44 protein-coding genes, 2 tRNA genes, 2 pseudogenes and 1 riboswitch are annotated in these 57,671 nt (G+C 70.9%); of the genes and pseudogenes, 29 read left to right on the top strand and 19 right to left on the bottom strand.

Going from position 1 to position 57,671, the window contains the following annotated elements; genetic code table 11:
* Positions 1-74: 74 nt before the first annotated feature.
* Positions 75-572: a MarR family transcriptional regulator TamR gene (gene tamR / locus ACGF8A_RS18695; RefSeq protein WP_393109413.1), complete on the bottom strand. Its 498-nt coding sequence runs from the start codon at positions 570-572 to the stop codon at positions 75-77.
* Between the two features lie 72 nt (positions 573-644).
* On the opposite strand from tamR, the gene ACGF8A_RS18690 reads away from it, so the two are divergent.
* Positions 645-1,448: a trans-aconitate 2-methyltransferase gene (locus tag ACGF8A_RS18690; RefSeq protein ID WP_393109411.1), complete on the top strand. Its 804-nt coding sequence runs from the start codon at positions 645-647 to the stop codon at positions 1,446-1,448.
* Between the two features lie 227 nt (positions 1,449-1,675).
* Here the strand turns inward: ACGF8A_RS18690 and ACGF8A_RS18685 are convergent, their stop codons facing one another.
* On the bottom strand, positions 1,676-2,350 hold the full coding sequence (locus ACGF8A_RS18685; protein ID WP_393109409.1) for a TetR family transcriptional regulator: 675 nt from the start codon (positions 2,348-2,350) through the stop codon (positions 1,676-1,678).
* A complete protein-coding gene (locus tag ACGF8A_RS18680; protein WP_393109407.1) occupies positions 2,347-3,372 on the bottom strand; it encodes an acyl-CoA desaturase in 1,026 nt (341 codons plus the stop codon). The genes ACGF8A_RS18685 and ACGF8A_RS18680 overlap by 4 nt, the downstream gene beginning before the upstream one ends.
* Positions 3,373-3,687: 315 nt before the next feature.
* Here ACGF8A_RS18680 and ppc point away from each other — a divergent pair, with 315 nt between their 5' ends.
* A complete protein-coding gene (gene ppc, locus ACGF8A_RS18675) occupies positions 3,688-6,429 on the top strand; it encodes a phosphoenolpyruvate carboxylase (RefSeq protein ID WP_393109405.1) in 2,742 nt (913 codons plus the stop codon).
* Between the two features lie 140 nt (positions 6,430-6,569).
* On the opposite strand, the gene ACGF8A_RS18670 is transcribed toward ppc, so the two are convergent.
* From ACGF8A_RS18670 to ACGF8A_RS18640, 7 genes and pseudogenes are all read right to left on the bottom strand, one after another.
* Positions 6,570-7,058: a hypothetical protein gene (locus ACGF8A_RS18670; RefSeq protein ID WP_393109403.1), complete on the bottom strand. Its 489-nt coding sequence runs from the start codon at positions 7,056-7,058 to the stop codon at positions 6,570-6,572.
* A gap of 54 nt (positions 7,059-7,112) precedes the next feature.
* The gene (gene pth / locus ACGF8A_RS18665) at positions 7,113-7,715 is read right to left on the bottom strand and encodes an aminoacyl-tRNA hydrolase (protein ID WP_393109401.1); all 603 of its coding nucleotides are present in this window, start codon (positions 7,713-7,715) and stop codon (positions 7,113-7,115) included.
* A 70-nt stretch (positions 7,716-7,785) separates the two neighbouring features.
* Entirely contained in the window at positions 7,786-8,397 is a 612-nt protein-coding gene (locus tag ACGF8A_RS18660; RefSeq protein WP_393109399.1) for a 50S ribosomal protein L25/general stress protein Ctc, read from the bottom strand.
* Between the two features lie 204 nt (positions 8,398-8,601).
* Positions 8,602-9,582: a ribose-phosphate diphosphokinase gene (locus ACGF8A_RS18655; RefSeq protein ID WP_393109397.1), complete on the bottom strand. Its 981-nt coding sequence runs from the start codon at positions 9,580-9,582 to the stop codon at positions 8,602-8,604.
* Between the two features lie 134 nt (positions 9,583-9,716).
* A complete protein-coding gene (gene glmU / locus ACGF8A_RS18650) occupies positions 9,717-11,165 on the bottom strand; it encodes a bifunctional UDP-N-acetylglucosamine diphosphorylase/glucosamine-1-phosphate N-acetyltransferase GlmU (RefSeq protein WP_393109395.1) in 1,449 nt (482 codons plus the stop codon).
* Between the two features lie 122 nt (positions 11,166-11,287).
* A tRNA-Gln gene (locus ACGF8A_RS18645) sits at positions 11,288-11,358 on the bottom strand.
* A gap of 6 nt (positions 11,359-11,364) precedes the next feature.
* A pseudogene (locus ACGF8A_RS18640) lies at positions 11,365-12,239 on the bottom strand (hypothetical protein).
* A gap of 167 nt (positions 12,240-12,406) precedes the next feature.
* Here ACGF8A_RS18640 and ACGF8A_RS18635 point away from each other — a divergent pair.
* Positions 12,407-13,738, top strand: coding sequence for a sensor histidine kinase (locus ACGF8A_RS18635; protein ID WP_393109393.1), 1,332 nt, complete (start codon positions 12,407-12,409; stop codon positions 13,736-13,738).
* 33 nt (positions 13,739-13,771) lie between these two features.
* On the opposite strand, the gene ACGF8A_RS18630 is transcribed toward ACGF8A_RS18635, so the two are convergent.
* Both ACGF8A_RS18630 and ACGF8A_RS18625 read right to left on the bottom strand, forming a co-directional pair.
* Entirely contained in the window at positions 13,772-14,266 is a 495-nt protein-coding gene (locus ACGF8A_RS18630) for an SUKH-3 domain-containing protein (RefSeq protein WP_393109391.1), read from the bottom strand.
* 220 nt (positions 14,267-14,486) lie between these two features.
* Positions 14,487-14,999 carry a YwqJ-related putative deaminase gene (locus ACGF8A_RS18625; RefSeq protein ID WP_393109389.1) on the bottom strand — a complete coding sequence of 171 codons (513 nt, stop codon included), beginning with the start codon at positions 14,997-14,999 and terminating at the stop codon, positions 14,487-14,489.
* A 320-nt stretch (positions 15,000-15,319) separates the two neighbouring features.
* Between ACGF8A_RS18625 and ACGF8A_RS18620 the strand changes: the two genes are divergently transcribed.
* The 3 genes from ACGF8A_RS18620 to ACGF8A_RS18610 all read left to right on the top strand — a co-directional run bounded on the left by ACGF8A_RS18620 (position 15,320) and on the right by ACGF8A_RS18610 (position 20,208).
* Positions 15,320-16,348, top strand: a complete 1,029-nt coding sequence (locus tag ACGF8A_RS18620) for an SMI1/KNR4 family protein (protein WP_393109387.1) — start codon at positions 15,320-15,322, stop codon at positions 16,346-16,348.
* A 7-nt stretch (positions 16,349-16,355) separates the two neighbouring features.
* The gene (locus tag ACGF8A_RS18615) at positions 16,356-19,136 is read left to right on the top strand and encodes an SUKH-4 family immunity protein (protein ID WP_393109385.1); all 2,781 of its coding nucleotides are present in this window, start codon (positions 16,356-16,358) and stop codon (positions 19,134-19,136) included.
* 184 nt (positions 19,137-19,320) lie between these two features.
* Positions 19,321-20,208, top strand: coding sequence for a cellulose-binding protein (locus ACGF8A_RS18610; protein ID WP_393109383.1), 888 nt, complete (start codon positions 19,321-19,323; stop codon positions 20,206-20,208).
* Between the two features lie 57 nt (positions 20,209-20,265).
* On the opposite strand, the gene ACGF8A_RS18605 is transcribed toward ACGF8A_RS18610, so the two are convergent.
* The 3 genes from ACGF8A_RS18605 to ACGF8A_RS18595 form a co-directional block, all read right to left on the bottom strand.
* A complete protein-coding gene (locus tag ACGF8A_RS18605) occupies positions 20,266-21,846 on the bottom strand; it encodes a cation acetate symporter (protein WP_393109504.1) in 1,581 nt (526 codons plus the stop codon).
* Between the two features lie 26 nt (positions 21,847-21,872).
* Complete coding sequence (locus ACGF8A_RS18600) at positions 21,873-22,304, bottom strand: DUF485 domain-containing protein (RefSeq protein WP_393109381.1); 432 nt, start codon at positions 22,302-22,304, stop codon at positions 21,873-21,875.
* 264 nt (positions 22,305-22,568) lie between these two features.
* Positions 22,569-24,074: an MFS transporter gene (locus ACGF8A_RS18595; protein ID WP_393109379.1), complete on the bottom strand. Its 1,506-nt coding sequence runs from the start codon at positions 24,072-24,074 to the stop codon at positions 22,569-22,571.
* Between the two features lie 415 nt (positions 24,075-24,489).
* Here ACGF8A_RS18595 and ACGF8A_RS18590 point away from each other — a divergent pair, with 415 nt between their 5' ends.
* The 3 genes from ACGF8A_RS18590 (at position 24,490) to mfd (ending at position 31,705) form a co-directional block, all read left to right on the top strand.
* The gene (locus ACGF8A_RS18590) at positions 24,490-25,278 is read left to right on the top strand and encodes an ABC transporter ATP-binding protein (protein ID WP_393109377.1); all 789 of its coding nucleotides are present in this window, start codon (positions 24,490-24,492) and stop codon (positions 25,276-25,278) included.
* Positions 25,275-27,854, top strand: coding sequence for an ABC transporter permease (locus ACGF8A_RS18585; protein WP_393109375.1), 2,580 nt, complete (start codon positions 25,275-25,277; stop codon positions 27,852-27,854). Before ACGF8A_RS18590 ends, ACGF8A_RS18585 begins: the two co-directional genes overlap by 4 nt.
* A gap of 317 nt (positions 27,855-28,171) precedes the next feature.
* Positions 28,172-31,705: a transcription-repair coupling factor gene (mfd, locus tag ACGF8A_RS18580; protein WP_393109373.1), complete on the top strand. Its 3,534-nt coding sequence runs from the start codon at positions 28,172-28,174 to the stop codon at positions 31,703-31,705.
* A 151-nt stretch (positions 31,706-31,856) separates the two neighbouring features.
* Here the strand turns inward: mfd and ACGF8A_RS18575 are convergent, their stop codons facing one another.
* Complete coding sequence (locus tag ACGF8A_RS18575) at positions 31,857-32,042, bottom strand: antitoxin (RefSeq protein ID WP_393109371.1); 186 nt, start codon at positions 32,040-32,042, stop codon at positions 31,857-31,859.
* A gap of 151 nt (positions 32,043-32,193) precedes the next feature.
* Between ACGF8A_RS18575 and ACGF8A_RS18570 the strand changes: the two genes are divergently transcribed.
* The 15 genes and pseudogenes from ACGF8A_RS18570 to ACGF8A_RS18500 all read left to right on the top strand — a co-directional run bounded on the left by ACGF8A_RS18570 (position 32,194) and on the right by ACGF8A_RS18500 (position 48,251).
* The gene (locus ACGF8A_RS18570; RefSeq protein ID WP_393109369.1) at positions 32,194-32,910 is read left to right on the top strand and encodes an HNH endonuclease family protein; all 717 of its coding nucleotides are present in this window, start codon (positions 32,194-32,196) and stop codon (positions 32,908-32,910) included.
* Between the two features lie 46 nt (positions 32,911-32,956).
* A pseudogene (locus tag ACGF8A_RS18565) lies at positions 32,957-33,356 on the top strand (N-acetyltransferase); the annotation flags it as partial.
* 201 nt (positions 33,357-33,557) lie between these two features.
* Positions 33,558-34,157, top strand: a complete 600-nt coding sequence (locus ACGF8A_RS18560) for a hypothetical protein (RefSeq protein WP_393109367.1) — start codon at positions 33,558-33,560, stop codon at positions 34,155-34,157.
* A gap of 38 nt (positions 34,158-34,195) precedes the next feature.
* On the top strand, positions 34,196-35,686 hold the full coding sequence (locus tag ACGF8A_RS18555) for a serine/threonine-protein kinase (protein ID WP_393109501.1): 1,491 nt from the start codon (positions 34,196-34,198) through the stop codon (positions 35,684-35,686).
* Positions 35,687-35,830: 144 nt separating this feature from the next.
* A complete protein-coding gene (locus ACGF8A_RS18550) occupies positions 35,831-36,475 on the top strand; it encodes a SurA N-terminal domain-containing protein (protein WP_393109365.1) in 645 nt (214 codons plus the stop codon).
* A gap of 67 nt (positions 36,476-36,542) precedes the next feature.
* A complete protein-coding gene (locus tag ACGF8A_RS18545) occupies positions 36,543-37,619 on the top strand; it encodes a nucleoside triphosphate pyrophosphohydrolase (protein ID WP_393109363.1) in 1,077 nt (358 codons plus the stop codon).
* Positions 37,616-38,914 (top strand): cytochrome P450, encoded by a 1,299-nt coding sequence (locus ACGF8A_RS18540; protein WP_393109361.1) that lies wholly within the window; start codon positions 37,616-37,618, stop codon positions 38,912-38,914. Before ACGF8A_RS18545 ends, ACGF8A_RS18540 begins: the two co-directional genes overlap by 4 nt.
* Before the next feature lie 144 nt (positions 38,915-39,058).
* Positions 39,059-40,189 carry a transglycosylase family protein gene (locus ACGF8A_RS18535; RefSeq protein WP_393109359.1) on the top strand — a complete coding sequence of 377 codons (1,131 nt, stop codon included), beginning with the start codon at positions 39,059-39,061 and terminating at the stop codon, positions 40,187-40,189.
* Positions 40,190-40,394: 205 nt separating this feature from the next.
* Positions 40,395-40,574: riboswitch (cyclic di-AMP (ydaO/yuaA leader) on the top strand.
* Between the two features lie 3 nt (positions 40,575-40,577).
* Entirely contained in the window at positions 40,578-41,273 is a 696-nt protein-coding gene (locus ACGF8A_RS18530) for a transglycosylase family protein (protein ID WP_393109357.1), read from the top strand.
* A gap of 315 nt (positions 41,274-41,588) precedes the next feature.
* The gene (eno, locus tag ACGF8A_RS18525; RefSeq protein ID WP_393109355.1) at positions 41,589-42,869 is read left to right on the top strand and encodes a phosphopyruvate hydratase; all 1,281 of its coding nucleotides are present in this window, start codon (positions 41,589-41,591) and stop codon (positions 42,867-42,869) included.
* Between the two features lie 110 nt (positions 42,870-42,979).
* Entirely contained in the window at positions 42,980-43,456 is a 477-nt protein-coding gene (locus tag ACGF8A_RS18520) for a septum formation initiator family protein (protein ID WP_393109353.1), read from the top strand.
* Positions 43,457-43,497: 41 nt separating this feature from the next.
* Positions 43,498-44,097 carry a DUF501 domain-containing protein gene (locus ACGF8A_RS18515; RefSeq protein WP_393109351.1) on the top strand — a complete coding sequence of 200 codons (600 nt, stop codon included), beginning with the start codon at positions 43,498-43,500 and terminating at the stop codon, positions 44,095-44,097.
* The gene (locus ACGF8A_RS18510) at positions 44,094-45,107 is read left to right on the top strand and encodes an exopolyphosphatase (protein WP_393109349.1); all 1,014 of its coding nucleotides are present in this window, start codon (positions 44,094-44,096) and stop codon (positions 45,105-45,107) included. Before ACGF8A_RS18515 ends, ACGF8A_RS18510 begins: the two co-directional genes overlap by 4 nt.
* Positions 45,108-45,898: 791 nt before the next feature.
* Positions 45,899-47,281 (top strand): NAD(P)/FAD-dependent oxidoreductase, encoded by a 1,383-nt coding sequence (locus ACGF8A_RS18505; RefSeq protein WP_393109347.1) that lies wholly within the window; start codon positions 45,899-45,901, stop codon positions 47,279-47,281.
* 310 nt (positions 47,282-47,591) lie between these two features.
* Positions 47,592-48,251: a hypothetical protein gene (locus tag ACGF8A_RS18500; RefSeq protein ID WP_393109345.1), complete on the top strand. Its 660-nt coding sequence runs from the start codon at positions 47,592-47,594 to the stop codon at positions 48,249-48,251.
* A 30-nt stretch (positions 48,252-48,281) separates the two neighbouring features.
* On the opposite strand, the gene ACGF8A_RS18495 is transcribed toward ACGF8A_RS18500, so the two are convergent.
* The gene (locus ACGF8A_RS18495) at positions 48,282-48,932 is read right to left on the bottom strand and encodes a hypothetical protein (protein WP_393109343.1); all 651 of its coding nucleotides are present in this window, start codon (positions 48,930-48,932) and stop codon (positions 48,282-48,284) included.
* Between the two features lie 266 nt (positions 48,933-49,198).
* Here ACGF8A_RS18495 and ACGF8A_RS18490 point away from each other — a divergent pair, with 266 nt between their 5' ends.
* The gene (locus tag ACGF8A_RS18490) at positions 49,199-50,497 is read left to right on the top strand and encodes a class I SAM-dependent methyltransferase (RefSeq protein ID WP_393109341.1); all 1,299 of its coding nucleotides are present in this window, start codon (positions 49,199-49,201) and stop codon (positions 50,495-50,497) included.
* A gap of 59 nt (positions 50,498-50,556) precedes the next feature.
* Here the strand turns inward: ACGF8A_RS18490 and ACGF8A_RS18485 are convergent, their stop codons facing one another.
* Entirely contained in the window at positions 50,557-53,085 is a 2,529-nt protein-coding gene (locus tag ACGF8A_RS18485; protein ID WP_393109339.1) for an ABC transporter permease, read from the bottom strand.
* A gap of 36 nt (positions 53,086-53,121) precedes the next feature.
* Positions 53,122-53,922: an ABC transporter ATP-binding protein gene (locus ACGF8A_RS18480; protein ID WP_393109337.1), complete on the bottom strand. Its 801-nt coding sequence runs from the start codon at positions 53,920-53,922 to the stop codon at positions 53,122-53,124.
* Between the two features lie 407 nt (positions 53,923-54,329).
* Here ACGF8A_RS18480 and ACGF8A_RS18475 point away from each other — a divergent pair.
* From ACGF8A_RS18475 to ACGF8A_RS18460, 4 genes are all read left to right on the top strand, one after another.
* Positions 54,330-54,412: transfer RNA gene (locus ACGF8A_RS18475), tRNA-Leu, on the top strand.
* 342 nt (positions 54,413-54,754) lie between these two features.
* Complete coding sequence (locus ACGF8A_RS18470) at positions 54,755-55,354, top strand: tyrosine-type recombinase/integrase (protein WP_393109335.1); 600 nt, start codon at positions 54,755-54,757, stop codon at positions 55,352-55,354.
* A gap of 143 nt (positions 55,355-55,497) precedes the next feature.
* On the top strand, positions 55,498-56,736 hold the full coding sequence (locus tag ACGF8A_RS18465) for an IS701 family transposase (protein WP_393109333.1): 1,239 nt from the start codon (positions 55,498-55,500) through the stop codon (positions 56,734-56,736).
* Between the two features lie 338 nt (positions 56,737-57,074).
* Positions 57,075-57,671 (top strand): hypothetical protein (locus tag ACGF8A_RS18460; protein WP_393109331.1); only part of this gene is annotated, 597 nt, incomplete at its 3' end.

The following is a 57,671-nucleotide window of genomic DNA, read 5'->3' as shown; positions in this document are numbered from 1 at the left end:
GACGACCGACCGCCCCAACGACGCTGCCCGCGCCCGACAGCCGACGCGCCCCGCGAACCCCGGCCGGCCAGGCGCTACCCCGGGATGTTGTCGAACGGCGCGGTCAACTGCCGCAACAGCCCCGCCAGTTCCCCCCGCTGCGTACGCGACAGCTCCGCGAGGATCGCCCGCTCCTGGTCGAGCAGCCCGGCCAGGGCCTGGTCCGCGCGGTCCCGGCCCTCGTCCGTGAGCCGCACCAGCACGCCACGCCGGTCGCTGGGGTCGGGCAGCCGCTCCACCAGCCCCTTCTTCGCCAGCCGGTCGATGCGGTTCGTCATCGTGCCCGAGGTGACCAGGGTCTGGGTCAGCAACTGCCCCGGAGACAGTTGGTACGGCGTCCCCGCGCGGCGCAGCGCCGTCAGGACGTCGAACTCCCACGGCTCAAGACTGTGCTCGGAGAAGGCCAGCCGACGTGCGCGGTCCAGGTGCCGGGCCAGCCGGCTCACCCGGCTGAGCACCTCCAGCGGTTCCACGTCGAGGTCCGGGCGCTCCCGGCGCCACGCTGCGACCAGCCGATCGACCTCGTCCTCCATGGCGATCAGTGTAGTGGTTGTGTCGACATGAAGTCTCTTGACGTCGAGATACTTGGGGGTCAAGCTGAGGACATGGCCGACCTCACCTGGGACCCCGCCCAGTACCTGCGGCACGCCGGACACCGTGCCCGACCCTTCACCGACCTCCTGGCCCACATTCCCGAGCCGCCCAACGACCCGCCCCGCATCGCCGACCTCGGCTGCGGCCCCGGCAACCTCACCGCGCTGCTCGCCGCCCGCCGGCCCACCGCCCGCGTCACCGGCTACGACAACTCCCCGGAGATGCTCCGGCGGGCCCGAACCGAGCACGCCGGCGTCGGCCGCCTCGACTTCGCCCACGCCGACCTGCGCACCTGGACGCCCGGTGAGCCGTACGACCTCATCCTCAGCAACGCCACGCTCCAGTGGGTCCCCGGGCACGCGGACCGTTTCGCGGACTGGCTCGCCGGGCTCGTCCCCGGCGGCACCTTCGCCTTCCAGGTCCCCGGCAACTTCGACGCCCCCAGCCACCGCCTGATGCGCGAACTGGCCGCGTCCCCGCGCTGGCGGGACCGTCTGGCCGGCACCCTGCGCCACGGTGACGCCGTCCTCACACCCGAGGCCTACCTCGAACACCTCACCGCCCTCGGCTGCACAGCCGACGTCTGGGAGACGACCTACGTCCATCTCCTCACCGGCGAGGATCCGGTCCTGGACTGGGTGAAGGGCACCGGCCTGCGCCCCGTCCTCACCGCCCTCGCCGACGACCCCGACGCGGCGCGCGCCTTCGAGGACGAGTACCGCAACGCCCTCCGCGAGGCCTATCCACGGGGCCGGCACGGCACACCGTTCCCGTTCCGCCGCGTCTTCGCGGTCGCCCGCAAGGAGGAACGATGATCATGAGGGGCGCGGGGAACCGCGTGATCAGCCACGACGACGCGCCACCAGCCAAACGGCGAAACGGCGAAACGGCGAACCGGCGAAACGGCGAAACGGCGAAACGGCGAAGCGGCGAAGCGGACAAACAGCGAAGCGGCGAAGCGGCGAAGCGGACAAACAGCGAAGCGGACAACAGCGAAGCGGCGACCACACACCGTCGGCGACAACAACACCCCGCGAAGCCCTCAGCTCTTGCGGTGCCCGATCAGCCGCGGCTTCTGCTCCAGACCGTCCAGCCCGTGCCACGCCAGGTTCACCAGGTGCGCCGCCACCTCCGCCTTCTTCGGGCGGCGCACCTCCAGCCACCACTGCCCGGTGAGCGCGACCATCCCGACCAGCGCCTGCGCGTACAGCGGGGCCAGTTTCGAGTCGAAGCCGCGGTTCTTGAACTCGCGGCCCAGGATGTCCTCCACCTGGGTGGCGATGTCGGAGATGAGGGAGGCGAAGGAGCCGGTGGACTGGGGGATGGGAGAGTCGCGGACCAGGATGCGGAACCCGTCCGTGTACTCCTCGATGTAGTCGAGCAGCGCGAACGCCGCCTGCTCGCACAGCTCGCGCGGATGGCCCGCCGTCAGCGAGCTGGTCACCATGTCCAGCAGGCGCCGCATCTCACGGTCCACCACCACCGCGTACAGCCCCTCCTTGCCGCCGAAGTGCTCGTACACCACCGGTTTGGACACCCCGGCCTTCGCCGCGATCTCCTCCACCGACGTGCCCTCGAAGCCCTTCGCGGCGAAGAGGGTGCGACCGATCTCCAGCAGCTGCTGGCGCCGCTCCGCACCGGTCATACGGGTCCGGCGCGTCCGCCGCGGCTTGTCATTGCTGGAGGTGCTGGAGTCGGTCGCCACGGCGTCAATCATGCCGCCTCGGCGGTCTCCCGCCCGCGCCGGGAACCGCCTTCCCCGTCCTGGCGGCGGGAATCGATGCGCGAGCGTGACGGCCAGCGCACGTCGTACGCCCACCCCGCGAGCTCGAACCAGCGGATCAGCCGGGCCGAGGAGTCGATCTGGCCGCGCTCCACGCCGTGCCGCGCCGACGTCGGGTCGGCGTGGTGCAGGTTGTGCCAGGACTCACCGCAGGACAGGACCGCCAGCCACCACACGTTGCCCGACTTGTCCCTCGACTTGAACGGCCGCTTGCCCACCGCGTGACAGATCGAGTTGATCGACCAGGTCACGTGGTGCAGCAGCGCCACCCGCACGAGCGAGCCCCAGAAGAACCCGGTGAACGCGCCCCACCAGGACATCGTCACCAGACCGCCGATCAGCGCCGGCAGCGCCAGCGACACCACCGTCCACAGCAGGAACTGGCGGGAGATCGCCCGCAGCGTCCGGTCCTTGATCAGATCCGGCGCGTACTTGTCCTGCGGGGTGCGCTCCTCGTCGAACATCCAGCCGATGTGCGCCCACCACAGGCCTTTCATCAGCGCCGGGACGGTCTCGCCGTACCGCCACGGGGAGTGCGGGTCGCCCTCCGCGTCGGAGAACCGGTGGTGCTTGCGGTGGTCGGCCACCCACCGCACCAGCGGGCCCTCGACCGCCAGCGATCCGGCGATCGCCAGCGCGATCTTCAGGGGCCGCCTGGCCTTGAAGGAACTGTGGGTGAAGTGCCGGTGGAAGCCGATCGTGATGCCGTGGCAGCCGAGGAAGTAGAAGAAGACCAGCAACCCCAGGTCCAGCCAGCTCACCCCCCGGCCCCACGCCAGCGGCACGGCCGCGACCAGCGCGAGGAACGGGACGACGATGAAGAGCAGCAGCACCAGCTGCTCGAGAGAACCCTTGCGGTCGCCGCCGAGCGTGGCGGACGCGGGCGTAAGACGGTCGGCGTTGTCCTGTGAGGTCGACTTCGGGGCGTCGTCGATCACATCGGAACTGGTGGTCATGGGGCGTCCCCTGTGGGGTCGTGGGTTGAGACAGGTGCCGGGGGGTAGCGAAACCGGGTACGGCTCGGACGAGACATCCCTACGGTTCCGTAACCTACGGCGTCGTAAGTATGTCAGCGCGCCGCCCGGCGGCAAGAGCCCGAGGGCCTGCGCGTCCCGGCCGACACATATCCTGGAGTCGGTCGGACAGCGCGGTCCGCTCTGATTCCTTCCCCGGAAGTCCGGCCCGTAATGCGGCACCCGCCGCTCGACGGTCACCGGGTTCCCTCCCAGACGAGCTTCAGACGAGCTTCAACACTGCAAGGAGCCGCACCTGTGAGCAGTGCCGACGACCAGACTGTGTCCACGGCGACCACCAGCAGCGAACTGCGCGCCGACATCCGCCGGCTGGGCGACCTACTCGGAGAGACGCTCGTCCGCCAGGAGGGCCCTGAGCTGCTGGAACTCGTCGAGAAGGTACGCCGACTCACCCGTGAGGACGGCGAGGCCGCCGCCGAGCTGCTGCGCGGCACCGAACTGGAGACCGCGGCCAAGCTGGTCCGCGCCTTCTCCACCTACTTCCACCTCGCCAACGTCACCGAGCAGGTGCACCGCGGCCGTGAGCTGCGGGCCCGCCGCGCCGCCGAGGGCGGGCTGCTGTCCCGCACCGCCGACCGGCTGAAGGACGCCGACCCCGAGCACCTCAGGGAGACCGTCCGCCATCTCAATGTTCGTCCCGTGTTCACGGCGCACCCCACGGAAGCCGCCCGCCGTTCGGTTCTCAACAAGCTCCGGCGCATCGCCAAGCTCCTGGAGACCCCGGTCATCGACTCCGACCGGCGCCGCCACGACACCCGGCTCGCCGAGAACATCGACCTCGTCTGGCAGACCGACGAGCTGCGCGTCGTACGCCCCGAACCGGCCGACGAGGCCCGCAACGCGATCTACTACCTGGACGAGCTGCACGCCGGCGCCGTCGGCGACGTCCTGGAGGACCTGACGGCGGAACTGGAACGCGTCGGCGTCAAGCTCCCCGACGACACCCGCCCCGTCACCTTCGGCACCTGGATCGGCGGCGACCGCGACGGCAACCCCAACGTGACCCCCGAGGTCACCTGGGAGGTGCTGATCCTCCAGCACGAGCACGGCATCAACGACGCCCTGGAGATGATCGACGAACTCCGCGGCTTCCTGTCGAACTCCATCCGCTACACCGGCGCCACCGAGGACCTCCTCGAGTCCCTCCAGGCGGACCTGGAGCGGCTGCCCGAGATCAGCCCCCGCTACAAGCGCCTCAACGCCGAGGAGCCCTACCGCCTCAAGGCCACCTGCATCCGGCAGAAGCTGGAGAACACCAAGCAGCGCCTCGCCAAGGGCATCCCGCACGAGGCCGGCCGCGACTACCGCGGCACCAGCGAGCTCCTCCACGACCTTAAGCTGATCCAGGCCTCCCTGCGCGCCCACCGCGGCGGCCTGTTCGCCGACGGCCGCCTGGACCGCACCATCCGCACCCTGTCCGCCTTCGGCCTCCAGCTCGCCACCATGGACGTACGCGAACACGCGGACGCCCACCACCACGCGCTCGGCCAGCTCTTCGACCGGCTCGGCGAGGAGTCCTGGCGCTACGCCGACATGCCGCGCGACTACCGCACGAAGCTCCTCGCCAAGGAACTCCGCTCGCGCCGCCCGCTCGCCCCCACCCCCGCACCCGTCGACGCGGCCGGCGCCAAGACCCTCGGCGTCTTCGGGACGGTCAAGCGGGCCCTGGAGGTGTTCGGGCCCGAGGTCATCGAGTCGTACATCATCTCCATGTGCCAGGGCGCCGACGACGTCTTCGCCGCCGCCGTCCTCGCCCGCGAGGCCGGCCTGATCGACCTGCACGCCGGCTGGGCCAAGATCGGCATCGTGCCGCTGCTGGAGACCACCGACGAGCTCAAGGCCGCCGACTCCATCCTGGAGGACATGCTCGCCGACCCCTCCTACCGGCGCCTCGTCGCCCTGCGCGGCGACGTCCAGGAGGTCATGCTCGGCTACTCCGACTCCTCCAAGTTCGGCGGCATCACCACCTCCCAGTGGGAGATCCACCGCGCCCAGCGGCGCCTGCGCGACGTCGCCCACCGCTACGGCGTCCGGCTGCGGCTCTTCCACGGCCGCGGCGGCACCGTCGGCCGCGGCGGCGGCCCCACCCACGACGCGATCCTCGCCCAGCCCTGGGGCACCCTGGAGGGCGAGATCAAGGTGACCGAGCAGGGCGAGGTCATCTCCGACAAGTACCTGATCCCGTCCCTGGCCCGGGAGAACCTGGAACTGACCGTCGCGGCCACCCTCCAGGCCTCCGCCCTGCACACCGCGCCCCGCCAGTCCGTCGAGGCCCTCGCCCGCTGGGACGCCGCGATGGACGTCGTCAGCGACGCCGCGCACGCGGCGTACCGCAGGCTCGTGGACGACCCGGACCTGCTGGCGTACTTCTTCGCGTCCACCCCCGTCGACCAGCTCGCCGACCTGCACCTCGGTTCGAGGCCTTCGAGGAGGCCCGACTCCGGCGCCGGCCTCGACGGGCTGCGGGCCATCCCGTGGGTGTTCGGCTGGACCCAGTCCCGGCAGATCGTCCCCGGCTGGTTCGGCGTCGGATCAGGGCTGAAGGCGCTGCGCGAGGCGGGCCTGGACACCGTGCTCGACGAGATGTACGGGCAGTGGCACTTCTTCCGCAACTTCGTCTCCAACGTCGAGATGACGCTGGCCAAGACCGACCTGCGGATCGCCGGCCACTACGTCGACACCCTCGTCCCGGACGAGCTGAAGCACGTCTTCGACACCATCCGCGCCGAGCACGCCCTCACCGTCGCCGAGATCCTCCGCATCACCGGCGGCGACGAACTGCTCGACGCCCAGCCGGTGCTGAAGCAGACCTTCACCATCCGCGACGCCTACCTGGACCCGATCTCCTACCTCCAGGTCGCCCTCCTCAAGCGCCAGCGCGACGCCGCGGCCTCGGGCGCCGAGCCCGACCCGCTGCTCGCGCGGGCCCTGCTGCTCACGGTGAACGGCGTGGCGGCGGGCCTGCGCAACACCGGCTGAGAACGCACACACAGGTGTGCCCCCGCGCTCCACCCGAGCACGGGGGCACACCCGCGTCCGCGGCCCCGCACGACGGCCGCGTCCGCGGCCCCGCACGACGGCCGTGTCCGCGGCCCCGCACGACGGCCGTGTCCGCGGCCCTACACGACGGCGAAGGCCGCGGTGATCAGCGCCAGCCCCGCACCCGCCATCACCCAGGCCGCCCGCATCCGCCCCAGCCCACCCGCGACCACGACCGAGCCGAGCAGCAACGCACCCCCCAGCGGCACCCAGGAGTACAGCACCCCGGCGGGCCCGGACCGCACGACCTCACTGCCGCCGGGCTTGATGACCACGGTGTACGTCTGCCCGTCCCGCACGGCGGCGGTCTTCTCGATGAGGACCCGGTCGCGGGCCTGCGACCCCGCGGAGATCGGCGTGTACGGGCCGGAACAGGTCTCGCCCCCGCAGCCCGTCACCTCGATCGTCCCGCTCTCCCGCCCCTTGGTGAGCATCACGTACTGGGCGCTGCTCCAGGACGCCCACACCCCCGCGATCAGGATCAGCGCCGCGACGACACCCATCGCCGCGAGCCGCCCGAACCGCAGCGCGACGAACGCGCCCTGACTGGAGACGACGGCAGAAGGCATGGCCGCGATCCTTGGCCATGCCTGCACGGCGAGTCAACCGAGGTGGGGGACAAGTCAGGAGTTGTACGAACTCTGCGCCCGCTCCAGCCCCTCACTCACCAGACACTCCACCGAGTCCGCCGCCAGGTCCACGAAGTAGTCCAGCTCCTTGCGCTCACTCGACGAGAAGTCCTTGAGCACGAAATCCGCCACCTGCATACGCCCCGGCGGCCGCCCGATCCCGAACCGCACCCGGTGATAGTCCGGCCCCATCGCCTTCGTCATCGACTTGAGCCCGTTGTGCCCGTTGTCACCACCCCCGAGCTTCAGACGCAGCGTGCCGTAGTCGATGTCCAGCTCGTCATGGACGGCGACGACATGGGCCAGTGGCACCTTGTAGAAGTCGCGCAGCGCGTTCACCGGGCCACCGGACAGGTTCATGTACGACATCGGCTTCGCCAGGACCACCCGGCGGCTCGCCGGCCCCGGCGGACCGATCCGGCCCTCGACCACCTGCGCCTGCGACTTGCCCGCCCGCTTGAACCTGCCCCCGATGCGCTCCGCGAGCAGATCCGCCACCATGAAACCCACGTTGTGCCGGTTCATCGCGTACTCGGGCCCGGGATTGCCCAGCCCCACGATCAGCCAGGGAGCACCCGCGTCGGTCGTCACGTCCATGTCTCCTTGATACGCGCCAGCCGCTGCCCCCCACAGGGAACAGCGGCCGGCAAAACGAAAAAGGTGAGGATCAGGCCTCGGCGGCGGCCTCTTCGCCGGCCTCGCCCTCAACGGCCTCCTCGCCCTCCGGAGCCTCCTCGGCCTGCGCGGCCAGCACCTGCAGCACGACGGCGTCCTCCTCGACGGCCAGGGTCACGCCGCTGGGCAGCTTGACGTCCTTGGCGTGGACCGAGGCACCGGCCTGGAGACCCTCCACGGAGACGGTGAAGTTCTCCGGGATGTGGGTGGCCTCGGCCTCGACCGGCAGCGCGTTCAGCACGTGCTCCAGCAGGTTGCCGCCCGGCGCCAGCTCGCCCTCGGCGATGACCGGGACCTCGACGGTGACCTTCTCGCCCCGCTTGACCAGCAGCAGGTCGACGTGCTCCAGGAAGCCCTTCAGCGGGTCACGCTGCACGGACTTCGGGATCGCCAGCTCGTTGGACTTGCCGTCGATGTCCAGGGAGATCAGGACGTTCGGCGTACGCAGCGCCAGCAGCAGGTCGTGACCCGGGAAGGTCAGGTGCAGCGGGTCGGAACCGTGGCCGTACAGCACACCCGGAACCTTGTTGTCGCGGCGGATACGGCGCGCGGCACCCTTGCCGAACTCCGTGCGGGTCTCGGCGGCGAGCTTCACCTCGGACATGACGATCACTCCTCGTAGAACTGGGAACGGACGTGGTCACCCGGCCACGAACGGCCTGCTACGAAGAGCGCGTCGATAACGGACGCCGCATCCCGCCAGCAGACGGACCACGGCCTCCCTCGCCGAGCAACTGCAACAGAATACTCGGCGGGGAGGCCGCAGAAAAATCGATCAACCATGAACCGGGCGACCCGCCCTAGCGGCTCACTGCTCGTCGAACAGGCTCGTCACCGAACCGTCCTCGAACACCTCACGCACCGCGCGCGCGATCGTCGGGGCGATCGACAGCACCGAGATCTTGTCCATGTCCCGGGCAAGCTCACCCGGCGTCGGCAGCGTGTTGGTGAACACGAACTCGCTCACCCGCGAGTTCTTCAGACGGTCCGCCGCCGGACCCGACAGCACACCGTGCGTCGCCGTCACGATCACGTCCTCCGCACCGTGCGCGAACAGCGCGTCGGCAGCGGCACAGATCGTCCCACCCGTGTCGATCATGTCGTCGACCAGGACACACACCCGGCCCTTGACCTCACCCACGACCTCGTGGACCGTCACCTGGTTCGCGACGTCCTTGTCCCGCCGCTTGTGCACGATCGCCAGCGGCGCACCCAGCCGGTCGCACCACCGGTCCGCGACCCGCACCCGGCCCGCGTCCGGCGACACCACCGTCAGCTTCTCCCGGTCCACCTTCTTGCCCACGTAGTCCGCCAGCAGCGGCAGCGCGAACAGATGGTCCACCGGACCGTCGAAGAAGCCCTGGATCTGGTCCGTGTGCAGATCCACGGTCAGGATCCGGTCCGCACCGGCCGTCTTCATCATGTCCGCGATAAGACGCGCCGAAATCGGTTCACGACCCCGGTGCTTCTTGTCCTGCCGCGCGTAACCGTAGAACGGCACAATGACCGTGATGGAGCGCGCCGACGCCCGCTTCAGAGCGTCGATCATGATCAACTGCTCCATGATCCACTTGTTGATCGGAGCCGTGTGGCTCTGGATCAGAAAACAGTCGGCACCACGAGCCGACTCCTGATAACGCACATAGATCTCGCCGTTGGCGAAGTCGAAGGCCTTGGTCGGGACAACCCCGACACCCAGCTGGTGGGCGACCTCCTCGGCAAGCTCGGGGTGGGCGCGGCCGGAGAAGAACATCATCTTCTTCTCGCCGGTCGTCTTGATCCCGGTCACAGCACTGTCTCCTCAGAGGTGTCTCAGCTGGATGTCGACACGACGTCTCAACTGGACGAAAAGCGTCGTCTCAGCTGGTGGGGTGCGGGTGTGCACTTATCACGGTACGCCGTCCCAGACGCACCTGTTTCCGGTCAGTCCTCGCCGCCCGGCTTCCGGGACGCCGCCTCGGCCGCCTTCGCCGCCGCGCTCCCCGGACGCTTACGAGCCACCCAACCCTCGATATTGCGCTGCTGACCACGGGCCACGGCCAGCGAACCGGGCGGCACATCCTTCGTGATCACGGACCCGGCAGCGGTGTAAGCACCGTCCCCGACCGTGACAGGAGCCACAAACATGTTGTCCGACCCTGTCTTGCAGTGCGACCCGACCGTCGTGTGGTGCTTCTCCTCACCGTCGTAGTTCACAAACACACTCGCCGCACCGATGTTCGAGAACTCGCCGATCGTCGCGTCCCCCACATACGACAGGTGCGGCACCTTCGTACCCTCACCGATCGCCGCGTTCTTCGTCTCCACATACGTCCCGATCTTGCCCTTCTTCCCGAGACGCGTCCCCGGCCGCAGATACGCGTACGGCCCCACCGACGCCTCCGGGCCGACCACCGCCCCCTCCGACACCGTGTTGTCCACCCGCGCACCCGCACCGACCCGGGTGTCCCTCAGCCGGCTGTTCGGACCGACCTCCGCACCCGCGCCGACATGCGTCGAACCCTCCAGCAACGTGTTCGGATACACCACGGCGTCCTGCTCGAACGTCACCGCCACATCGACCCACGTCGACCCCGGATCGACCACCGTCACACCGTCCAGCATCGCGGCGGACAGCAACCGGTCGTTCAGAATCCGGCGAGCCTCCGCCAGCTGCACACGATTGTTGATCCCCGCGATCTCACGGTGATCACCCGCGACCGAGGCACCGACACGATGCCCCGCCTCACGCAGAATGCCGAGAACGTCCGTCAGGTACTCCTCGCCCTGACTGTTGTTCGTCCGCACCCGCCCCAGCGCCTCCGCCAGCAACCGCCCGTCGAACGCGAACACACCCGAATTGATCTCCCGGACCGCCCGCTGCTCGGCGGAAGCGTCCTTGTGCTCCACGATCGCCGTCACCGCACCCGACGCCGGGTCCCGGACGATCCGCCCGTACCCCGTGGCATCCGGCACCTCCGCCGTCAGCACCGTGACCGCGTTGCCGTCCTCGGAGTGCGTACGAGCCAGGCTCTTCAGCGTCTCACCGGTCAGCAGCGGGGTGTCACCACACACCACCACGACCGTCCCGGCGAGACCGCCACCCAGCTCCTCCAGCCCCATACGGACGGCATGACCCGTGCCGTTCTGCTGCGCCTGGACCGCGGTGCGCACGTCCGGGGCGACCTCGGCGAGATGGGCGGTGACCTTCTCCCGGGCGTGCCCGACGACCACGACGAGGTTCTCGGGCTTCAACTCACCGGCGGCGGCGAGGACATGCCCCACCAGGGAACGGCCGCAGATCTCATGCAGGACCTTCGGTGTGGCCGACTTCATACGGGTGCCCTCACCCGCTGCGAGTACGACGACGGCTGCCGGGCGAATGGCGCTCACGGGATGCCCTTCGGCTGTGGAGGGGGTGTGGACAACCGCAGGATACCGGGGTGGGGGTGGGGGGAGACGAGAGCGGGTCCGTGCCCGGAAGGGGGCGGGGGAGGATCCGAACGGGGCATGTGCTCCCGGGGGAGGACTCGAACCCCCATGATCAGAACCAAAATCTGACGTCTTGCCCTTAGACGACCCGGGATTACCGCTATGTCCGATTTCGTAGATCGGGTGCGGTGGCAGCCCCTACTATGCCGTACCACCAGCCTTCGACGCGACGGTACAAGTCAGCTCCATCCCTGACGTCCACTCGGAGGCATCCGTGGTAGCCGCCCTCGGTGTTCTTGCGGTTGGTGCTGGGCTTGTGCTTCTTGAGTGTCGTCTTCAGCAGTTCGGTGGGTTCGATGCCGACGAGGTCCGCCCAGAACTTCTCCGCGGTTGTCACATCGGCGGTCTCATGGATCTGCACCGCGAACTTGACCTTTCCGGGGTCCACGCGAAGCAAGTTCAGCCAGGCCATGAAGACCCTGATCATGTTCGGATCGCTGTTCACGAAGGTGATGCGCTCTCGTCGGTTGTACGGCTTGCTCTTGGAGCCCTCGGCCCAGTACAGGCCGACGCCGATCAGGAAAAGTTCGCGTTCGGTCAGCTGATCGATCTCCGTCATTGCCTGATGCCTGGTGCGCTGACTTCCTCTTCGCGTAGACGCAGCTTGGCTTCCCAGCCGCGCTTCGCGATGGCCGAGGCTTCTGCGCTGGTTCGCCTCGGCCGATCCGGCTTCGGCAGATCTCGCACCCACAGCGAGATCGAGCTCTGCGAACATCCCAATTCCACCTGGATCTGGTCGTACGTCCAGCCCTGGAGTCGCAGCCCCCGTGCCTTCTCGCGCAGGTCGTCCTTCGCGGTAGGTCGCTTTGTCCATTCGGGCGGCGGTTCGCCCTTCACCAGCCGGTTCAGGATGTCGTTGTTGAAGATCTTCAGTTCGTTGCGGATCTGCCGGAGGCTGTAGCCGCTGCGTCGGAGTGTGACCGCCCGTTCCCGTAGGGTCTCGAAGTCCGCGTACCTGCCAGGTGAATGTGCCATGTGCATACCGTCCGGCCGGAATGATCCGTTCCGGGGGTGAACGTTCGTGGTTCAGCAGTTCGAGGGATTCCGGGCTGTTTCGTTACTGTTCGGCTACGGAGTGTGGTGTGGCCAAGTCCTCGAAACTCGCCGGAAAAGCGAAGGCCACCGCCCGTAGGCTGGAGGGCATGACCACGACGGGGGAAGAGCGCGCCGAGGGCCTGACCGGCCCCTGGTGGTGGGCGAGGTGGCGTAGCGCCGTACTGGACGGGACGCTCGCGCTGCTGTCCGCGGTCGAGTGCGGCGCCGAGGGCGTGCCGTTCGCGCGGGACGCGGGGCTTCCGCTCGCGGCGGGCGTCGTCTTCGGTGTGCTGGCCGGTTCGACGCTGCTGCTGCGCCGGATGTGGCCGATAGCCGTCGTGCTGGTGTCGATCGCGATCTCACCGGCGCAGATGGGCTTCCTGCTGACGGTCGTCGGCCTGTACACGCTTGCCGCGTCGGAGCTGCCGCGCCGGATCATCGCGGTGCTGGCGGGGATGTCGCTGGTGGGCACGCTGGTGGTGACGTTCGTCCGGGCGCAGCAGGACATGGCGCGGGGGGATGTGGGGATCGGCGAGTGGGTGGTGCCCTTCGTTTCGATCACCGCGTCGCTGGGTGTGACCGCGCCGCCGTTGCTGCTGGGTCTGTATGTGGGTGCGCGGCGCCGGCTGATGGAGAGCCTTCGGGAGCGTGCGGACAGTTTGGAGCGGGAGCTTCAGTTGCTCGCGGAGCGGGCGGAGGAGCGGGCCGAGTGGGCGCGTGGCGAGGAGCGGACGCGGATCGCGCGGGAGATGCACGACGTGGTGGCGCATCGGGTGAGTCTGATGGTGGTGCACGCTGCGGCGTTGCAGGCCGTGGCGCGCAAGGATCCGGAGAAGGCCGTGAAGAACGCGGCGCTGGTCGGTGACATGGGGCGGCAGGCGCTGACCGAGTTGCGGGAGATGCTCGGGGTGCTGCGCAGTGGTGAGGGTGGTGCGGGGCGGCGTGAGCGGGCGTCGGTGCCGTTGGCGGCGGTGGGGGCGGCCGCGGCTGCTGCGGCGGCGGCTTCGCGTGCGGTTCCGGACGGCGAGGGTGTGGTGGGGGAGGGGCCCGGTCTGTCCGGGCTGGACGAGTTGATCGGGCAGTCGGCCGCCGCGGGGATGGTGGTGGAGCTGTCGGTGCAGGGGGAGTCGCGGGGGTATGCGCGGGCGGTGGAGCAGACGGCGTTCCGGGTGGTGCAGGAGGCGCTGACGAACGTGCACAAGCATGCGGCGGGGGCGAAGACGCATGTGCGGTTGGCGCACCGGGTGTCGGAGATCGCGATGCAGGTGGAGAACGGTCCGCCGCCGGAGGTCTCGTCGGCGTCCTCGGCCCGGTTGCCTTCGGGGGGTAATGGGCTGGTGGGGATGAGGGAGCGGGTCGTCGGCCTCGGTGGGGTGTTCGTGTCCGGGCCGACGGACGCGGGGGGTTTCCGGGTGTCTGCGGTGATTCCGGCGTCGTAGGCCGGGTGTGGGGGCCGGGGTGCCGGGCGGCTGTCAGGCGGCTGTCAGGCGTACTGGTTCCGTGCCGGAGACGAGGCCGGTGAGTGCTTTGTCGATGTCGGGGCCGAGGTACCAGTCGCCGGTGTGGTCGAGGGCGTAGACGCGGCCTTCGGTGTCGATGGCGAGCAGGGCCTGGGTGTCGGGTTCGGCGCCGAGGGGGCTGACTTCGGTGTCGAGGGCGCGGCCGAGGTCGCCGAGGGTGCGGGCCATGTGGAGGCCGTGCAGCGGGTCGAGGTGGAGGTGGGAGGGCGCGATCTGGCGTCCGGGGCCGGTGGGGGCGATGTGCAGGCCGCCGAATTCGGCCCAGGCCTCGACCGCGGCGGGGAAGACGGCGTGCCGGTGGCCGGCCGGTGAGGTGTGTTCGCGGAGGGTGTCGGCCCAGATCTCGGCTTGCTTGATGTCCCAGCGTCCGGGTTGCCAGCCGGCGGCGCGCAGGGCGGCGTCGACGGGTACGGCGAAGCGGGTGGTCGAGGTGCGGTCGGTGTGCATCGGCCCTTCGTTCGTTGTGCGGCTTGTGTGCTGTGGTGCGTGTGGTGCCAGTGGTGCGTGTGGTGCCAGTGGTGCTTGTGCTTGTGGTGCCAGTGATGCATGTGGTGCCAGTGGTGCGTGTGGCGGCTCGTGAAGTGAGGGGAACACCCGGCTGGTCGGCCTCCCCGGCTGGAGGCCGTCTGTCGGTGAGCCGTCCGTGCGGCTGTCGGCCGGTGGTTCGTCAGTCGTCCGTCGTCGGGTCGACGACGCGGACGCCGAAGTGGGCGGTGAGGGCGGTGCAGGCGCGGCACGGGGCGGCGAAGCTGCCGTGCAGGGGGTCGCCGTCCTCGCGGATGCGGCGGGCGGTGAGCTTGGCCTGTTTCAGGGCCTTGCGGGCTTCGCCGTTGGTCATGGGCTTTCGGGCGGCGCGTTTGCTGCGGGCGGCGTCGGCGGCGGTGATGTGCCGTGAGATGAGGATGGCTTCGGCGCAGCGTCCGGTGAAGCGGTCGCGTTGGGCGCTGGTGAGGGTGTCGAGGAAGTCCTGTACGAGGGGGTGCAGGGGTGGGGGCTGGTCGCCGCGGGCGGCGGTGCCGGTGAGGGTGGCGCCGCGGACGGAGAGGGCGGCGGCGACGGTGGGGAGTATGCCGTCGCGGCGGTGGCGGAGGGCGGGCGCGGGGCGGCTGTCGGTGGCGCTCCAGCCGATGCGTGGGTCGCCGGATGTGCCGGCGTGTGGTCCCGTTTGCGTCGCGTTCATGATCGTATTTCCCCTCCCGTGCATCCCCCCGGCGGACACAGAGTGCCAAATGCCGTGGCCTGTGCGGAAGCTGGGGCGCCGCGACACGCCCGGGTCTGGGCGGGTCGTCACGGTGGGGTGACGGTTGGTCACCGTGGGCGGAGGGAGCGTTTCCGGTGCTGTGACGTGCGCCGGTGACCGGTTTCGTCGTACCGCATAGGCTGTCGGCACCACTATGCGCGGGCAACGCGTTGGAGACAGTCGATACGGGGCGTAGCGGGCCGAAGGGTTCACAGGGGTCCGCTATGGGTCGTACCAGAGTGCCGCAGGGGGCAACCGCCATGACGACAGGTCGGCTCGGGCTGGGGGCACCTCCCGGCCGCCAGGCCGGGGGACAAGCCGCGCCGCCGAACGCGGCCTACGCCGGGCAGGTCGTGCATTTCCCGGATCCGGTCCGGGCGGCCCGTCACCCGAGAGGGGTACGGGTGGACGAGCACGGCTATCCCGACTTCTCGCCCTACGCGCGTGCGGCGGCGGAGATCGCGGATCCGCCGGCCGGTTTCGGTGTGGACGAGTTGCGGCTGACGGACTATGTGTCGGCGAACGCGGCACTGTCGGCGTCCGGGCACGACCTGTGGGACACGGTGGCGCCGGTGGCGACTCCGCACGGGTGGACGTGGCATCACGTGGTGGGTACGCGGCGGCTGGAGTTGGTGCCGGTCGAGGTGAAGGCCTTGCTGCGGCATCACGGTGGGATCGCGACGGCGGTGGTGGATCAGGCGAAGCGGGGTACGCGGCCGCTGCAGGAGACGCGCCCGGCGCACTTCGGGTTGCCGAAGCAGGGGCTGGCGGTGACGGAGTCGCAGGTGCTGGGGGTCGAGGAGGACCTGGGGTACCGGTTGCCGGGTGCGTACCGGTCGTTCCTGAAGGCGGCGGGTGGTTGTGCGCCCGTCGGGACCGCGCTGGACGCGGAGTTGGGGTTGCTGGTGGACCAGCCGTTCTTCACGGTGCGGGACGAGGCGGCGGTCAACGACCTGGTGTACGTGAACAAGTGTCTGCGTGACCATCTCACCAAGGACTTCCTGGGTGTCGGGTTCGTGCAGGGTGGTCTGCTGGCCGTGAAGGTGAAGGGCGAGCGGATCGGTTCGGTGTGGTTCTGCGCGTACGACGACGCGCGGGACACGGATCCTTCGGTGCCGCCCGCGGAGCGGGTGGAGCGGTTGTTGTTGCCGTGCGGGGAGGACTTCGACGTCTTCCTGTCGCGGTTGGCCGGGTCTCCGCCGGAGTTGGACACGGTGGCGAATCTGATGGTGGACGGCGGCTTCGCGCGGGCGGTCGACGTCTCGTCCTCGGTGTCCTTGGGGGAGTGAGCTGACGATGGTGACCTTCGCGCAGGCGCAGGAGCGCGCCGAGGAGTGGATCAACGGGGATGTGCCGGCGTATCAGCATCGTGAGGTGCGGGTGCGGGAGTTCGAGCTGGGGTTCGTGGTGTGGGCGGAGGACCGCTCGGACGGTCCGCGTTCGGACGGGGGCGCGCAGCGGCTGGTGATCGCGCGGGACAGCGGGGAGGCCACGCTGTGGCCGTCGCTGCCGGTGGGCGAGGTCGTCCGGCGGTACGAGGAGGAGTACGGCCGTCCTGAGGGGGTTTCCGAGCCGGTGGCCGCGCCCGCGGCGCGGGTGGATCTGAACCAGACGTCGTTCTTGCTGAGTCCGCCGGAGTGGTTGCAGGAAGCGGCCGACAGGCTGGGCATCCCGGACCGGCGGGGTGCGGCTGCCGCTGCCGGGGGTGACGCCGGTGCGGGTCGGCCGGGCGCGGACGGCGGGAGTGGGCCGGCCTGGCCCGCGGCCGCCGGTGCGCAGGAGAGTGCGCAGTCGCCGGAGTCCGGGACGGGTTCGCCGGCGCATGGTGGGTCCGGTGCGCCGGCGGCGCCCGCGGGGGCGACTCCGTGGGCCGGGACGGACACCAACGGGGGTGAGGACCGTTCGGTGCCGCTGCCCGAGACGGTGTTCGCGCCGCCGTTGGTTGAGGCCGGCGAGGAGGAGTCGCGGGTGACCCCTCCGGAGGCGCAGACGGCGTTGCTCGCGGGGGGAAGCCAGCTTCCGCCCACGGCGATCGCGCCGGTGGTCGGTGAGGGGGGCTCGCAGGGGGCGGGTGTGTCCGCGCAGGCGCCGCCGGCTCGGACGTATGGGTACCCGCAGGGAGTGGGTGGCGCAGCGGCGCCGGGTACGCCGGCGCCTTCGGCGGCGCCCGGTACGCCTGCGCACGGGGCGCCTGTGCCGGGTTCGGCCACGCCTGCGCACGGGGCTCCGGTGCCGGGTTCTGCGACGCCCCCGCACGGGGCTCCGGGACAGCCGCTCGCTGCGAAGGCCGGGGACATCGCGGACGCCGCGACGAGCAAGGCGGCGCCCCCGCCGCGTCGGTCGCGGGGCGGGGGTGCGACACCGCCTCCGCCGCCGGGTGCTCCGGGTGTGCCGGGAGCACGTCAGGGGAGTACGTCTCCACCGCCCGGCACGCCGGGTGCGCCGGGCGCGCCGGCGGGTGGGTACGTGCCTACGCAGCTTGTGTCGGCGCTCGGGCCCGACGGCCCTGAGGGGCCTGCGGCCGGTCCGGGTGCTCCGCAGGCGCCGGGTGCTCCGACGCCGCCGGGTCCGGTGAGCCCTCCGGGCCCGCCGGGAGCCCCAGGTGCGCCCGGCGGTACACCGCCGGGTGGTGTCCACCACGCCGCGACGATGCTCGCCGACCCCGGGCAGTCGGGGCCGGGCCTGGGCGCGCCGCAGCCGCCGGGTTTTCCACAGGCTCCTGGTACTCCGCAGCCGCCGGGTGTTCCGGGTGCCCCGCAGGCTCCTGGTGCTCCGCAGCCGCCGGGTGTTCCGGGTGCTCCGGGTGCTCCGGGTGTTCCGGGTGCGCCTGTGCCGCCTGGCGCGCAGGGTTCGGCCGGGGGTGCGCAGGGCGCCGTGCACCATGCGGAGACGATGCTGGCCGGTCCCGCCGTCGGTGGCCCGGGCGCGCCTCCGCCCCCGCAGGCCCCGGGTGCTCCGGGCATGCCTGCGGGTGCCGGGCGTCCGATGCCCCCGGGGCCGGGTGCGATGCCGCCGCCTTCCGTTCCCGCGGGACCCGGCGGGCCCGTGCCCGGGCAGCCGGTTCCCGGGCCGCCGCCGGCGTACGGCTATCCGCAGCAGGGGCGGCCGACGGTCGGGCCGGGCTATCAGGCAGTCCTGCGCTACCGCGCGCAGGACGGTTCGGAGCAGCAGCTGATCCGGCGTTCGGCGCCGGGGACGCCGCATCCGGAGTGGCAGATCTTCCATGAGCTGCGGGCGATGAACGTGCCGCCGGACCAGGTGCTGGAGCTGCACACCGAGTTGGAGTCGTGCGAGCTGCCGGGTGCGTACTGTGCGCGGATGATCCGTGAGCAGTGGCCGCAGGCGCGGATCACGAGCATCGCCCCGTACGGCACGGATCACGCGAGCCGGCAGCAGGGGATGCAGCAACTGCTGGTGCATCAGGGCGAGTTGCATCAGGTGGCGGACGGGCCCGCGCGCCCGGCGCCGGTGCGTGCGCCGTTGATGCCGGTGCCGCCGGCGCCGCCGCTTCCGCCGGAGGGTGTGGCGCAGGAGCTGGCGGGCGCGTTCGGGCCGGGTGTGTTCCGCTTCGAGCAGGCCGCGGTGTCCCGGCAGGGCGTGCCTCCGGTCGTGGCGCACACGCTGGTGGCGGCCGGACTGCCGCTGGACATGGGGCCGTTCTTCTGGGCGCAGGCCCAGCCGGGCCGGCCGGTTCCGACGCTCGCCGAGCTGGCGCAGGAGCGCGGGGTGCAGCCGGCGGCGGACGCGGGCTCGTACCTCGTCATGGGCAGTGACTTCGGCAAGGCGGTCTGTGTGCAGTACGGCACGGCGAACATCGTGGCCGTGCCGGTGGAGGCGGGGCAGGGTGGTGCTCCGGTGCCGCCGCAGTTCGTGAACACCGGGCTGCCGGAGTTCGTGCGCTGTCTGGCGCTGCTGGGCCGGATGTGGCGCCTGCGGTTCGGGCTGAACCAGGAGCAGGCGGGCCGTTGGACCGTCGACTTCCAGGCTCAGCTGGCCGCGCTCGATCCGGCGGCGCTGGGTTCGCCGGAGAGCTGGTGGTCGGTGTTGCTGGAGCAGATGTGGGACGGGCTGCTGTGACGCGTACGTCGCGCTAGTCCCCTCTTTCAGGGGGGAGGGCCGGGCCTGGTCGGGTGACCGGGTCCGGCCTCACTGTTTTCCGGAAGGTGTAGAGGTGCGCCCGGCGCGGAGTGTCGGATAATGACCATTTCTGTCCGATACATCAAGATATGCGCTAAATCGACATCGCTCGAGGGGTTCCGCAATGAGCAGCGCATCCGTGTCGCATGGCTTCGTGACAGTACGGGGGCGCGGTTACCGCCCCGAAGAGGTCGATGCGTACATCGCCGCCTTGTCCGACGATCGTGACGCCGCCTGGGAGCGCGCCGCCCGCCTCACCGTGCTCGCCCGGGAGATGGAGGAGGAGGCCGAGGAACTGCGCGAGACGCTGGCGGAGCTGCCGCCGCAGACGTACGAGTCGCTCGGCGAGGGCGCGCGGCGCCTCTTCGAGATGGCGCGGGACGAGGCCGCGGCGCTGCGGGAGCGGGCGCGGCGCGAGGCGCACGAGCAGCTCGCGCAGGCCGAGGCGCACGCCGACAGCCTGCGCCGGACGGCGCAGGAGGAGGCGGACGCGCTGGTGGCTGAGGTGGAGGAACGCGCCCGGCAGCGGCTGCTCGCGGCGCGCGCGGAGGCGGACGAGATCCGCGTCGAGGCCCGGCGTGAGGTGAAGGAGGGGCGCGCGGAGGCGCTTGCCGCGTTGCGTGAGGTCCGTGAGCGTACCGCCGCGAGGCTGGCCGAGCAGGAGAAGGACCACGCGGCGCGCTGGGCCGCGGTGGAACGCGAGGCCGAGCAGGGCGCCGCCGCCGTGGACGCGCGGCACGCCGACCGGGCCGCGCGGGCGGAGGCCGCGCTGGCCGGGGCGGAGCGGGACTTCGCCGACGCCGAGCAGGCCCTCGGACGCGAGCAGGAGCGGGCGCGGGTGCTGGCCGAGGAGGTGCTCGCGGAGGCCAGGGCGCGGGCGGACGGCATCGCCCGCGAGACGGAGCAGATGCTGCGCGAGCACGGGCAGCGCTGGGACGACGTACAGGCCCACATGGACTACGTACGCAGCAGCCTCGCGGCGCTCACGGGCGGGCGGGCGCCGGCGGAGTGAGGCCGGGGCCCGCCCGGGGACCCGAGGGTGGAAGGCCCGTTCCGCCTTCCGCGCGCGTCAGCTCCTGCGGCGCACCGCCCCCGCCAGGATCCACCCCTCCACGGCCTCGTACTGGCGTCGTTGCTCCTGCGCCTTGCGCCGCCCGGACGCCATGGTGCCCAGCCAGCCGAAGGCGAAGCCCAGCGGGACGGAGAGCAGGCCGGGTGTGGTGAAGGGGAAGTAGGTGAAGTCCGCCTCGGGGAAGGCGGCGACCGGGGAACCGGAGACCAGGTTGGTCCCCGGCATCAGGACCAGGACCGCCAGGGTGCCGCCGATGAGGGTGCTCAGCAGGCCGGTGCGGGTGTAGCGGCGCCAGAACAGGCCGTAGACCAGGGCGGGTGCGATGGCGGAGGCCCCCAGGGAGAAGGACAGGGTTATCAGGGGGTGCAGGCTGCGGTGCTGCACCAGGGTGGCCAGCAGGATCGTCGGGATGCCGACCGCCACGGCGGACAGGCGGGCCAGCGTCATCTCGCGGCGGGCGGACAGCTCCTGGACGCGGGCGGCGAAGACGTCGTGGGCCAGGGAGTTGGCGCAGGCCAGGATCATCCCGGCGACGGAGGCGAGCACGGTCAGGAACACGGCCGTCGTGACCGCCGTGAACAGGAACGTCTCCCCGGTCGTCACCCGCGGCCCGAACGCCGCCTGGGAGCCGAGCAGATACGCCGAGTTGCCCTGCGGATCCGCCCGGGTGATGGCCTCGCGGCCGATCAGCGCGGTCGCGCCCATCCCGACGACGGTGACGATCAGCACGAACACGGTGACGCCGGACACCGCCCAGGACATCGACCGGCGTACCTGACGGGCGCTGGACGCGGTGTACATGCGCATGGTCACGTGCGGCAGGCAGCCGCCGCCCAGCACCACGCACAGCTCGGCGGTGATCATGTCGAGCCGCGGGAAGGGCCCGCCCTGGAACTGGAGTCCGGAGCCGAGGAACGCGCTGCCGGCGCCGCTTCGCTCGGCCGCCGCGTCGAACAGCGCCACGGGGTCCCAGCCGAACTTGCTCAGCACGAGCGCGGCGACCACCGCGCCCGACCCGAGCAGCATCACGATCTTCGTGATCTGGATGAGCGCGGTGCCCTTCATCCCCCCGATCGCGGCGTAACTGATCATCAGGGTGCCCAGCCCCACGATGCAGCCGGTCTCCACCCCTGAGCCGGACAGCCCGAGCAGGAACGCCATCAGCTGTCCGGTGCCGGCGAGCTGCACCAGCATCAGCGGCAGCAGCGCGGCCAGCGTCACCACGCACGCGGTGATCCGCACGCACCGCCCCGGCATCCGGCGCGCGAACGCGTCACCCATCGTGAAGCGGCCCGCGTTGCGCAGGGGTTCCGCCAGCAGGAACATCAGCAGCATCAGCGACAGTGCCGTGCTGAGCGCCAGCACGATGCCGTCGTGGCCGTAGAGCGCGATCACCCCGCACGTGCCCAGCACGGACGCCGCGGAGATGTAGTCGCCCGCGATCGCGAGGCCGTTGCGCATCGGGGAGAGGGAGCTGTAGCCGGTGTAGAACTCGTCGAGGTCGTCGCGGTCGGGGCCGGTCATCACGCACAGCAGCAGCGTGATGGTGGCGACGACGGTGAACGCGACCAGCGACATCGTCTCCGCGGAGTCGTCGAAACCGGTCACCGTGCCGCTCCCCGCTTGGCGTCCAGCGCGGCCTGCCGGCGGATCCGGTCCGCGAGCGGATCGACCCGTACGCGCGCGGTGTGCTCGTACAAAGCTATGGCCAGCCAGGTCACGGGCAGTTGGGCCAGCGCGAGCAGTAGCCCGGCGGGCAGCCCTGAGACGGTCTCGGCGGTCATGAAGCCCGGTGTGAACGCCGACAGCACCAGGAACAGGGTGAAGTACCCGAGCGCGGTGAGCGTCGCCACCCGCCGCTGCCGGCGGTAGGCGCTGCGCAGGACACGCAGGTCGCTGTGGTGCCCGAGCGGCGCGTGCAACGGGGCGCGACGGGGCGCGGGTTCGGGCGGCGCCTGCGGCTGCCAGGGGTAGGTGGGGTACGTCGGTGAGGCGGGCGGGCGCTGCGGGTACGGCGAGAACGGGTCGTGGGTCATCCCGGACTCCTTGCGTGGCTCGGGTCCGTGGCGGCGGACCGCAGGGAGGTGGGGGGCGGGTCACGCACGCTACTCGCCGGTCAGGAGGCGCGGGAGGTTTTGGCCGAACTGAGCGGTCGGTATGCGCTTACTGCGGCGTCCCGCGGGTGACCTGCGGTGTTACCCGCGTTAACCGGGCGATGCGGCGGACGCCGTCCAGGCGGGGGAGGGGCGCCGGGGGGCGCCCTGCCGGTGCCCGGCGCTGCGAGGGCCGGCAGGACGACGTCAGCCGTCGGCGGGGGCCTCCTTGAGGACCGGGAAGCGGCGCGGCGCGAGGACGAGCAGGACGACGAAGGCGAGCGCGGCCGCGCACGCGGCGCCCAGGTACACCGCGTGGACCGCGTCCGCGACCGCGCGCCGGGTGGTCGCGGACGCGGCGCCGGTCCCCAGGCCGTGGGCGACGGCGTCGAGGTCCGTGCTGCCGACGCGGCCCGCGAGGACGCCGTTGGCGACGGCGCCGAAGACCGCCGCGCCGATCGTCTGGCCGGTCTGGCGGCAGAAGAGGATCGAGGCCGTGGCCGTCCCGCGTTCCGACCAGCCGACCGTGGACTGGACGCCGACGACCAGGGGCAGCTGGAACAGGCCCAGCGCGGCGCCCAGCAGGAGCATCAGAGCGGTCGGCTGCCAGGCCTCGCCGGGGTACGGCAGCAGGGGGAACGCCAGCAGGATCAGCGTCGCGCCGCCGATGCCCAGCATCGCCGTGTCGCGGAAGCCGATCCGCCGGTAGACGTGCTGGCTGCACGCCGCCGAGACGGGCCAGCTCAACGTCCACACGGAGAGCACGAACCCGGCGGCGACCGGACCGAGGCCGAGGACCGACTGGGCGTACGTCGGCAGGAACACGGCCGGCGCCACCATGAGCAGGCCCAGCGCGCCCAGCGCGAGATTGACCGCGGCGATCGTACGGCGGCGCCACACCCAGCCGGGGATGATCGGCTCGGCCGCCCGGCGTTCGATCACCACCAGGAGCGCGACGAGGGCGAGTCCCGTACCGAACAGGGCGATCGACGGCGCCGACAGCCACGGCCACGCCACCCCGCCCTGCACCAGCGCGGTCAGCAGGACCCCGCCGCAGGCGAACACGGTGAGCGCGCCCGACCAGTCCACGCGCGCTCGTGCGGCCTTCTCGCGCCGCGGCTCGTGCAGGTGACGGACGATCAGCCACAGGGCGAGGCCACCGATCGGCAGGTTGACGAGGAAGATCCACCGCCAGTCGGCGTACGCGGCGAGGACCCCGCCGACCGCCGGGCCGGCGACCGCCGACATCGCCCACACCGCGGAGAGCCTGGCCTGGATCTTCGGGCGTTCCCGCAGCGGGTACAGATCGGCGGCGAGCGTCTGGACCGTGCCCTGCAGGGCGCCGCCGCCCAGGCCCTGCACGATGCGGAAGGCGATCAGCGCCCACATGTTCCAGGCGAGCGCGCACAGCAGGGAACCGAGGAGGAAGAGGGACGCGCCCGCGATGAGGACGGGTTTGCGGCCGAAGGTGTCGGAGAGCTTGCCGTAGACGGGGAGGGTGACGGTGACGGCGAGCAGATAGCCGGCGAAGAGCCAGGAGAAGACGGAGAAGCCGCCCAGGTCGCCGACGATCTGCGGTACGGCCGTGGAGACGACGGTGGAGTCGAGCGCCGCCAGCGCCATCGAGAGCATGAGCGCCGCAACGACCGCTCCCCGTCTGCCGGTCGCGGTGCGCCGCGCGGTGTCGCGCACGACGGGTCCGGTGCTGCCCACGCCGATTCCTTCCCCTTGCACCTATCTGCTGCTCCGACAGCTTCCCACTTGACCCTCACGCGACGGGAGGGTGCAGCCTGGGAGGGCCGGAAGGGGGACCGACCCCGAGACGGACTCCGCCTGGGGGGTGACGGCCCCTAGGGGGTTCTCCGTACAACGGATCGGGGAGGGTTCGTCCCGGCGGAGGACGAGGGGCGGCCAGGGCCTGCTTAACCTGGCTTCACGCCGTTGAGGGCGCCGCCGGCGAGGCGGCCGGGGGGCGGTGCGCCGCACCTTCGGGGGTGGGGTTTTCCTCAGGGCAAGAGGGGGCTGTGCACCATCGAACGGCACCCCCTCCTGCCGCGAGACTCATCGGCGTACCACTTCGCACGACGTGGAAGACGCGTCGACTGCCGACCGACATAGGAGACATACGGTGACATCGGCTGTAACAATTCCCAGGCACGGGGGCACTGGAGAGCGTACGGCCGTAGCCGCGCGGGCGCGGCAGGTCGTCAAGGCGTACGGGGCCGGGGAGACCCGCGTCGTCGCCCTCGACCATGTCGACGTGGACATCGCCCGTGGCCGGTTCACCGCGATCATGGGCCCGTCGGGCTCCGGCAAGTCCACCCTGATGCACTGCCTCGCCGGGCTCGACACCGTCACCAGTGGGCAGATCTACCTGGACGAGACCGAGATCACCGGCCTGAAGGACAAGAAGCTGACGCGGCTGCGCCGCGACCGGATCGGCTTCATCTTCCAGGCCTTCAACCTGCTGCCGACGCTGAACGCGCTGGAGAACATCACCCTGCCCATGGACATCGCCGGCCGCAAGCCCGACAAGGCCTGGCTGGACCGGGTCGTGGAGACCGTCGGGCTCGCCGGGCGGCTCAAGCACCGGCCGACGCAGCTCTCCGGCGGCCAGCAGCAGCGCGTCGCCGTGGCGCGGGCCCTGGCCGCCCGGCCGGAGATCATCTTCGGTGACGAGCCGACCGGAAACCTCGACTCGCGCGCGGGCGCCGAGGTGCTGGGCTTCCTGCGCCGGTCCGTGGACGAGCTCGGCCAGACCATCGTGATGGTCACGCACGACCCGGTGGCCGCGTCGTACGCGGACCGGGTGCTGTATCTCGCGGACGGCCGGATCGTCGACGAGATGCACCGGCCGACCGCCGAAGCCGTCCTGGACCGCATGAAGGACTTCGACGCCCGGGGGCGCACGTCATGACCGTGCTGAGAACCTCGATGCGCAACTTCCTCGCGCACAAGGGGCGCATGGCCCTCTCGGCCGTCGCCGTACTGCTGTCGGTGGCGTTCGTGTGCGGCACGCTCGTGTTCACCGACACGATGAACACCACCTTCGACAAGCTGTTCGCGGCCACCGCCTCGGACGTCACCGTCAGCGCCAAGGGCTCCTCCGACACCGGCGAGACCACCGCCGGCAACGGCAAGCCGCCGGTCATGCCGGCCTCCGTCGTCGACGCGGTCGGCAAGGCGGACGGCGTGCGGTCGGCGCAGGGGACGGTCTTCTCGACCTCGGTGACCGTCGTCGACGCCGACAAGGACAGCCTCTCCCCGACCGGCGGCGGGCCCACCATCGTCGGCAACTGGAACGCCAACGACGCCCGCACCATGGACATCACCTCCGGTACGGCACCCAAGGGCGCCGGCCAGGTGATGGTCGACGCCGACACGGCCGACAAGCACGGCCTGAAGCTCGGCGACGAGATCGGCATCATCTCCGCCGTCGGCACGCACCGCGCGAAGGTCTCCGGCGTCGCCGACTTCACCGTCACCAACCCCGGTGCCGCGATCTTCTACCTCGACACCAGGACCTCTCAGGAAGCCCTGGTCGGCGCCACGGACGTGTACACCAACGTCAACGTCACCGCCGCGGCCGGCGTCAGCGACGCCCAGCTGAAGAAGAACGTCTCCGCCGCCCTCGACGGCCGCTACAAGGTGCAGACGGCCAAGGAGGTCGCCGACGCCAACGCCGAGGACGTCCAGGAGTTCATGGGCGTCATCAAGTACGCGATGCTCGGCTTCGCCGGGATCGCGTTCCTCGTCGGCGTCTTCCTGATCATCAACACCTTCTCCATGCTGGTCGCCCAGCGCACCCGCGAGATCGGCCTGATGCGGGCCATCGGGTCCAGCCGCAGACAGGTCAACCGCTCGGTGCTCATCGAGGCGCTGCTGCTCGGCTTCGTCGGCTCCGTGCTGGGCGTCGGCGCGGGCGTCGGCCTGGCGGTGGGGCTGATGAAGCTCATGGGCGCCATGGGCATGAACCTCTCCACCGACGACCTGACGGTCGTGTGGACCACCCCGGTCGCCGGCCTCGTCCTGGGCGTCGTGGTCACCGTCCTGGCCGCCTACCTCCCGGCCCGCCGCGCCGGCAAGGTCTCGCCGATGGCCGCGCTGCGCGACGTGGGCGTCCCGGCCGACGCCAGGGCCGGCGCCGTCCGGGCCGTGCTCGGCGTGCTGCTGACGGGCAGCGGAGCCCTCGCGCTCTACCTCGCGACGGCCGCGGACACCGCCGGCGACGGCGCGCTGTGGCTCGGCGCGGGCGTGGTGCTGTCGCTGATCGGCTTCGTCGTCGTCGGCCCGCTGCTGGCGGGCGGACTGGTCCGGGTGCTCGGCGCGATCGTGCTGCGCATGTTCGGCCCGGTCGGCCGGATGGCCGAGCGCAACGCGCTGCGCAACCCGCGCCGCACCGGCGCCACGGGCGCGGCGCTGATGATCGGGCTGGCGCTGGTGGCCTGCCTCTCGGTGGTCGGCTCCTCGATGGTCGCCTCGGCGACCGACGAGCTCGACAAGAGCGTCGGCACGGACTTCATCGTGCAGTCCGACACCGGGCAGCTGATCACCCCGCAGGCGGTCCAGGCCGTGAAGGACGCCGACGGCGTGGCCCGCGTCACCGAGTACAAGTGGACGCAGGCCGACTTCACCACCCCGGACGGCAGGACGTCCAAGGACACCGCCATCACGGCCGCCGACCCGACGTACGCGCAGGATCTGCGGGTCGAGACCGTCGCCGGTGACCTGGCGGACGCCTACCGGCCCGACTCGATGTCCGTCCACGAGGAGTACGCCAAGGACCACGGCATCCGCCTCGGCTCCGAGATCGCCGTCGACTTCGAGGACGGTTCCGAGGCCCGCCTGACGGTCCGGGCGATCACCAGCAGCGAAGCGGTGATCGACCAGGGCGCGATGTACACGGCGATCGACACCCTCGCCAAGTACGTCCCCGCCGACAGGATGCCGCTCGACACGCTGCTGTTCGCCTCGGCCGAGGAGGGCCGGGAGGCGGCCGCGTACACGGCGCTGAAGACGGCTCTGGACGACTACCCGCAGTACAAGGTGCGCGACCAGACCGACTACAAGGAAGCCCTGAAGGACCAGATCGGGCAGCTGCTGAACATGATCTACGGCCTGCTCGCCCTCGCGATCATCGTCGCGATCCTGGGCGTCGTGAACACGCTCGCCCTGTCGGTGGTCGAGCGGACCCGGGAGATCGGCCTGATGCGGGCGATCGGCCTCTCGCGCCGGCAACTGCGCCGGATGATCCGCCTGGAGTCGGTCGTGATCGCCCTCTTCGGCGCCCTGCTGGGCCTGGGGCTGGGCCTTGGCTGGGGCGCCACCGCCCAGCAGCTCCTCGCCCTGGAGGGCCTGAAGGTGCTGGAGATCCCGTGGCCGACCATCGGCGCGGTGTTCATCGGTTCGGCCTTCGTAGGTCTGTTCGCCGCCCTGATCCCGGCCTTCCGGGCGGGCCGCATGAACGTCCTCGACGCCATCGCCACCGAGTAGCCACCGCATACGGGGGTTGCGGGGGACGGGCCCGGCGCCGAGGAGTCCTGGAGGGACTCCCTGCGCCGGGCCTTGCCTGCGCGCGGGCCGCGACGAGGTGGCCGGCGGCGCGCGCCCTCACCCCCGGACACCCGCGCGGCAGGCGGCAGCAACCCGGTCCGGGTGTCGTCCCCGGGTGCTCCGGGGCCCGCCCTTTCCGTCCGGCCTCACCACTCCTCCGGGTGACACCCCCGGCGGCGACGTACCCTGGAGACCCCCGGCCCGCAGCGCGCGTCGGGCCCGTTGTGTTGTCCACCCCCGGACGGGAAGCACCCCGAATGAGCCTGCACGGTCTGCTCGACGCCGTCGTCAAGGACGCCGCACTCGCGGAAGCGATCAAGGCGGCCACGGACGGCAACCGGACGCACGTCGACCTGGTCGGCCCCCAGGCGGCACGCCCCTTCGCCGTCGCCGCGCTGGCCCGCGAGAGCGGCCGCCCGGTGCTGGCGGTGACGGCGACCGGACGTGAGGCGGAGGACCTCACGGCGGCGCTGCGCACGCTGCTGCCCCCGGACGGCGTCGTGGACTACCCGGCCTGGGAGACACTCCCGCACGAGCGGCTGAGCCCCCGCAGCGACACCGTGGGCCGCCGCCTCGCCGTGCTGCGCAGGCTGGCCCACCCGCGCCCCGACGACCCCGAGACCGGCCCGGTCTCCGTCGTCGTGGCACCCGTGCGGTCCGTGCTCCAGCCGCAGGTCAAGGGCCTGGGTGACCTGGAGCCGGTGGCGCTGCGGAACGGGCAGAGCGCCGATCTGAACGAGATCGTCGACGCCCTTGCCGCCGCCGCGTACGCGCGCGTGGAGCTGGTCGAGAAGCGCGGCGAGTTCGCCGTACGCGGCGGGATCCTCGACGTCTTCCCGCCCACCGAGGAACACCCCCTGCGCATCGAGTTCTGGGGCGACGACGTCGAGGAGATCCGCTACTTCAAGGTCGCCGACCAGCGCTCCCTCGAAGTCGCCGAGCACGGCCTGTGGGCCCCGCCCTGCCGTGAGCTGCTGCTCACCGACGACGTGCGGGCACGCGCGCGTGCCCTCGCCGAGGAGCACCCCGAGCTCGGCGAACTGCTCGGCAAGATCGCCGAGGGGATCGCCGTCGAGGGCATGGAATCGCTCGCGCCGGTCCTCGTCGACGACATGGAGCTCCTGCTCGACGTCCTGCCCAAGGGCTCCATGGCCGTCGTGTGCGACCCGGAGCGGGTACGCACGCGTGCCGCCGACCTCGTGGCCACCTCCCAGGAGTTCCTCCAGGCCTCCTGGGCGGCCACCGCCGGCGGCGGCGAGGCGCCCATCGACGTCGGCGCCGCCTCCCTGTGGTCTCTCGCGGACGTCCGCGACCGGGCGCGTGAGCTGGACATGATGTGGTGGTCGGTGTCGCCGTTCGCCGCCGACGAGGAACTGGACGCCGCCACCCTCAAGCTCGGCATGCACGCCCCCGAGACCTACCGCGGCGACACCGCCAAGGCGCTCGCCGACACCAAGGGATGGCTCGCCGACGGCTGGCGCACGGTCTACGTCACCGAGGGCCACGGCCCGGCCGCGCGTACGGTCGAGGTGCTCGGCGGCGAGGGGATCGCGGCCCGGCTGGAGGCCGACCTGGGCGACATCTCCCCGTCCGTGGTGCACGTGGCGTGCGGCTCGATCGACCACGGCTTCGTGGACCCGGCGCTGAGGCTGGCCGTGCTCACAGAGACCGACCTGTCCGGCCAGAAGGCCGCGGGACGCGACGGCCAGCGCATGCCTGCCCGCCGCCGCAAGACCATCGACCCGCTCACCCTGGAGGCGGGCGACCACATCGTCCACGAGCAGCACGGCGTGGGCCGCTACATCGAGATGGTGCAGCGCACCGTGCAGGGTGCGACCCGCGAGTACCTGGTCGTGGAGTACGCCCCCGCCAAGCGCGGTCAGCCCGGCGACCGGCTCTACATCCCCACCGACCAGCTGGAACAGATCACCAAGTACGTCGGCGGCGAGGCCCCCACGCTGCACCGCCTGGGCGGCGCGGACTGGACGAAGACCAAGGCGCGCGCGAAGAAGGCCGTCAAGGAGATCGCGGCCGACCTGATCAAGCTGTACAGCGCGCGGATGGCGGCGCCCGGGCACGCGTTCGGCGCGGACAGCCCCTGGCAGCGCGAGCTGGAGGACGCCTTCCCCTACGCGGAGACGCCGGACCAGCTGACGACCATCGCCGAGGTCAAGGACGACATGGAGAAGTCGGTCCCGATGGACCGCCTGATCTGCGGCGACGTCGGCTACGGCAAGACGGAGATCGCGGTCCGGGCCGCCTTCAAGGCCGTACAGGACGGCAAGCAGGTGGCGGTCCTCGTCCCTACGACGCTGCTGGTTCAGCAGCACTTCGGGACGTTCAGCGAGCGCTACGCGCAGTTCCCGGTGAACGTGCGGGCGCTGTCCCGGTTCCAGACGGACACCGAGGCCAAGGCGGTCCTGGAGGGCCTGCGCGAGGGCTCGGTGGACGTCGTCATCGGCACCCACCGCCTGTTCTCCTCCGAGACCAAGTTCAAGGACCTCGGGCTCGTCATCGTCGACGAGGAGCAGCGGTTCGGCGTCGAGCACAAGGAGCAGCTGAAGAAGCTGCGCGCCAACGTCGACGTCCTGACGATGTCCGCCACCCCGATCCCGCGCACCCTGGAGATGGCGGTCACCGGCATCCGCGAGATGTCGACGATCACCACCCCGCCGGAGGAACGGCACCCGGTGCTGACCTTCGTCGGCCCCTACGAGGAGAAGCAGATCGGCGCGGCCATCCGCCGCGAACTGCTGCGCGAGGGCCAGGTCTTCTACATCCACAACCGGGTCGAGTCCATCGACCGCGCGGCGGCCCGGCTGCGCGAGTTCGTCCCCGAGGCGCGCATCGCCACCGCGCACGGGCAGATGTCGGAGACGGCGCTGGAGCAGGTCGTCGTCGACTTCTGGGAGAAGAAGTTCGACGTCCTCGTCTCGACCACGATCGTCGAGTCCGGCATCGACATCTCCAACGCCAACACCCTGATCGTCGAGCGGGGCGACACCTTCGGCCTGTCGCAGCTGCACCAGCTGCGCGGGCGCGTCGGGCGTGGCCGTGAGCGCGGGTACGCGTACTTCCTGTACCCGCCGGAGAAGCCCCTGACCGAGACCGCGCACGAGCGGCTCGCCACCATCGCCCAGCACACCGAGATGGGCGCGGGCATGTACGTCGCCATGAAGGACCTGGAGATCCGCGGCGCCGGAAACCTCCTCGGCGGCGAGCAGTCCGGCCATATCGCGGGCGTCGGCTTCGACCTGTACGTCCGGATGGTCGGCGAGGCCGTCGCGGACTACCGGCGGCAGCTGGAGACCGGCGAGATCGAGGAGGAGCCGCCGCTCGAGGTCAAGATCGAGCTGCCGGTCGACGCGCACGTCCCGCACGACTACGCGCCGGGCGAGCGGCTGCGGCTGCAGGCCTATCGCGCGATCGCCTCCGCCAACTCCGAGGAGGACGTCAAGGCCGTACGGGAGGAACTGGTCGACCGCTACGGCAAGTTGCCGGAGCCGGTGGAGAACCTGCTGCTGGTGGCCGGTCTGCGCATGCTCGCGCGCGCGTGCGGCGTCGGCGAGATCGTGTTGCAGGGCAACAACATCCGGTTCGCGCCGGTGGAGTTGCGGGAGTCGCAGGAGCTGAGGCTCAAGCGGCTGTACCCGGGGACGGTCATCAAGCCGGCCGTGCACCAGGTGCTGGTGCCGCGTCCGAAGACGGCGAAGGTGGGCGGGAAGCCGCTGGTCGGGCGGGACCTGCTGGGCTGGGTCGGGGAGTTCCTGGCGTCGGTGCTGGGGTCCTGAACGGCCGGCCGGGCACGGCGCCGCCATTTCGACGTCGGTCATGAGGCGTCGGACAGGTGAGTCGGACAGGTGACGTCACACAAGTGACGGACCGCCGCCGGGGCGAGGCGCCCCGCGCGGGCGGCCCGGATGTCCCCCGTGGGTGTCCTGGCTACTGCTGTCCGGGCTTGTCGCGGTCCATGCCGACCCGGCCCTCGATGTTCTGCTGGGCGGCGTCGACCTGACTCTCGTACTTGTTGCCCGTCCTTTCGTTGGCCTTCTGCTCCGCGGCGTCGGACATCTGCCTTGCCTTGTCCTGCGCCGCCTTGTGGCTCTTGAACCTGTCGAGGATGCCCATCCAGAGCTCCTTCCAGAGGTGTCTCAGCACCGACGATACGCCGGGAAAGGGAGGTATGCCCCAAGAGGCTCTCTATGGTCTGGACCTCTCGACGGATACCGTGTCTCCACGCAGTGGGGCCGGATCGAGCACGGCAAGGGGTGGGGCGCACATGAGGGGTCTGAGGGGTGGGGCGGCGGCCGCGTGGGCCGCCGCGCTGTTCGTCATGGCGGGTTGCACGGAAGGGGCCACCGGCACCGGGAGTCCGGAGGCACCGGCCGGCGGGGGCGCGGCTCTCGCGGCGGCGCAGGCGCTGCCGGTGAAGGGGCGTGCGCCCAAGACGGGCTACGACCGGGACCGGTTCGGCTCGCCCTGGGCGGACACCGACTCCAACGACTGCGGAACCCGCGACGACATACTCAAACGGGACCTCATCGGCGTGGAGTTCAGCGACGGCAGCTGCAAGGTGTCCTCCGGGACGCTGGACCCCGACCCCTACACCGGCGAGGACGTCACCTTCACGCGGGGCCGCAGCCAGGTGGACATCGACCATGTGGTCGCCCTCTCCGATGCCTGGCAGAAGGGCGCCCAGCAGTGGGACCCCGGCAAGCGCATCGCCTTCGCCAACGACCCCCTCAATCTCGTGGCCGTCGACGCGGGCACCAACCGTTCCAAGGGGGACGGCGACACCGCGACCTGGCTGCCGCCCAACCGGGCGTACCGCTGCACGTACGTCGCCGCGCAGGTCGCCGTGAAGAAGAAGTACGGGCTGTGGGTGACGTCCGCCGAGAAGTTGGCGATGACGGGGGTGCTCTCCGACTGCCGCGGGCAGCGACTGCCCACCGGCGGCAACCCCATCCAGGCGCCGCCCCGCTTCCACGCGGACTGAGGCCCGCAGGCGGAGAGGAGTCCGTTCCGCCCGGGCGGAGGTTGTCCTGTCAGCCCGGATGCTCGCGGCGATGCGCGAGAATCGCCGGTGCCCCCGGGTTCCGCGAGGTCGTCGCCCCCGTCCGCCCCGGCGCCACGCACCTCGAACCGCGCACGCCCATGGAGGAGTACGCCCGCCGGGTCCGTCCCGACGGGCTCCCGCACGATCCCCGGCGCGCGCGTGCAGGCGCGCGCCGGAGCCACGCTCCACTCCGTCGATCCGGCGTCCACGACGGTGGCGGCCCCGGGACGTGGTGCCCTTGGAGAGCCGGCGCCGCTGGACCCGGCCGCCCTTCGACACGGCGGGCGACATCGAGGTGCCGGGCACTGGTGCCGGTCCGGTGGGAGCCGGAGCGCGGCTACGCGGTCTGCGTCGAGCCCAATCCGGGGACGCGGCGCTCCCTTTGAGTCACCGGCACCCCGGACCGGGTGCGTGGACCCGTACGAAGTGATCAGTGTGACAACGGTTCGGTACAACCGTGCCGGGTTGTCGGTGTCGAGCTATACGCTCGAAGCGACCGTCACACGGCCGGCGCCTCCGGCGCCCGCCCCGTACCCGCACTTCAGGCACCAGGAGCAGCAATGCATGGCCACGGCTACACGCAGCCGGTGAAACAACCGCCCCCGACGGCGTGGCTCGTGCTCGTGCGTGTGCTGTTCGTGGCGATCTCCGTCCTCAGCCTCGGGTTCCTGACGTGGACGATGCTGCTGCGCCTGGCGATCGTCACCCGGCGCGCGCTGGACTGGGGACTGTTCGCGGCCGTGCTGGCGATCGACATCCTCGCCGTGGTCCTGCTCGGCTCGGAACCCGGGGAGGAGATCCACACCCCGGCCGGCTGGACCGGCCTCGCGCTGCTCCTGGGCACGCTGGTGGCGGTGCTCTCGTACTACCTCGCCGCCGAGGTGCGCCACTTCCACCAGCTGCGGCACGGCGCCGGATACGCCCCCCCGCCGGCCCGGACGTACGGCTACCCGCAGCAGCCGTACACCGACGCGACGACCAGGCCCCAGACGCCGCCCCGGACACCGCCGCCCCACCCCCCGCACAGCCCGCACACCCCCCACCCGCGGCCGCCGATACCCACCCCGCCCCCGCAGCGCCCGGCCCCCGCCCGTATCGACCAGGTCCGGGCCGAACTGGACGAGCTCAGCGACTACCTCCGCAAGCAGGGCGGCCCACGCGACGGCGACCACGAGGGCGGAAGGTGACCGTGACGACGGGACGTGTCGTCGCCGACCGCTACGAACTGGCCACGCTCATCGGGCAGGGCGGCATGGGCCAGGTCTGGACGGCGTACGACCGGCGGCTGGACCGGCGCGTGGCGGTGAAGCTGCTGCGCCCCGACAAGGTGGCCGGTCAGGAGGCCGCCGAGCTGCGCCGGCGCTTCGTGCGCGAGTGCCGGGTGACCGCGCAGGTCGACCACCCCGGGCTGGTCACGGTGCACGACGCGGGCAGCGAGGCCGAGGAGCTGTTCCTCGTCATGCAGTACGTCGACGGCGTCGACCTCTCCGGCCACCTCGCCGGGCGGGACCCGTACCCGTGGCAGTGGGCGGTCGCGGTCGCCGCGCAACTGTGCGCCGTGCTGAGCGCCGTGCACGCCGTGCCGATCGTGCACCGCGACCTCAAGCCGCGCAACGTCATGGTGAAGCAGGACGGCACGGTCACGGTCCTCGACCTGGGTGTCGCCTCCGTCATGGACACCGACACCACGCGCCTGACGCACACCGGCTCGCCGATCGGCTCACCCGCCTACATGGCGCCCGAGCAGGCGATGAGCGGCGCGGTCGGCCCGTACACGGACCTGTACGCGCTCGGTGTGGTGCTGCACGAACTCCTCAGCGGCGAGGTCCCCTTCGCGGGGTCCACTGCGCTCGGTGTGCTGCACCGGCACCTGTACGAGCCCCCGGTCCCCGTACGCCGGATCCGCCCCGAGGTCCCCGAGGCCCTCGAGGCCCTGGTGCTGCGCCTGCTCGCCAAGGACCCGCAGCACCGGCCGGGCTCCGCGCAGGAGGTGTACGAGGACCTCTCACCGCTGCTGCCCGCGGGCGGCACCCCCAGCGGTGCGGCCCTCGACCCCACGCGCCCCTTCGTCCGCCCGCACGCCCCCTGGCCGGACCGCGCCCGCATCCCCGCGCCCCAGCCCGCCCCCGCCCCCGCCCCGCCGGCCGCCGGGACGGGGGACGTCGCGAGCGCCGTCGAGGAGGTCAAGCGGCTCCTCGGCGAGGGCCGGATCACCCAGGCCGTCGACATCCTCGGCGCGATCCTGCCGACCGCGGCCGAACAGCACGGCGAGCACTCCCCGGTGGTCCGCACGCTGCGCAAGCAGTACGCCGCCACGCTCATGGACGACGGCCAGTACCGCCGCGCGCTGCCCGAACTGCGCCGCCTCGCCGACGAGCGCGCCGCCGAGGCCGGCCAGGCCGACCCGCAGTCCCTCCGGTTCCGCTACGAGGCCGCCCAGTGTCTCGAACAGCTCGGCGATCCGGCGGCCGCGCTCGCTGCGTACCGGGCGCTGCTGCCCTACTACGAGAACCAGTACGTCTCCGGAGACCCCCGGCTCGCGCACGACGTCCGCCGCCGCATCGGCCACCTTCTGCTGGCCCTCGGGGACCGCGCCGCCGCGCACGACACGCTGGCACGGCTCCTGCACGACGTCGAACGGACGGGCGGGACGGGCCATCCCCTGGCGGTGGAGGTGCGGCGGACGCTGCAATGGCTGGGACAGGTGCGCGGATAGTCCCCCGGCAGCCGGACGGCGCGGCGGTGCCCGAAGTCCTGGTGAATCGTTGGTCGAATGGGTTGGCCAAAGCCGGACTGCTGCCTACCATCGATCACCGCAAGACCTTGTGCACCGTCGCACAATCTCCTCGGGAGGTCCCCCTTGCACCGCCGTCGTCGCCGCACCGCGCTCCTCCTTTCCGCCGCGATCGCCTCGGCGCCCGCCCTCACCGCCTGCGGCAGCGACGCGCACCCCGGCGCGGCGGCCGTCGTCGGCGGGCAGCGGATCACCGTGTCGCAGCTGGAGACCCGCGTCAACGAGGTGCGTGAGGCGCAGCGGTCGGCCGTGGCCGACGAGGCGCAGTACGCGCAGGCCATCGCCAAGACCGGCACCCTCACCCGCGACACCCTGCACAGCATGGTCCTGGACCGGGTGCTGCACCGCGCCGCCCAGGACGCCGGCATCTCCGTCAGCCGCAAGGAGGTCCAGGAGATGCAGGACGGGCTGCGCGAGCAGGTCGGCGGCGCGAAGGCGCTGGAGACGACCTGGCTCCAGCAGTACGGTGTGGCGCCGGGGCGCCTGGAGGAGAACCTCCGCCTTCAGCTGGAGGCCCAGAAGCTCGCCGCGAAGCTCGGCACCGACACCAGCCAGCCGGCGTTCTGGAACGCCCTGTCCGACGCCTCCCGGAAGCTGAACATCGACCTCAACCCGCGCTACGGCGACTGGGACGTGCGCAAGAGCAGCCGCGTGGACGTGAAGACCCCGTGGGTGCGGGAGATCACGCAGCAGGGACAGCTCCCGGCATAGCGGGTTCGCGGATGCCCGTGCGTGGACAACGGGCGGGCCTGTCGGTGGCGTGGGTTACGTTCGGAGCGTGAACGCAACCAGCTTCGGCAGCCCCCCTGACGGCGGTCAGGGCAGTGCCCCCACGCGCCCGGAGACCGGGCGCATCGTCCTGCTCACCACCAGTCACCGCGTCGCCCCCGGCCTGCTCTCCTGGCCCGCCTGGCAGGCACTGCACGCCGCCGACCGTGTGCTGTGCGCCGACGGGGCACATCCGCAGCTCCCGTATCTGCGGGAGGCGGGGATATCCGTTCAGGCGGCCGGTCCGGCCGCCGAGGAGCTGATCGACCTGTGCGCCGGCGGGCGGACCGTGGTGGTCGTCGCCACCGGCGAGGGCGAGCCCGTCCTCACGGACGGCCTGGCGCGGCTCGCCGGCAGCGGGCGCGTCCACATGCCCGAGCTGGAGCTGCTGCCCGCCTCCTACGACCTGCCCGGCGCCCGCCTCCTCGACCTCGTCCAGGTCATGGACCGCATCCGCGCCGAGTGCCCCTGGTCGTCCCGGCAGACCCACGAGGGCCTGGCGAAGTACGGCATCGAGGAGGCGTACGAACTCGTCGAGGCGATCGAGGAGGGCGAGCGGGACGAACTCCGGGAGGAACTGGGCGACGTCCTGCTCCAGGTCGTCTTCCACGCCCGGATAGCCGAGGAGGACCCGGACGCCCCCTTCTCCATCGACGACGTCGCCGCGACCATCGTCACCAAGCTCATCCACCGCCACCCGCATGTCTTCGGCGAGGAGACCGCGTCCACCCCGGAGGAAGTGAAGGAGCACTGGCTGCGCACGAAGGCCGAGGAGAAGCAGCGGACCTCGGTGACCGAGGGCATCCCACTGCACCAGCCCGGCCTGGCCCTCGCGGCGAAGCTGGCGTCCCGGGTGCGCACGGCGGGAATCGACGTGCCGCTGCCGTCCGGCGAGGGCGTCGGGTACGAGCTGCTGGCACTGGCGACACGCGCCGAGGCGGAGGGCGTGGACCCCGAGGCGGCCCTGCGCGCGGCGGCGCGCGCCTACCGGGACGCGGTGCGGGCCACCGAGGGGACCGGCCCCCAGGGCCTGCCCGACGAGGCTCTCGGTGACGGGTCCGACGCTGCGGATACCGTCGAGGAGTGACCGACCAGCACCACCACCCCGACCCGCCCGCGCCCGGCTCCACTCCCGCGCCCGAACTCTTCACCTGGGAGTTCGCGACCAACCCCTACCCCGCCTACGCCTGGCTCCGCGAGCACGCCCCGGTGCACCGGACGCAGCTGCCCAGCGGGGTGGAGGCCTGGCTGGTCACGCGGTACGCCGACGCCAAGCAGGCGCTCGCCGACCCGCGGCTGTCGAAGAACCCCGCGCACCATGACGAGCCCGCGCACGCCAAGGGGAAGACGGGTATCCCGGGTGAGCGCGAGGCCGAGCTGATGACGCATCTGCTCAACATCGATCCGCCGGACCACACCCGGCTGCGCCGGCTGGTCTCGAAGGCGTTCACACCGCGCCGCGTCGCCGAGTTCGCCCCGCGGGTGCAGGAACTCACCGACGACCTCGTCGGCCGGTTCGCCCGCGACGGCTCCGCCGACCTCATCCACGACTTCGCCTTCCCGCTCCCCATCTACGCCATCTGCGACCTGCTCGGTGTTCCCCGCGAGGACCAGGACGACTTCCGGGACTGGGCGGGCATGATGATCCGGCACGGCGGCGGGCCGCGGGGCGGGGTCGCGCGGTCGGTGAAGATGATGCGCGGCTACCTCCTGGAGCTCATCCACCGCAAACGAGCCACGCTCCCCGCCGAACCCGGGCCCGACGAGGACCTGATCTCCGGCCTCATCCGCGCCTCCGACCACGGCGAGCACCTCACCGAGAACGAGGCGGCGGCCATGGCGTTCATCCTTCTGTTCGCCGGTTTCGAGACGACCGTGAACCTCATCGGCAACGGCACCTACGCCCTCCTCACCCACCCCGGACAGCGCACCCGCCTCCAGCAGTCCCTGGCCCGCGGCGAAGGGGCCCTGCTCGAGACCGGCGTCGAGGAACTCCTGCGCTACGACGGGCCCGTAGAGCTCGCCACCTGGCGGTTCGCCACCGAGCCGCTCACCGTCGGCGGCCAGGACATCGAGACCGGCGACCCCGTCCTCGTCGTACTCGCCGCCGCCGACCGGGATCCGGAGCGGTTCGCGGACCCGGACACCCTCGACCTGGCGCGCCGCGACAACCAGCACCTCGGCTACGGGCACGGCATCCACTACTGCCTGGGCGCGCCGCTGGCCCGTCTGGAGGGGCGGACCGCGCTCGCCACCCTCCTCACCCGCCTCCCGGACCTGCGACTCGCGGTGGATCCGGGTGAATTGCGGTGGCGTGGGGGGCTCATCATGCGGGGGCTGCGGACGCTGCCGGTGGAGTTCACGCCTGCGCAGGAAACGTGACGCACTTTCAACTATGTGATCTTCACGTGATCTGTGCGGCATTAACTTGTGACAAGTGATCGTCTGCCTATACGTTCACCCATCAGCGCGGCCCCCTGCTTCACCCGCCGCGCAGGTCCCCGCTGTCGCGCGAAAGGTCCCCGCATGCTCTCCGGGAACGGTCGTCACCGTCGCCCCCGCCAGGCACCCGCTCTCGTCGTCGCGGCCGGAGTGACCGGCTCCGCCATCGCCATCCCGCTCCTCGGCGCCACCGGTGCGAGCGCCGCCGGCGGAACGACCTGGGACCGGGTCGCGGAATGCGAGACCGGTGGCTCCTGGAGCGCCGACACGGGTAACGGCTACTACGGCGGGCTGCAACTCTCCCAGCAGGACTGGGAGAAGTACGGCGGCCTCATGTACGCCACCAGCGCGGACCGGGCCAGCCGTTCGCAGCAGATCGCCGTCGCCGAGAAGGTCCTCGCGGACCAGGGCGTCGGCGCGTGGGCGACCTGTGGGCCGCTGGTGGGGCTCGACGTGGACACCGAGTCGGCCGCGGTCGACACAGGGGTGGCCGATGACGCCTCCAGTACGCCGTCGCACGCGAGATCCGGCGGTTCGGGAAGTCTGTCCGACTCGCTCGGCCTGTCCCACTCGTCCGGCCGTGGCCATGCGGACGGCTCCAGCGGTTCCGGCGGCTCCGGTGGCGGCGATGAGTCGAACGGTTCGAGTGCGCCCACGGATTCCACGAGGTCGTCGAATCCGGCAAACCCCACGAATTCCACTGACTCCACTGAATCCGGCGAACCCGGTGGATCCGGTGAATCGGGTCAGTCCGGCCCGTCCGGCGGTTCCGCTCCGCAGGAGACCGACGGATCCACCTCTCCCGATTCCAGCGGATCCCCCAGCTCCGGTGAATCTCATGAATCGGGCGAAACACCCTCAAATTCCCCGTCTTTCGACGTGCCTTCGAGCACGCCGAGCACCTCGAACCTCACCGACACCGGAGCCCTCGGCACCGGCAAGCACCGTGGGAGCAGCGCGGACGAGGGTGACAGCCGGGTCGGCGAGTCCGCCGGGCGGCACGCCTCGCGCGGAGCCGTCGGCACCCGTGCGGCCGTCGACAGTTCGTACACGGTCCGGGACGGCGACAGTCTCTGGAGCATCGCCGACTCCCTTGACGTGCAAGGCGGATGGGCCGCGCTGTACGCCGGGAACAAGGGTGCCCTCGGTGCCGACCCCGACCACATCGTCCCCGGTCAGGAGCTCAACGTGGGCGCGGAGCCGGCCGGCGGGTAGGCCCGGAATCGGCCTGGGGGTAGCGGGAGTTCGCGTCACACTTCGAGCCGAATGTCCGTTTTGGCGAAAGTGTGGGATGAGTCTCAGAAGCCCTGATCGTCTTTGAAATTCCGTCGATCGCCTGTCTACGGTCATGACCGCTCGTCAACGCGAGCCCCGGTCGCCGCAACGCCGAATCCTGCCAGCGGCCGCCCGGGAACAGTCGTCGCGTCAAGCGCCGTAGGCAGGAGCGGGGGACCCAAGGTAAGTGCCGGGCCCGGCAGTTGAGGAGACTCAGCGCCGGAACCGGCTCGGGGTGAAGCCGCGCCTCCCGGGGAGGTGTGGCCGGGCAACTCAACCGGCCCGAACCCGACAGCTCACCTCGCAGGCGTCGGTGAGGGGATCGACCATGCTGTTTTCCAGCAAGGGCAAGCACCGTCGTCCGTCCAGGACCGTTCGCGCGATCGCCGCGGTCGGCGTCACCGGTGCCGCCGCCGTCGCCGCGCCGCTGATGGCCGCCGGCAGCGCCTCCGCCGCCACGGCCTCCGAGTGGGACGCCGTCGCGCAGTGCGAGTCCGGTGGCAACTGGTCCATCAACACCGGTAACGGTTACTACGGCGGTCTGCAGTTCTCCGCCTCGACCTGGGCCGCGTACGGCGGCACCCAGTTCGCCTCCACGGCCGACCAGGCCTCCAAGGAGCAGCAGATCCAGATCGCCGAGAAGGTGCTCGCGGGTCAGGGCAAGGGCGCCTGGCCGGTCTGCGGCAAGAGCCTGTCGAACGCCGCGTACACCGGCGGCGGCTCCTCGCAGAGCGCCGAGCAGAACACTCAGCAGAGCACCGAGACCAGCACGCGTGCGACCGAGGAGCAGCCGGCGTCCCGCTCGCAGGAGCGTCCGGCCGCCAAGGAGACGGTGACCACGCCGACCGGCGACAAGGTGAAGAAGGGCGACGGCGAGTACAAGGTCGTCGAGGGTGACACCCTCAGCACCATCGCCGCCGAGCACGACGTCAAGGGCGGCTGGGAGAAGCTGTTCCAGCTGAACAAGGACATCGTCGAGGACGCCGACCTCATCTTCCCGGGCCAGCAGCTGCACCTGAAGTAAGAGGGGACTCGCAGCCGACCCTCAGCGCCCTCACATGAGTGGCCTCCACGCCGGAGGCCACTCAGGCTCCCGTGAGGGTTCCCCCCGTCCTCACGGGCTCCCCGCCCCGGTGCGTGTTCCCCCGTACGCGCCGGGGCGGGGCTTTTTGTGTCACCGTTGGGCATCGGCGTCTTTGTTTCGTTCGGAAACAATTTACTCTCGGTTCCGTCCACGAGATGGGCGACCGGCTGGCCGATCGCACGGAGCCGGTTAGGCTCGTCTCGCAGAGCCGCTGCGGTCCTGCTAAACCGCGTCACATCCACGAAGGAGATGCTCGTGCCGTCCATCGACGTCGTCGTAGCCCGGGAAATCCTGGACTCCCGAGGCAACCCCACGGTCGAGGTCGAGGTCGGCCTCGACGACGGCAGCACGGGTCGTGCCGCCGTTCCGTCCGGCGCTTCCACCGGCGCCTTCGAGGCCATCGAGCTCCGCGACGGCGACCCCGACCGCTACCTCGGCAAGGGCGTCGAGAAGGCCGTCCTCGCCGTCATCGAGCAGATCGGCCCGGAGCTGGTCGGTTACGACGCCACCGAGCAGCGCCTCATCGACCAGGCGATGTTCGACCTGGACGCCACCGACAACAAGGGCTCGCTCGGCGCCAACGCCATCCTCGGCGTCTCGCTCGCCGTGGCGCACGCCGCCTCCGAGGCCAGCGACCTGCCGCTGTTCCGCTACCTGGGCGGCCCCAACGCGCACCTGCTGCCGGTGCCGATGATGAACATCCTGAACGGCGGCTCGCACGCCGACTCCAACGTGGACATCCAGGAGTTCATGATCGCCCCGATCGGCGCGGAGTCCTTCTCCGAGGCCCTGCGCTGGGGCGCCGAGGTCTACCACACGCTGAAGAAGGTCCTGAAGGGCAAGGGCCTGGCCACCGGCCTCGGCGACGAGGGCGGCTTCGCCCCGAACCTCGGCTCCAACCGCGAGGCCCTCGACCTCATCCTGGAAGCGATCAAGGAAGCCGGCTACACGCCCGGCGAGCAGATCGCCCTGGCCCTCGACGTCGCCGCCTCCGAGTTCTACAAGGACGGCGTCTACACCTTCGAGGGCAAGGACCGCACGGCCGCCGAGATGACCGAGTACTACGCGGAGCTCGTCGACGCGTACCCGCTCGTCTCCATCGAGGACCCGCTGTTCGAGGACGACTGGGAGGGCTGGAAGACCATCACCGACAAGCTCGGTGACAAGGTCCAGCTCGTCGGCGACGACCTGTTCGTCACCAACCCGGAGCGCCTGGCCCGCGGCATCGAGGACGGCGCCGCCAACGCCCTGCTGGTCAAGGTCAACCAGATCGGCTCGCTCACCGAGACCCTGGACGCCGTCGAGCTGGCCCAGCGCAGCGGTTTCAAGTGCATGATGTCCCACCGCTCCGGCGAGACCGAGGACGTCACCATCGCCGACCTCGCCGTCGCCACCAACTGCGGCCAGATCAAGACCGGCGCCCCGGCCCGCTCCGAGCGCGTCGCCAAGTACAACCAGCTGCTGCGCATCGAGGAGATCCTCGACGACGCCGCGGTGTACGCCGGCCGCAGCGCCTTCCCGCGCTTCAAGGGCTGAGCGACGCCCTCGTAGGAAGCGTCGTACGTACGTCCCCGCACCCGGTCCCGTACCGTGTGCGGGGACGTACGCGCGTGTGCACCACGCAGGCATGGGGAGGCGAGAGCCAGATGGCCGTGAAGGAACGCGACCGTTTCTCCACCGCGACCAGGCTCAGGCTGCTCGGCGAGCAGACCGCGGCCCGTGTCTACCGTTCCCAGACCCGCCGCCAGGCCCGCCGCTCCCGGCTCACCGGACGCGCGGCCCTGCTCGCCCTGGTCGTCTGCTCACTGGTCGTCGCGCTCGCCTACCCGATAAGGCAGTACGTCGCCCAGCGCGCCGAGATCGACGATCTGCGCCGGCAGAAGCAGCAGGCCGAGGCGCGGGTCGAGGAACTGCGCGACCTCAAGGCACGCTGGCAGGACGACGCGTACGCGGAGCAGCAGATCCGGCAGCGGCTGCACTACGTGATGCCGGGCGAGACCGGCTACATCGTGATCGACCCGGACGCCGCCACACAGTCCCGCTCCGACCAGGGCACGGCCGACCGCCCCTGGTACGCGAACGTCTGGGACGGGGTCGACAAGTCCGACGCCGCCCACCGCTGAGCCGGTCGCCTCCGGCCGGTGAACGTAACAGAGAGACAGGTATGGAAACGCCCCCGCCGCCCACCCCGCGCACCGAGCCCACCGACGCCGACGTCGAGGCCTTCAAGCAGCAGCTCGGGCGGCCGCCGCGCGGACTGCGCGCGATCGCGCACCGGTGTCCGTGCGGGCAGCCGGACGTCGTGGAGACGGCCCCCCGGCTGCCCGACGGCACGCCCTTCCCGACGCTGTACTACCTGACGTGCCCGCGGGCCTCGTCGGCCATCGGCACGCTGGAGGCCGAGGGCGTGATGAAGGAGATGACGGCCCGGCTGGAGACCGACCCGGAGCTCGCCGCCGCGTACCGCGCCGCCCACGAGGACTACATCCGGCGCCGGGACGAGATCGAGGAGCTGAAGAGCTTCCCCAGCGCTGGCGGCATGCCGGACCGGGTGAAGTGCCTGCACGTGCTCGTCGCGCACAGCCTGGCCGCGGGGCCGGGCGTCAACCCGCTCGGTGACGAGGCCCTGGCGCTGCTGCCGGAGTGGTGGCGCAAGGGCGCGTGCGTGACCGTGGCGGACGAGACGAACGAGGCGGCGAACGAGATGAACGAGATGAACGAGACGAACGAGACGAACGAGACGAACGAGGGGGTCGGCAAGTGACCCGCGTGGCCGCCGTCGACTGCGGTACGAACTCCATCCGGCTGCTCGTGGCCGACGCGGACCCGGCGACCGGTGAACTGGTCGATCTGGACCGCCGGATGACCATCGTGCGGCTCGGCCAGGGCGTCGACCGCACCGGACGGCTCGCCCCCGAGGCGCTGGAGCGGACGTTCGCGGCCTGCCGTGAGTACGCCGCGATCATCAAGGAGCACGGCGCCGAACGGGTCCGCTTCGTCGCCACCTCCGCATCCCGGGACGCCGAGAACCGGGACGACTTCGTGCGCGGGGTCGTGGACATCCTCGGCGTCGAGCCCGAGGTCATCACCGGCGCCGCGGAGGCCGAGTTCTCCTTCACCGGCGCGACGAAGGAGCTGGCGGGCCGGACGGATCTGCACCGGCCCTACCTGGTGGTGGACATCGGCGGTGGTTCGACCGAGTTCGTCGTCGGCGAGGACCATGTCCGGGCGGCCCGGTCGGTCGACGTCGGCTGCGTCCGGATGACCGAGCGTCACCTGGTCCGGGACGGGGTCGTCTCCGACCCGCCGTCCGAGGAGCAGATCGCGGCGATGCGGGCGGACATCGAGGCCGCCCTCGACCTGGCCGAGGAGACGGTGCCGCTGCGCGAGGCCAGGACGCTGGTGGGGCTGGCGGGGTCGGTCACCACGGTGTCGGCGATCGCCCAGGACCTGCCCGAGTACGACTCGGCCCGCATCCACCACTCCAGGATCGGCCGGGACCGGGTCCGCGAGATCACCGAGTGGCTCCTGCACTCCACCCACGCCGAGCGCGCCGCCGTACCGTCCATGCATCCCGGGCGTGTCGACGTGATCGCCGCGGGGGCCCTCGTCCTTCTTTCGATCATGGAACGCACCGGCGCGGAGGAGGTCGTCGTGAGCGAGCACGACATCCTCGACGGCATCGCCTTCCACGCGGCGGCGGGCGGGGCGCCGGCCCGGGGCGCGCGCGACGCCGTCTCCTTTCCCGGTGGGGCGGGACGCGATCGGGGATGAGCACCCGGAACGCGCGACGGCCCCGGTTCCCTGTGATGAGGAGCCGGGGCCGTTCGTCCCGGCCCGCGCCGGCCGTCCGTCAGTCGCAGAGGAGGACGATGACTCCGCCGCACTCCTCGCCGTCGCCGCCGTAGCCGTGGTGGGGCCGGCTGGACGGACGTGGCCTTCGTGGTACGGGTGTGCCGCGGCGGACTCGGCCGTCACACCCCGAGGCCGGGGACGATGCCGAGGGCGGCGCCGACCGGAGCCGTGCGGGAAGCGGCCCGCAGGAGGGCCGGAGTGGCCGACCGCGTGACGGTGCGGGTGACCGGTGACGGTACGGGTCACGGCCGGCGCGGGCTCGGTGCGTCACCGGCCGGCGGCGCCGGACGAGCAGGTCGACCCGCGTGTGGGCGTGGCGGGAGACCCTCCGGCCGCCGCTCCGGCACTGCCGGGATTGCCCGCCCCGGAAAAGTTCGTGAAGTTCTTCACAAGGAATTCGGCCCGGTAGGAGCACGGAAGGGTGCCTGTTGACCCTTCCGAGGGGTGAACAGGGTCTTGAACATGTTCAGACGGGCCGTGTACGGAGTGGCCGGAGGTCCCTTGCGAGAGGGCCCGCGGGGCCCTCCCGGACCCTTGGGAGGGTCAGAGGGGCAGCTCACGCGCCATTGACAACGGGGTCCACCGGGCCGTGGTTCCCGATCGTGACCATGACTTGCCTCACGCGGGCCGGGGAGTGTAGCACGGGACCCGGAAGTGCTTGTGAAGGGGCGCACGAGCTCCCCCTCGGAGGTGGGTGGATACTCGATGGCATGAGCACCACGGAGCGTCCCAGGATCCTCGTAGTAGGCGGTGGGTACGTAGGCCTGTACGCAGCTCGGCGCATCCTGAAGAAGATGCGCTACGGCGAGGCGACCGTCACGGTCGTCGACCCCCGGTCGTACATGACCTACCAGCCCTTCCTCCCCGAAACCGCCGCCGGCAACATCTCCCCGCGCCACGTCGTCGTCCCGCTGCGACGCGTGCTGCCCAAGGCGGAGGTGCTCACCGGCCGGGTCACCACCATCGATCAGGACCGCAAGGTCGCCACGATCGCCCCGCTGGTCGGCGAGGCGTACGAGCTGCCCTTCGACTACCTCGTCGTCGCGCTCGGCGCGGTCTCCCGCACCTTCCCGATCCCCGGCCTCGCCGAGCAGGGCATCGGCATGAAGGGCATCGAGGAGGCCATCGGCCTGCGCAACCACGTCCTGGAGCAGCTGGACAAGGCCGACTCCACGACCGACGAGGAGATCCGCCGCAAGGCGCTCACCTTCGTCTTCATCGGCGGCGGCTTCGCCGGTGCGGAGACCATCGGCGAGGTCGAGGACATGGCCCGGGACGCGGCCAAGTACTACACCAGCGTGTCCCGTGAGGACATGCGCTTCATCCTCGTCGACGCCGCCGACAAGATCCTTCCCGAGGTCGGTCCCAAGCTCGGCAAGTACGGCCGCGAGCACCTGGAGAGCCGGGGCGTGGAGGTCTACCTCTCGACGTCCATGGACTCCTGCGTCGACGGCCACGTGGTGCTGAAGAACGGCCTCGAGGTCGACGCCAGCACCATCGTCTGGACGGCCGGCGTCAAGCCGAACCCGGCGCTGTCACGCTACGGCCTCCCGCTCGGCCCGCGCGGCCACATCGACTGCGAGCCGTCGCTCCAGGTCAAGGGCACCGACTACATCTGGGCCGCGGGCGACAACGCCCAGGTGCCCGACCTCGCCGCCCGCAAGGCCGGTGTGGAGAACGCCTGGTGCCCGCCGAACGCCCAGCACGCGCTGCGCCAGGCCAAGGTGCTCGGCGACAACGTGGTGTCCGGCATGCGGGGCTTCCCGCAGAAGGACTACAGCCACGCCAACAAGGGCGCGGTGGCGGGCCTCGGCCTGCACAAGGGCGTGGCGATGATCGTCATGGGCAAGATGAAGATCAAGCTCAAGGGCCGACTCGCCTGGTACATGCACCGTGGCTACCACGGCATGGCGATGCCGACGTTCAACCGCAAGATCCGCGTCTTCGCCGACTGGACGCTCGGCATGTTCCTCAAGCGCGAGGTCGTCGCCCTCGGCGCGCTGGAGTCCCCGCGCGAGGAGTTCTACGAGGCGGCCAAGCCGGCGCCGGTCGCCGCCGCCCCGAAGACCGGGGAGAAGGCGAAGGCCTCCTGACCCCAGGTCACCGGTGAGTCTGAGGGGCCGCCCGCCATCCGTGGTGCGGGCGGCCCCTTCGCCGTGTCCGCAGGGGCCGCCCGCGCCACCCGGCCCGGCGTCGGCCAGGTGGTCTCCGTACCCGGTGCCCCGTCAGTCAGGTGATCTCTGCGCCGGGCTCCGCGGCACGACCGGGCGAGGGTGGTACAGCACGCATGTGAGCACCCCTCCGCCGCCCGGTCCTCCGGCGGGCCCTCCGCCGGGCCCCCTGTACGCGAGTCACGCCCCCGGCCCGCCCGAGAGGCGGCGCCCCTGGTGGCGCAGGACGCCCGTGCTCGTCGGTGCCGGTGCCGCCGTGGCCGCGATCGGTGCCGCCGTCGCCCTGGTGCCCGTTCTCGCCGGCCCCGACCAGGAGCCGGAGCGGATCAGAACCGCCGCCGAGGCCCGGGACGTCGCCAAACGAGTGGCGCTGACCCCCGCGGACTGGGGTTCCGGCTACGTTCGCAGCGATCCCTACGAAACGGACGACGTCACCCACTACGTCGCCGACGACAGCTGCTACATCGTGGCGCAGCGACCGGCGACCATGCTGGCCGGGCTGCAGCGCAGCGTGCAGAAGTCGGATCAGTCGGTCGGCGCCACCTCGGGGGTCATCGTCCACCGGGACGCCGCCTCGGCCACGACGGACATCGCCCGGATGCGCGCCGATGCCGCGCGCTGCCCCACGGAACTGGACTCCGCGAGCAAACAGAAGTGGGAGAACGTACGCGCCCTCGACCTCCCGGACCTGAAGGGCTCCGACGAGGTGGCGGGCGAGGAGGGGCACTTGGTCGTCGACCATACGGGCCTGAAGGCGGACACCTACTACACACAGCTCACGGCCCGAAAAGGACAGGTCCTGATGCAGGCGACCGTGGTGCGCACAGCAAACCAGGGACACAACCGGGAGGACGCCGTGAACGCCCTCTCGGTCATGCTGAGCCGCCTTTAGCGGGTCCCTGGGTCCGGGAGGCGTCCCGGCTCACAAGGACCGGGTGGCCGCGTCGCCGCCCGACAGCTCGAGGCCGTTGAGGACCCGCAGGTAGTCGGCTTCCATCGCCTGCTGATCGTCCGTGGTGCCCAGGACCACCACCTGGACCATGTACGGGCCGAGGTCGATGAGGCGAGTGTCGCCGGCCGTGCCGTCCGTGGCAGTGAGAGCCGCGTCGAGGGCAGGCAGGCCTTCGGCCGTGGTCCCCTCCTGAACGTCCTCGCCGGTGAGCGTGGCGCCGGAGGACTGGGCGGCGTCCTTGTTGTGCATGTCCAGCTGCTTCTGGAGAGAGCCCGTCAGGTCCCACCCCTGACCGTCGTCCGGGCCTTCGAAGACGGTGAATCTGATGAATCCGTAGTCGGTCGTCACATCGTGGACGCGAGCCTCGATGCCGTCCTCGTCGATGGTCTCGGTATGAGCCTGCCCGGGCAGCTGGACCGTGACGCCGCTCGGCGCGTCCGTCGTCTGCGTCCACTGTGCGGCGGCGTCGGCGCTGCCGGCGCTGCCGGCGACCGTCGTCGTGACGACGCCGACGGGCGCCGCCGCCGCGAAGGCGCTGGTGGGCACCAGCACGCCTGCGGTGATCACCGTGGTCGAGGCGGCGAGCAGGGCGACGCGCTGGATCTTGGAAAGGCTGGTCATGCGAGATCACATCCAAAGGTGTTCCGGGAGGTGGAGCCGAACGTTTCGGCCCGTCTCCATTAGGGCCGGTGACCCCGGATCGCAGCACGCCCCTTCATGTAGTGGCTTGACCGGTCGCACCCGCTCGGGTAACGCGGGAGTGTGACGGTTCGGCCAACGTGTCGGCAGAGGCACGTGGAGGGGAATGACGTCGGCGTGCGCGGTCGTTTCCCCCGCCAGCGATGGAGACGATCCAGCGGGCTCATTCCTTTCACCGGAGGTGTGCCATGGCCGACGCCGCGTCGCGGCTGAGGAGTCTTGCCGAGCAGATGCTGGGAGCGCCGCTCCCGCTGAGGGTGCGGGCCTGGGACGGCTCGCAGGACGGGCCGCCGGAGGCGCCGGTGCTCGTCGTACGCAACCGGCGCGCCCTGCGTCACATGCTCTTCAAGCCGGGCGAACTGGGACTCGCCCGCGCCTGGGTCGCCGGAGACCTGGGCGTCGAGGGCGACCTGTACACGACTCTCGGTGTCGTGTCCGGGCTGGTCTGGGAGCGGGGGGAGGACGCCCGTGGCCTCGTCGAGGCACTGCGCGACCCCGACGTACGGGCGGCCGTACGGGAGCTGGTGAAGCTCGCCGGGCCCCCGATCCCGCCCACCCCGCCCCAGGAGGAGGTCCGCAGGCGCGGTCATCTGCACACCCGGCGCAGCGACAAGCGGGCCATCAGCCATCACTACGACGTCGGCAACGACTTCTACGAACTGGTCCTCGGCCCGTCGATGGTCTACTCGTGCGCCTACTGGCCGGCCGCCGACAGCGACGGCACCCTGGAGTCGGCCCAGCGCGACAAGCTCGAACTCGTCTGCGCGAAACTCGGGTTGAAGGAGGGACAGCGGCTGCTGGACGTGGGCTGCGGCTGGGGTTCGATGGCCGTCCACGCGGCGCGCGAGCACGGGGTGAGCGTCGTCGGGATCACGCTCTCCCAGGAGCAGGCCGTGTACGCCCGCAAGCGCGTCGCCGGCGAGGGACTCACCGACCGGGTGGAGATCAGGGTCCAGGACTACCGGGACGTCGTGGACGGCCCCTACGACGCCATCTCCTCCATCGGCATGGCGGAGCACGTCGGGAGCGAACGGTACCTGGAGTACGCGCGCGCCCTGCATGCCCTGCTGAAGCCCGGCGGACGGCTGCTCAACCACCAGATCGCCCGCCGCCCCCAGCGGGACGAAACGACCTACCGGGTCGACCCGTTCATCGACGCCTACGTCTTCCCGGACGGCGAACTCGCCCCCGTCGGCACCACCGTCACCCAGCTGGAGCGGGCCGGCTTCGAGGTCCGGGACGTGGAGTCGATCCGCGAGCACTACGCCCACACCCTGCGCCGCTGGGTCGCTCGCCTGGAGGCCGACTGGGACCGCGCGGTCCGCCTGACCAGCCCCGGCCGCGCCCGCGTCTGGCGCCTGTACATGGCCGCGTCCGCGCTCGCCTTCGAACGCAACCGCATCGGCGTCAACCAGGTCCTGGCCGTGAGGACCCCCGACTCCGGGGCCTCCGGGATGCCGCTGCGTGCCCGTACCTGGAACAGCTGAACGGCCAGGGGCCCCGCCTCCCGAAGGAAGCGGGGCCCCTGGCCGCCGTACAGCCGGGACTACTCCGACTTGATCGCCGTGAGCATGTTCAGGCGCGCCGCCCGGCGGGCCGGCCACAGGGCCGCGAGTACGCCCACGACCGCCGCCAGCAGCAGGAAGACCGCCATCCTGGTCCAGGGCAGGACCAGTTCGTACGTCGCCATCCTCGAACCCAGCAGCTCACCGGCCGCCCAGCCGAAGAAGACGCCCAGGCCGATGCCCAGCACACCGCCGAACAGGGAGATCACCAGGGACTCCAGGCGGACCATCCGCTTGACGCCCCGGCGGTCCAGGCCGATCGCGCGCAGCATGCCGATCTCCTGGGAGCGCTCGAAGACGGACATCGCCAGGGTGTTGATGACGCCGAGGACCGCCACGATCACCGCCATGGCCAGCAGGCCGTAGAGCATGTTCAGCATCAGCGTGAACATCTGGGCGATCTCGTTGGAGAGGTCCTGCTTGTCCTGCACCTTGATCGCCGGGTTGGTGCCGAGGGCCTTCTCCAGCTTGCCGGCCACCGCGTCGGAGGGGCCGCCGGACGTCCTGACCATGACCAGCATGTCGGCCGGGTCCTGCTGGTGCGGCGCGAGGGTCGCGGTGTCCAGCATGATCCCGCTGATCATTTCGTTGCCCTGGTAGACCCCGGCCACCGTCAGCCGCTGCTTCCTGCCGTCCTCGTAGGCGACGGTGAAGCTCGACCCCGCCTTCCAGCCGTGCGACGCGGCCGTCTCGTCGTCGACGGTGACGTCCGTGCCGCCGACCCTGAACGAGCCCTGCTCGACCTCGAGATCGGTCAGTTCGCCGAAGGTGGCGCCAGAGACGCCGGTGAGGAACTCGGTCTCGCCGTCGATCCGGGAGACGGCGTTGCGCATCGGGCTGGTGGCGGTGACGCCGTCCGCCCGCTCCAGCTTCTCGGCGACGTCCGGCGACAGCGCGTTGCCGTTCGCCATGGAGACCACGTAGTCGGCCTTGATCGCGTCCGAAGCCATCTTGTCGATCGACTTCTGCAGGCTGCCCGCCATCACCGTCATGCCCGTGATCAGGGTGAGGCCGATCATCAGCGCCGAGGCGGTGGCGGCGGTGCGGCGCGGGTTGCGCACCGAGTTCTGCCGGGCGAGCTTGCCGGAGACGCCGAACACCCGCAGCACCGGTGCCGCGGCGGCGATCAGGGGGCGGGACAGCAGCGGCGTCAGGATGAACACACCGATGATCAGCAGGACCGCCCCGAGCCCCATCGGGGCCTGCCCGTCCGAGCCGTCCATCGTCGTCGCCGCGAGGACCACCGCGACGCCGGCCGCCGAGAACAGCGAGCCCAGCGTGTTGCGCAGCACCAGCGACTTGGTCGTCGCCTTGGCGTGCAGGCTCCCCATCGCCGCCACCGGCGGGATCTTCGCCGCGCGGCGGCCCGGCAGCCAGGCCGCCAGCACGGTGACCAGGATGCCGACGGCGAGGGCGGCGCCCACCGTGCCCGGCGTGATCACCAGGGGGCCGTCCGGTACGGGCGCGTCGAAGCTGCCCATCAGGGAGCGCAGCCCCGCACCGATGCCGATGCCGGCGACCAGGCCGACGGCGGCCGCGACCGCACCGACGACGAACGCCTCGATCAGCACCGACCGGGTGACCTGCTTGCGGGAGGCGCCGACCGCCCGCAGCAGCGCCAGTTCCTTGGTGCGCTGGGCGACCAGCATGGTGAAGGTGTTGGCGATGATGAACGTGCCGACGAACAGCGCGATACCGGCGAACACCAGCAGGCCCTGCTTCAGCCCGCTCATCGAGGAGGCGATCGTCTCCGCCTGGTCGTCGGCGAGCTGCTTGCCCGTGGTGGTCTCCACGGCGCCCTTCGGCAGCGCCTTGTCCAGCGCGGCCTTGAGCGCGGCCTGGGTGACGCCGGGCTCCGCCTTGACGTCGATCTCGTCGTACGTGCCCACCTTGCCGAACAGCTTCTGCGCGGTCGCCGTGTCGAACAGGGCGAGGCTGCCGCCTGCCGCGACGTTGCCGTCGTCGGTGGTGAAGATGCCGGTGACCTTCGGCGTGAGGACGGGCCCGTCGACCGACAGCCGCACCGTGTCGCCGACCTTGTAGCCGGTGCGCTGCGCGGTCTCGGAGTCGATGAGGAACTCGCCCCGGCCCTTCGGGGCGTGGCCGTCGACCAGCGGGTACCGGGGGTCCTCGGAACCCCAGTAGTTGCCGCCCTGGGTGCTGAAGCCGTCGCCGATCAGCTTGCCGTCCTTGTCGGCGATGGCGGTGAACCCCTGCACGACGCCGACGGCCGAGGCCGCGCCGGGCACCTCGGCACTCCGGTCGAGCAGGGCTTCGGTCAGTTCGTGCTGCTTGCCGACCCGGTCGCCCTCGGCGTCCTGGAACCCGGGGCCGACCGCGACGTCGACCTGGTCGAAGCCCTTGGCGGACTTGCTCTGGTAGGCGTCGGAGATGGTGTTCGTGAAGACCAGCGTCCCCGACACGAACGCCACGCCGAGCATCACGGCGAGGACGGTCATCAGGAGCCGGGCCTTGTGCGCGAGTACGTTGCGCAAGGCGGTGCGGAACATGGAGGTCTCAGTCCTGAGTCTGTGGGTGAGGGGACGTCAGCTGGTGCGGCCCTTGGCGTCGAAGTCGGGGGTCTGGGGGCTGCCCCCGGAGAGATGCAGCATGCGGTCGAGGACCGAGTCCGCCGTCGGCCCGTACACCTCGTCCACGATCCGGCCGTCGGCGAGGAAGACGACGCGGTCCGCGTACGCCGCCGCCACCGGGTCGTGCGTCACCATGACCACCGTCTGGCCCAGCTCACGCACGGAGTTGCGCAGAAAGCCCAGCACCTCGGCGCCCGCGCGGGAGTCGAGGTTTCCGGTGGGCTCGTCACCGAAGATGATCTCGGGACGGGAGGCCAGGGCGCGGGCGACGGCGACGCGCTGCTGCTGGCCGCCGGAGAGCTGGGACGGGCGGTGGCCGAGCCGGTCGGACAGGCCGACCATCGCGATCACGGTGTCCAGCCACTGCCTGTCCGGCTTGCGCCCGGCGATGTCCATCGGAAGGGTGATGTTCTCCAGGGCGGTCAGCGTCGGCAGCAGGTTGAACGCCTGGAAGATGAAGCCGATCTTGTCGCGGCGCAACTTGGTGAGCTGCTTGTCCTTCAGGGAGCCGAGTTCGGTGTCGCCGATGCGCACCGAACCGGAGGAGAAGGTGTCCAGGCCGGCGACGCAGTGCATCAGGGTGGACTTGCCGGAGCCGGACGGGCCCATGATCGCGGTGAACTCGGCCTGCCGGAACTCGACGGAGACCCGGTCCAGGGCGACCACCTGGGTCTCGCCCTGTCCGTAGATCTTCGACAGCTCCGTGGCGCGTGCGGCCACGGTGGTGGTCCGGTTGGCGACGGGTGTGGTGGTCACGGGGTGGCGCTCCTGTCGGGACGACGGGGTGGTTCTTGGGACGTGCTCCATCGTCTCGGCCGAACGGCGCCATGTAGTCAGCCGTTGTTCCGGTTCCCGGGGCAGTCTCCGGTCGCACCGCGGACGCCCGTGTCATACCTGGGGATGACGGGCGGGCCCTACGGGATCCCCGGTCGGGAGGACCTGTCGAAAACGGGTGGAGCCACCTCGTTCGGGCGGTGAAATTGCGTCATTCCGTATGCGCGGGCGAGTCTCGCACGTAAGGCTGTTGGCAAGTGCGGACGGCGCGTACCGAGTGCTGATGCACCCTCAGGCGTCAATAGAATAAGACAACATGGGGCCGTCCTTCCGCTGTTCGGGGGACGCGCCCAGATAGGCTCGGGACCTCGAAGCGGAGCCCATGGCCTGCCCGGATGGTGGAATGCAGACACGGCGAGCTTAAACCTCGCTGCCCCTCGCGGGCGTACCGGTTCAAGTCCGGTTCCGGGCACTCGGGCATTCACCCCACCTGACCTGGTGCGATGGTCAAGTGGGGCCGCCTCTTTCGTGGAACTTGGGAGCACGCTGGGAGCACGCGGCGTACAGTCCCGTGCCATGGCGTACGTAGCACCACGAAAGAACGCGGATGGTGTCGTCACCAGCTACCAGGTGAAGTGGAACCTCGGGGGCGACAGAACCAACCAGCAGGTCGAGCGCTTCGACGGCGACGAGGACGGCCGGGCCGCGGCGGAGGTCTTCAAGGAAGCGGTCAACGAGCACGGCCAGCAGTGGCCGCCTGGATGGGTCAAGGGCGAGGGATACATCGACGCGGGAGCGCAACCCCTGCAAGCTGGTGCGGCTGCCACGCACGGACGACGAGGGCGCGCTGGACGACGAGCGCACCGAGGACATGGAGTTCATGACACCGGACGAGGTGGCCGGCCTGGTCGCCTGCTTCAAGCGGCCGGAGGACCAGGTGCTGGTGCGCGTGGCGTACGGCACCGGGATGCGCTGGGGCGAGATCACCGCCCTGGCCGCGCGACACGCCCGTAACCCGTCCGCCGGCCTCTTCGAGCTCAAGGTGGCCCGGGCCTGGAAGCGACGGCCGAAGACGCACCCGCAGCCCGGTGCCTACCTGGGCACGCCCAAGAGCAAGGCGTCCCGGCGCACCGTCGACATCTCGGGCGGTCTGTGGCAGGAGCTGCTGGGGCACGGCCTGGCCGGTCTGGCCAAGGACGCGCTGATCTTCCACAACGGGCAGGGCGAGCGGCTGGTGTACAGCACGTTCTACGACCGGTGGGTGGCGGCCGTCACGGAGGCCAAGGAGCGGGGCCTGATCGCTGACTGGAAGTACCCCACGTTCCACGACCTGCGCCACAGCCACGTCGCCGCGTTGCTCTCGGACCGCCACAGCCCGAAGTACGTCCAGGAGCGCCTAGTACTCCAGCTGTAGATCGTGATCTTGCTGGCCAGGGCTGGTGCGGGCATGGGTGCGGCCACCGTTGGTCATCGTGAGTTGTGTGGACTGACGAAGAGACGGTGGCCGCAGGTCACAGCATAGATCCCTCCCGTTGGCGGGACGCGTTCGAGGCCCTGATGGGCCGGATCGCAGGCCGGTTCAGCCGCTACGAACCACGGCTGCGGGCCGGGCGGTTGGTGCTCGGCCTGCTGTCGGACCTGCCGCGCAAAAACTGCTGGACGATCGCGGAATGGGCCGGGGAGGCCAGCCCGCACGGCATGCAGCATCTGCTGTCCCGCGCCGTCTGGGATGCCGACGCCGTCCGTGATGACGTGCGTGAATACGTCGTCGAGCACCTCCACGACGAGGCCGCGGTCCTGGTCGTCGACGAGACCGGCGACGTGAAGGAGGGCACCCACACGGTCGGCGTCCAGCGCCAGTACACCGGAACAGCCGGACGGATCGAGAACTCCCAGGTCGCGGTCCACCTCGTCTACGCCGGGATGCGCGGGCACGCGGCAGTGGACCGGGAGCTGTACATCCCACGCTCCCGGACGTGCGACCCGGACCGCTGCCGGGCCGCCGGGCTCGGCGAGGACACCGTCTTCGCGACCAAGCCGGAACTGGCCCGCACGATGATCGAACGGTTCCTGGACGCCGGACACCACGTGGGCCGGGTCACCGGGGACGAGGTCTACGGCGGCAGCCCAAGACTCCGTACGGCTCTGGAGGAACGCGGCATCGGCTATGTCCTCGCGGTGGCCTGCTCCGCCGAAATGCACACCAGCGCAGGCAAGTTCCGCGCTGATGCCCTGGCATGGAAGGTGCCGAAGCGGGCCTGGCAGAAGCTCTCGGCCGGACGCGGCGCGAAGGGGCAGCGGTTCTGCGACTGGGCCGTCATCGACCTCGCCGAGCCGGCCCCGGGCCGCCACCAACTGCTGATCCGCCGCAACCGCAGCACCGGTGAACTCGCCTACTACCGCTGCCACTCCACCACGCCGACACTCCTGCCCACTCTCGTCACGGTCACAGGCTCCAGATGGAGGGTGGAGGAGACCTTCCAAACCGAGAAGGGGCTGGCCGGACTGGACGAGCACCAGGTCCGCCGCTACCCCTCCTGGGCCCGCTGGGTCACCCTCGCCATGCTGGCCCACGCCTTCCTCGCCGTCGTCCGCGCCGACGAACACGCACACCGCCCCACGCCGGACGACCTGATCCCACTGTCCTGCAACGAGATCTGCCGCCTGTTCATCACGCTCGTCGTCCAGCCCGCCCGCGACGCGGCCCACCGGCTTGCCTGGTCCGACTGCCGCCGTCGCCACCAGGCACGATCACGCACCAGCCACTACCGGCGACAAGCCGCATCCCAGACATGAAAATCACGATCTACAGCTGGAGTACTAAGCCGACCAGAGTGGCGGCCGCGACAGCGGTGATCATGGTCCGCTGGAATTGGTTCATCGTCTCTTCCCCTCGGAAGCCTGCGCACTGCGCAGTTCAGTCACCGGTTGCCTCGTGGTTGCCGTTGGCGGCTCTTAGCGCCCTTTACTGATGCTGTCAAGTTCCGAGTTTCCGGAACGTGACCTCGTTGTGCGGCTCCGGCTTACTTGAAGTGCGGGCCTCGCCGGGAACCACCGGACCGGAGACGAGGTCAGGCAGGAAAAGCGCGGAACAAGCGCGGAACTAATATTCCTCATTTCACAGGAGTAGAGAAATGGCTCGTGACATCAGCACCCGCGAAAACACCACTCGGAAGCGCCGGATGATCATCGGTACGACGGTGGCGTCCGCCGTGGCGGTCGCCGGAGGCGTCCTCCTGCCCGCCGCGGCGGCGTCGGCCGCGCCGCTGCAGGAGACGTCGGCGGTGTCCTTGGTCGACGGCGACCACAAGGACAAGCACAAGGACAAGCACAAGAAGAAGGGCAAGAGCAAAGGCAAGAGCAAGGGCAAGGGCAAGTACTGCTGGCAGAAGAAGAGCAAGCGCTCGTGGGACAAGAAGCACAAGCAGTGGTACTGCTGGGGCAAGTACAACTACAAGTTCTATTGGGACGAGCACTTCGAGGTCTATTACATTTGGAAGGGCCCCAAGCGGTACTACTGCTGGGAGACGCGGAACGACTACTACTACTGGGAGAGTCACCGCGTCAGCTACAAGTACTGGGATGTAAAGAACCACGACATCTGGAAGCCGGGCAAGCATGACTGGCCGCAACACCCGGACGACCCGAAGCATCCGGACGGCGGGAAGGACACGGACAAGGGTCCGGACGGCGGGAAGGACACCGACAAGGATCCGGACGGCGGGAAGGAC

The organism is Streptomyces sp. NPDC047706 (assembly GCF_043204795.1).
GTDB lineage: Bacteria > Actinomycetota > Actinomycetes > Streptomycetales > Streptomycetaceae > Streptomyces.
Note: the sequence above shows the minus strand (reverse complement) of the source record. Positions and strands in the feature narration are given on the sequence as shown.

Bases quoted from the DNA above. Each gene is read 5' to 3' on its own strand.
- ACGF8A_RS18680 (WP_393109407.1), bottom strand. From the start codon at position 3,372: ATGACCACCAGTTCCGATGTGATCGACGACGCCCCGAAGTCGACCTCA.
- ACGF8A_RS18515 (WP_393109351.1), top strand. From the start codon at position 43,498: ATGGAAACGCCCCCGCCGCCCACCCCGCGCACCGAGCCCACCGACGCC.
- ACGF8A_RS18625 (WP_393109389.1), bottom strand. From the start codon at position 14,999: ATGAACGCGACGCAAACGGGACCACACGCCGGCACATCCGGCGACCCA.
- ACGF8A_RS18535 (WP_393109359.1), top strand. From the start codon at position 39,059: ATGCTCTCCGGGAACGGTCGTCACCGTCGCCCCCGCCAGGCACCCGCT.
- ACGF8A_RS18690 (WP_393109411.1), top strand. From the start codon at position 645: ATGGCCGACCTCACCTGGGACCCCGCCCAGTACCTGCGGCACGCCGGA.
- ACGF8A_RS18615 (WP_393109385.1), top strand. From the start codon at position 16,356: ATGGTGACCTTCGCGCAGGCGCAGGAGCGCGCCGAGGAGTGGATCAAC.
- ACGF8A_RS18505 (WP_393109347.1), top strand. From the start codon at position 45,899: ATGAGCACCACGGAGCGTCCCAGGATCCTCGTAGTAGGCGGTGGGTAC.
- ACGF8A_RS18520 (WP_393109353.1), top strand. From the start codon at position 42,980: ATGGCCGTGAAGGAACGCGACCGTTTCTCCACCGCGACCAGGCTCAGG.
- ACGF8A_RS18630 (WP_393109391.1), bottom strand. From the start codon at position 14,266: ATGCACACCGACCGCACCTCGACCACCCGCTTCGCCGTACCCGTCGAC.
- ACGF8A_RS18575 (WP_393109371.1), bottom strand. From the start codon at position 32,042: ATGGGCATCCTCGACAGGTTCAAGAGCCACAAGGCGGCGCAGGACAAG.
- ACGF8A_RS18600 (WP_393109381.1), bottom strand. From the start codon at position 22,304: ATGACCCACGACCCGTTCTCGCCGTACCCGCAGCGCCCGCCCGCCTCA.
- ACGF8A_RS18585 (WP_393109375.1), top strand. From the start codon at position 25,275: ATGACCGTGCTGAGAACCTCGATGCGCAACTTCCTCGCGCACAAGGGG.
- pth (WP_393109401.1), bottom strand. From the start codon at position 7,715: ATGGACGTGACGACCGACGCGGGTGCTCCCTGGCTGATCGTGGGGCTG.
- ACGF8A_RS18570 (WP_393109369.1), top strand. From the start codon at position 32,194: ATGAGGGGTCTGAGGGGTGGGGCGGCGGCCGCGTGGGCCGCCGCGCTG.
- ACGF8A_RS18605 (WP_393109504.1), bottom strand. From the start codon at position 21,846: ATGTCGCTGGTCGCGTTCACCGTCGTCGCCACCATCACGCTGCTGCTG.
- ACGF8A_RS18495 (WP_393109343.1), bottom strand. From the start codon at position 48,932: ATGACCAGCCTTTCCAAGATCCAGCGCGTCGCCCTGCTCGCCGCCTCG.
- ACGF8A_RS18670 (WP_393109403.1), bottom strand. From the start codon at position 7,058: ATGCCTTCTGCCGTCGTCTCCAGTCAGGGCGCGTTCGTCGCGCTGCGG.
- ACGF8A_RS18635 (WP_393109393.1), top strand. From the start codon at position 12,407: ATGACCACGACGGGGGAAGAGCGCGCCGAGGGCCTGACCGGCCCCTGG.
- ACGF8A_RS18530 (WP_393109357.1), top strand. From the start codon at position 40,578: ATGCTGTTTTCCAGCAAGGGCAAGCACCGTCGTCCGTCCAGGACCGTT.
- ACGF8A_RS18620 (WP_393109387.1), top strand. From the start codon at position 15,320: ATGACGACAGGTCGGCTCGGGCTGGGGGCACCTCCCGGCCGCCAGGCC.
- tamR (WP_393109413.1), bottom strand. From the start codon at position 572: ATGGAGGACGAGGTCGATCGGCTGGTCGCAGCGTGGCGCCGGGAGCGC.
- ACGF8A_RS18610 (WP_393109383.1), top strand. From the start codon at position 19,321: ATGAGCAGCGCATCCGTGTCGCATGGCTTCGTGACAGTACGGGGGCGC.
- ACGF8A_RS18485 (WP_393109339.1), bottom strand. From the start codon at position 53,085: ATGTTCCGCACCGCCTTGCGCAACGTACTCGCGCACAAGGCCCGGCTC.
- ACGF8A_RS18490 (WP_393109341.1), top strand. From the start codon at position 49,199: ATGGCCGACGCCGCGTCGCGGCTGAGGAGTCTTGCCGAGCAGATGCTG.
- ACGF8A_RS18465 (WP_393109333.1), top strand. From the start codon at position 55,498: ATGGGCCGGATCGCAGGCCGGTTCAGCCGCTACGAACCACGGCTGCGG.
- mfd (WP_393109373.1), top strand. From the start codon at position 28,172: ATGAGCCTGCACGGTCTGCTCGACGCCGTCGTCAAGGACGCCGCACTC.
- ACGF8A_RS18685 (WP_393109409.1), bottom strand. From the start codon at position 2,350: ATGATTGACGCCGTGGCGACCGACTCCAGCACCTCCAGCAATGACAAG.
- ACGF8A_RS18660 (WP_393109399.1), bottom strand. From the start codon at position 8,397: ATGTCCGAGGTGAAGCTCGCCGCCGAGACCCGCACGGAGTTCGGCAAG.